The organism is Type-E symbiont of Plautia stali (genome assembly GCF_059731115.1).
Genome location: NZ_AP035908.1, coordinates 57,672 through 115,342, shown reverse-complemented (window position 1 = coordinate 115,342; position 57,671 = coordinate 57,672). Strand labels below are relative to the sequence as shown.

The 57,671-nt window shown below is 51.2% G+C and carries 50 protein-coding genes and 6 pseudogenes (2 of these 56 cut by a window edge); 30 read left to right on the top strand and 26 right to left on the bottom strand.

Annotation, left to right across the window (positions count from 1 at the left end; genetic code table 11):
- The 5 genes in view from AC6I8L_RS25000 to AC6I8L_RS24980 are tightly spaced (at most 37 nt apart) and all read right to left on the bottom strand, a layout consistent with a single transcriptional unit that may run on beyond the window.
- Positions 1-233 carry the 5' portion of an ABC transporter ATP-binding protein gene (locus AC6I8L_RS25000; protein WP_034831093.1) on the bottom strand. Its footprint begins 562 nt before the window's first position, so only the first 233 of its 795 coding nucleotides appear in the window; the start codon lies at positions 231-233; the stop codon falls past the left edge of the window.
- A gap of 15 nt (positions 234-248) precedes the next feature.
- On the bottom strand, positions 249-1,280 hold the full coding sequence (locus AC6I8L_RS24995) for a FecCD family ABC transporter permease (protein ID WP_498014774.1): 1,032 nt from the start codon (positions 1,278-1,280) through the stop codon (positions 249-251).
- Positions 1,273-2,256: a FecCD family ABC transporter permease gene (locus AC6I8L_RS24990; RefSeq protein ID WP_034831090.1), complete on the bottom strand. Its 984-nt coding sequence runs from the start codon at positions 2,254-2,256 to the stop codon at positions 1,273-1,275. Before AC6I8L_RS24990 ends, AC6I8L_RS24995 begins: the two co-directional genes overlap by 8 nt.
- Positions 2,253-3,161: an ABC transporter substrate-binding protein gene (locus AC6I8L_RS24985; protein WP_058962508.1), complete on the bottom strand. Its 909-nt coding sequence runs from the start codon at positions 3,159-3,161 to the stop codon at positions 2,253-2,255. Before AC6I8L_RS24985 ends, AC6I8L_RS24990 begins: the two co-directional genes overlap by 4 nt.
- A 37-nt stretch (positions 3,162-3,198) precedes the next feature.
- A complete protein-coding gene (locus AC6I8L_RS24980; protein ID WP_058962509.1) occupies positions 3,199-5,289 on the bottom strand; it encodes a TonB-dependent receptor in 2,091 nt (696 codons plus the stop codon).
- 1,132 nt (positions 5,290-6,421) lie between these two features.
- On the opposite strand from AC6I8L_RS24980, the gene AC6I8L_RS24975 reads away from it, so the two are divergent.
- Positions 6,422-6,757 carry a hypothetical protein gene (locus AC6I8L_RS24975; RefSeq protein ID WP_034831085.1) on the top strand — a complete coding sequence of 112 codons (336 nt, stop codon included), beginning with the start codon at positions 6,422-6,424 and terminating at the stop codon, positions 6,755-6,757.
- 109 nt (positions 6,758-6,866) lie between these two features.
- On the opposite strand, the gene AC6I8L_RS24970 is transcribed toward AC6I8L_RS24975, so the two are convergent.
- Together AC6I8L_RS24970 and AC6I8L_RS24965 are read right to left on the bottom strand one after the other, a co-directional pair.
- Positions 6,867-7,157, bottom strand: coding sequence for an Rrf2 family transcriptional regulator (locus AC6I8L_RS24970; protein ID WP_498014873.1), 291 nt, complete (start codon positions 7,155-7,157; stop codon positions 6,867-6,869).
- A gap of 611 nt (positions 7,158-7,768) precedes the next feature.
- Positions 7,769-7,855: pseudogene (locus tag AC6I8L_RS24965) on the bottom strand (peptidase); the annotation flags it as partial.
- 413 nt (positions 7,856-8,268) lie between these two features.
- Here AC6I8L_RS24965 and istA (AC6I8L_RS24960) point away from each other — a divergent pair.
- Positions 8,269-9,213: pseudogene (gene istA, locus AC6I8L_RS24960) on the top strand (IS21 family transposase); the annotation flags it as partial.
- Here istA (AC6I8L_RS24960) and AC6I8L_RS24955 read toward each other — a convergent pair.
- From AC6I8L_RS24955 to AC6I8L_RS24935, 5 genes and pseudogenes are all read right to left on the bottom strand, one after another.
- Positions 9,171-9,587: pseudogene (locus AC6I8L_RS24955) on the bottom strand (recombinase RecT); the annotation flags it as partial. The pseudogenes istA (AC6I8L_RS24960) and AC6I8L_RS24955 sit on opposite strands and share 43 nt — an antisense overlap.
- Entirely contained in the window at positions 9,580-10,398 is an 819-nt protein-coding gene (locus AC6I8L_RS24950; protein ID WP_498014871.1) for a PD-(D/E)XK nuclease-like domain-containing protein, read from the bottom strand. The gene AC6I8L_RS24950 and the pseudogene AC6I8L_RS24955, both read right to left, overlap by 8 nt.
- On the bottom strand, positions 10,398-10,715 hold the full coding sequence (locus AC6I8L_RS24945; RefSeq protein ID WP_058962491.1) for a hypothetical protein: 318 nt from the start codon (positions 10,713-10,715) through the stop codon (positions 10,398-10,400). Before AC6I8L_RS24945 ends, AC6I8L_RS24950 begins: the two co-directional genes overlap by 1 nt.
- Entirely contained in the window at positions 10,712-10,855 is a 144-nt protein-coding gene (locus AC6I8L_RS24940) for a hypothetical protein (protein ID WP_167347148.1), read from the bottom strand. Before AC6I8L_RS24940 ends, AC6I8L_RS24945 begins: the two co-directional genes overlap by 4 nt.
- 208 nt (positions 10,856-11,063) lie before the next feature.
- Complete coding sequence (locus tag AC6I8L_RS24935; protein WP_058962489.1) at positions 11,064-12,176, bottom strand: hypothetical protein; 1,113 nt, start codon at positions 12,174-12,176, stop codon at positions 11,064-11,066.
- Positions 12,177-12,295: 119 nt separating this feature from the next.
- Between AC6I8L_RS24935 and AC6I8L_RS24930 the strand changes: the two genes are divergently transcribed.
- From AC6I8L_RS24930 to AC6I8L_RS24910, 5 genes are all read left to right on the top strand, one after another.
- On the top strand, positions 12,296-12,553 hold the full coding sequence (locus AC6I8L_RS24930) for a hypothetical protein (RefSeq protein WP_072226639.1): 258 nt from the start codon (positions 12,296-12,298) through the stop codon (positions 12,551-12,553).
- A 126-nt stretch (positions 12,554-12,679) separates the two neighbouring features.
- Entirely contained in the window at positions 12,680-13,036 is a 357-nt protein-coding gene (gene iraP / locus AC6I8L_RS24925) for an anti-adapter protein IraP (protein ID WP_058962492.1), read from the top strand.
- A 1,278-nt stretch (positions 13,037-14,314) separates the two neighbouring features.
- Positions 14,315-14,560, top strand: a complete 246-nt coding sequence (locus tag AC6I8L_RS24920) for a class II holin family protein (protein ID WP_058962523.1) — start codon at positions 14,315-14,317, stop codon at positions 14,558-14,560.
- A 3-nt stretch (positions 14,561-14,563) separates the two neighbouring features.
- Entirely contained in the window at positions 14,564-15,067 is a 504-nt protein-coding gene (locus AC6I8L_RS24915) for a lysozyme (protein WP_058962522.1), read from the top strand.
- Positions 15,057-15,440 (top strand): hypothetical protein, encoded by a 384-nt coding sequence (locus AC6I8L_RS24910; protein ID WP_064511377.1) that lies wholly within the window; start codon positions 15,057-15,059, stop codon positions 15,438-15,440. Before AC6I8L_RS24915 ends, AC6I8L_RS24910 begins: the two co-directional genes overlap by 11 nt.
- A 197-nt stretch (positions 15,441-15,637) precedes the next feature.
- Here the strand turns inward: AC6I8L_RS24910 and AC6I8L_RS24905 are convergent, their stop codons facing one another.
- A complete protein-coding gene (locus AC6I8L_RS24905) occupies positions 15,638-16,195 on the bottom strand; it encodes a hypothetical protein (RefSeq protein WP_058962521.1) in 558 nt (185 codons plus the stop codon).
- A gap of 101 nt (positions 16,196-16,296) precedes the next feature.
- Entirely contained in the window at positions 16,297-16,524 is a 228-nt protein-coding gene (locus tag AC6I8L_RS24900) for a hypothetical protein (protein WP_058962520.1), read from the bottom strand.
- A 23-nt stretch (positions 16,525-16,547) separates the two neighbouring features.
- Here AC6I8L_RS24900 and AC6I8L_RS24895 point away from each other — a divergent pair, with 23 nt between their 5' ends.
- A complete protein-coding gene (locus AC6I8L_RS24895) occupies positions 16,548-17,117 on the top strand; it encodes a terminase small subunit (RefSeq protein WP_058962519.1) in 570 nt (189 codons plus the stop codon).
- A pseudogene (locus AC6I8L_RS24890) lies at positions 17,104-17,763 on the top strand (phage terminase large subunit family protein); the annotation flags it as partial. The gene AC6I8L_RS24895 and the pseudogene AC6I8L_RS24890, both read left to right, overlap by 14 nt.
- A gap of 84 nt (positions 17,764-17,847) precedes the next feature.
- On the opposite strand, the gene AC6I8L_RS24885 reads toward AC6I8L_RS24890, so the two are convergent.
- From AC6I8L_RS24885 to AC6I8L_RS24870, 4 genes and pseudogenes are all read right to left on the bottom strand, one after another.
- On the bottom strand, positions 17,848-19,380 hold the full coding sequence (locus tag AC6I8L_RS24885; RefSeq protein WP_498014742.1) for an IS3 family transposase: 1,533 nt from the start codon (positions 19,378-19,380) through the stop codon (positions 17,848-17,850).
- 74 nt (positions 19,381-19,454) lie between these two features.
- Complete coding sequence (gene istB, locus AC6I8L_RS24880; protein WP_498014867.1) at positions 19,455-20,249, bottom strand: IS21-like element helper ATPase IstB; 795 nt, start codon at positions 20,247-20,249, stop codon at positions 19,455-19,457.
- On the bottom strand, positions 20,249-21,421 hold the full coding sequence (gene istA, locus AC6I8L_RS24875; protein WP_498014865.1) for an IS21 family transposase: 1,173 nt from the start codon (positions 21,419-21,421) through the stop codon (positions 20,249-20,251). Before istA (AC6I8L_RS24875) ends, istB begins: the two co-directional genes overlap by 1 nt.
- Positions 21,422-21,806: 385 nt before the next feature.
- Positions 21,807-22,974: pseudogene (locus AC6I8L_RS24870) on the bottom strand (IS3 family transposase).
- 1,623 nt (positions 22,975-24,597) lie between these two features.
- On the opposite strand from AC6I8L_RS24870, the gene AC6I8L_RS24865 reads away from it, so the two are divergent.
- The 10 genes from AC6I8L_RS24865 (at position 24,598) to AC6I8L_RS24820 (ending at position 30,701) form a co-directional block, all read left to right on the top strand.
- On the top strand, positions 24,598-25,494 hold the full coding sequence (locus AC6I8L_RS24865) for an integrase domain-containing protein (protein ID WP_058962398.1): 897 nt from the start codon (positions 24,598-24,600) through the stop codon (positions 25,492-25,494).
- A 305-nt stretch (positions 25,495-25,799) separates the two neighbouring features.
- Complete coding sequence (locus AC6I8L_RS24860) at positions 25,800-26,045, top strand: hypothetical protein (protein ID WP_201785700.1); 246 nt, start codon at positions 25,800-25,802, stop codon at positions 26,043-26,045.
- Positions 26,032-26,316 (top strand): hypothetical protein, encoded by a 285-nt coding sequence (locus AC6I8L_RS24855; protein ID WP_236699801.1) that lies wholly within the window; start codon positions 26,032-26,034, stop codon positions 26,314-26,316. The genes AC6I8L_RS24860 and AC6I8L_RS24855 overlap by 14 nt, the downstream gene beginning before the upstream one ends.
- Before the next feature lie 109 nt (positions 26,317-26,425).
- Complete coding sequence (locus AC6I8L_RS24850; RefSeq protein WP_236699802.1) at positions 26,426-26,869, top strand: hypothetical protein; 444 nt, start codon at positions 26,426-26,428, stop codon at positions 26,867-26,869.
- Between the two features lie 501 nt (positions 26,870-27,370).
- Positions 27,371-27,541 (top strand): single-stranded DNA-binding protein, encoded by a 171-nt coding sequence (locus AC6I8L_RS24845; protein WP_498014862.1) that lies wholly within the window; start codon positions 27,371-27,373, stop codon positions 27,539-27,541.
- 325 nt (positions 27,542-27,866) lie between these two features.
- Positions 27,867-28,100, top strand: a complete 234-nt coding sequence (locus tag AC6I8L_RS24840; RefSeq protein WP_498014860.1) for a DUF4160 domain-containing protein — start codon at positions 27,867-27,869, stop codon at positions 28,098-28,100.
- Positions 28,097-28,345 carry a DUF2442 domain-containing protein gene (locus tag AC6I8L_RS24835; RefSeq protein ID WP_058962399.1) on the top strand — a complete coding sequence of 83 codons (249 nt, stop codon included), beginning with the start codon at positions 28,097-28,099 and terminating at the stop codon, positions 28,343-28,345. Before AC6I8L_RS24840 ends, AC6I8L_RS24835 begins: the two co-directional genes overlap by 4 nt.
- A gap of 1,373 nt (positions 28,346-29,718) precedes the next feature.
- Positions 29,719-29,955 carry a regulatory protein YcgZ gene (ycgZ, locus tag AC6I8L_RS24830; RefSeq protein ID WP_058962400.1) on the top strand — a complete coding sequence of 79 codons (237 nt, stop codon included), beginning with the start codon at positions 29,719-29,721 and terminating at the stop codon, positions 29,953-29,955.
- 106 nt (positions 29,956-30,061) lie between these two features.
- Positions 30,062-30,325 carry a hypothetical protein gene (locus AC6I8L_RS24825; RefSeq protein ID WP_058962401.1) on the top strand — a complete coding sequence of 88 codons (264 nt, stop codon included), beginning with the start codon at positions 30,062-30,064 and terminating at the stop codon, positions 30,323-30,325.
- Between the two features lie 109 nt (positions 30,326-30,434).
- On the top strand, positions 30,435-30,701 hold the full coding sequence (locus AC6I8L_RS24820) for a biofilm development regulator YmgB/AriR family protein (RefSeq protein WP_058962402.1): 267 nt from the start codon (positions 30,435-30,437) through the stop codon (positions 30,699-30,701).
- Between the two features lie 420 nt (positions 30,702-31,121).
- On the opposite strand, the gene AC6I8L_RS24815 is transcribed toward AC6I8L_RS24820, so the two are convergent.
- Both AC6I8L_RS24815 and AC6I8L_RS24810 read right to left on the bottom strand, forming a co-directional pair.
- Positions 31,122-31,388, bottom strand: coding sequence for a hypothetical protein (locus tag AC6I8L_RS24815; protein ID WP_058962404.1), 267 nt, complete (start codon positions 31,386-31,388; stop codon positions 31,122-31,124).
- A gap of 180 nt (positions 31,389-31,568) precedes the next feature.
- Entirely contained in the window at positions 31,569-31,856 is a 288-nt protein-coding gene (locus tag AC6I8L_RS24810; protein WP_058962405.1) for a hypothetical protein, read from the bottom strand.
- Positions 31,857-32,042: 186 nt separating this feature from the next.
- Between AC6I8L_RS24810 and AC6I8L_RS24805 the strand changes: the two genes are divergently transcribed.
- Positions 32,043-32,372 (top strand): hypothetical protein, encoded by a 330-nt coding sequence (locus AC6I8L_RS24805; RefSeq protein ID WP_153012358.1) that lies wholly within the window; start codon positions 32,043-32,045, stop codon positions 32,370-32,372.
- Between the two features lie 101 nt (positions 32,373-32,473).
- On the opposite strand, the gene AC6I8L_RS24800 is transcribed toward AC6I8L_RS24805, so the two are convergent.
- Positions 32,474-33,637, bottom strand: a complete 1,164-nt coding sequence (locus tag AC6I8L_RS24800) for a diguanylate phosphodiesterase (RefSeq protein WP_498014856.1) — start codon at positions 33,635-33,637, stop codon at positions 32,474-32,476.
- 834 nt (positions 33,638-34,471) lie between these two features.
- Between AC6I8L_RS24800 and AC6I8L_RS24795 the strand changes: the two genes are divergently transcribed.
- Positions 34,472-34,732 carry a hypothetical protein gene (locus tag AC6I8L_RS24795; protein WP_058962485.1) on the top strand — a complete coding sequence of 87 codons (261 nt, stop codon included), beginning with the start codon at positions 34,472-34,474 and terminating at the stop codon, positions 34,730-34,732.
- Positions 34,733-34,917: 185 nt separating this feature from the next.
- On the opposite strand, the gene AC6I8L_RS24790 is transcribed toward AC6I8L_RS24795, so the two are convergent.
- The gene (locus AC6I8L_RS24790) at positions 34,918-35,157 is read right to left on the bottom strand and encodes a biofilm development regulator YmgB/AriR family protein (protein ID WP_058962486.1); all 240 of its coding nucleotides are present in this window, start codon (positions 35,155-35,157) and stop codon (positions 34,918-34,920) included.
- A 496-nt stretch (positions 35,158-35,653) separates the two neighbouring features.
- On the opposite strand from AC6I8L_RS24790, the gene AC6I8L_RS24785 reads away from it, so the two are divergent.
- A complete protein-coding gene (locus AC6I8L_RS24785) occupies positions 35,654-35,863 on the top strand; it encodes a CsbD family protein (RefSeq protein WP_017345754.1) in 210 nt (69 codons plus the stop codon).
- Between the two features lie 306 nt (positions 35,864-36,169).
- On the opposite strand, the gene AC6I8L_RS24780 is transcribed toward AC6I8L_RS24785, so the two are convergent.
- Positions 36,170-37,408, bottom strand: coding sequence for a sensor domain-containing diguanylate cyclase (locus AC6I8L_RS24780; RefSeq protein ID WP_058962487.1), 1,239 nt, complete (start codon positions 37,406-37,408; stop codon positions 36,170-36,172).
- A 447-nt stretch (positions 37,409-37,855) separates the two neighbouring features.
- Here AC6I8L_RS24780 and AC6I8L_RS24775 point away from each other — a divergent pair, with 447 nt between their 5' ends.
- From AC6I8L_RS24775 to AC6I8L_RS24765, 3 genes and pseudogenes are all read left to right on the top strand, one after another.
- The gene (locus AC6I8L_RS24775) at positions 37,856-38,086 is read left to right on the top strand and encodes a hypothetical protein (RefSeq protein WP_498014854.1); all 231 of its coding nucleotides are present in this window, start codon (positions 37,856-37,858) and stop codon (positions 38,084-38,086) included.
- Between the two features lie 96 nt (positions 38,087-38,182).
- Positions 38,183-38,392: pseudogene (locus AC6I8L_RS24770) on the top strand (LacI family transcriptional regulator); the annotation flags it as partial.
- A gap of 659 nt (positions 38,393-39,051) precedes the next feature.
- A complete protein-coding gene (locus AC6I8L_RS24765) occupies positions 39,052-39,582 on the top strand; it encodes a DUF2913 family protein (RefSeq protein WP_498014852.1) in 531 nt (176 codons plus the stop codon).
- A 178-nt stretch (positions 39,583-39,760) separates the two neighbouring features.
- Here AC6I8L_RS24765 and AC6I8L_RS24760 read toward each other — a convergent pair whose 3' ends face one another.
- From AC6I8L_RS24760 to AC6I8L_RS24750, 3 genes are all read right to left on the bottom strand, one after another.
- Positions 39,761-40,675, bottom strand: a complete 915-nt coding sequence (locus tag AC6I8L_RS24760) for an Rpn family recombination-promoting nuclease/putative transposase (RefSeq protein ID WP_498014850.1) — start codon at positions 40,673-40,675, stop codon at positions 39,761-39,763.
- A gap of 79 nt (positions 40,676-40,754) precedes the next feature.
- Positions 40,755-41,528: a nucleotidyltransferase domain-containing protein gene (locus tag AC6I8L_RS24755; protein ID WP_498014848.1), complete on the bottom strand. Its 774-nt coding sequence runs from the start codon at positions 41,526-41,528 to the stop codon at positions 40,755-40,757.
- A gap of 123 nt (positions 41,529-41,651) precedes the next feature.
- Positions 41,652-42,683, bottom strand: coding sequence for a tyrosine-type recombinase/integrase (locus tag AC6I8L_RS24750; RefSeq protein WP_058962416.1), 1,032 nt, complete (start codon positions 42,681-42,683; stop codon positions 41,652-41,654).
- 673 nt (positions 42,684-43,356) lie between these two features.
- Between AC6I8L_RS24750 and AC6I8L_RS24745 the strand changes: the two genes are divergently transcribed.
- From AC6I8L_RS24745 to AC6I8L_RS24725, 5 genes are all read left to right on the top strand, one after another.
- Entirely contained in the window at positions 43,357-44,283 is a 927-nt protein-coding gene (locus AC6I8L_RS24745; RefSeq protein WP_058962415.1) for a HamA C-terminal domain-containing protein, read from the top strand.
- Positions 44,283-46,820 (top strand): DEAD/DEAH box helicase, encoded by a 2,538-nt coding sequence (locus AC6I8L_RS24740; RefSeq protein ID WP_058962414.1) that lies wholly within the window; start codon positions 44,283-44,285, stop codon positions 46,818-46,820. Before AC6I8L_RS24745 ends, AC6I8L_RS24740 begins: the two co-directional genes overlap by 1 nt.
- 56 nt (positions 46,821-46,876) lie before the next feature.
- A complete protein-coding gene (locus AC6I8L_RS24735; protein WP_058962413.1) occupies positions 46,877-47,554 on the top strand; it encodes a hypothetical protein in 678 nt (225 codons plus the stop codon).
- A gap of 661 nt (positions 47,555-48,215) precedes the next feature.
- Positions 48,216-49,883: a ShlB/FhaC/HecB family hemolysin secretion/activation protein gene (locus AC6I8L_RS24730; RefSeq protein ID WP_374754051.1), complete on the top strand. Its 1,668-nt coding sequence runs from the start codon at positions 48,216-48,218 to the stop codon at positions 49,881-49,883.
- Positions 49,884-49,895: 12 nt separating this feature from the next.
- A protein-coding gene (locus tag AC6I8L_RS24725; RefSeq protein ID WP_498014844.1) for a hemagglutinin repeat-containing protein crosses the window boundary here: on the top strand, positions 49,896-57,671 show its 5' portion. The gene runs 3,474 nt beyond the window's last position; only the first 7,776 of its 11,250 coding nucleotides appear in the window; it begins with the start codon at positions 49,896-49,898; its stop codon lies off the right edge, out of view.

Below are 57,671 nucleotides of genomic sequence, written 5' to 3'. Positions count from 1 at the left end.
AGCCGGCGGGCGACCTGCGCCGTACTGCTGGCATGAATATCCATCCCGTCCAGTATAACGGTTCCCGACTGCGGCCTGAGAAGCCGGGCCATTGCCCGGAGCAGGGTGCTTTTACCACAGCCATTACTCCCGATCAGTACAGAGACTTTCGCGGCGGGCAGTTTGAGATCCAGCGAGTGTATGACCTGCTGCTGTGTATAGCTCACGTTCAGCTTATGAGTGGAAAGAGACACGTTTTCTCCATCAGTTTACGTACGCTGCCGGATAAGCAACGCCAGAAAAAACGGCGCGCCGACCAGCGCAACAAAGATGCCCGCCGGAAGATCTGCAGGCCGGAACAGCGTTCTGGCCAGCAGGTCAGCAGTAACCACCATGACGCCGCCGCAGCAGGCGGTGACAAACGCCTGGCCAAAAATGCCGTGACGTACAATCTGTCTGCCGAGGTGGGGCGCTATCAGGCCAACAAACGCCATGGCGCCCACCATTGCTATCGCGCCGCCGGAAAGTATCACGCAGCCCAACAATAGCAGGGCCCGCATTACATGCACCCGCACACCCAGCCCCGTGGCAAGGTCGTCGTCCAGCAGAAGCGTGCTCAGATAACGCAGCGAAAACAGCCAGAGCAGCAATGCCGCCAGATCGATGGCGAGGAGGTGACGCACCTTTTCCCAGGTCGCCGCATAAATGCTGCCGCTAAGCCATACCCACGCAGAAAAGGTGGTAGTCAGTGGGCTGAAAACCAGTATGAAGGTCACCACCGCGCCCGCCATTGCCGAGACGCCGACACCCGTCAGGATCAGTCGGGCTGGCGTCAGCCCCCTGGGCCCTGAAAGTATGAATACCAGGCCAACCGCGCAGGTGGCGCCAGCCATCGCAGCCACCGGCATCAGCGCGCTACCCCATGAAAAACTGAAAAAAGAAAGCCACAGCAGCGCCCCGACGCTTGCGCCGGTAGTGACGCCGAGCGTGTCCGGAGAAGCCAGCGGATTACGTACCAGCAGCTGCATAACCAGTCCGGCGAGTCCAAGCCCCGCGCCTGAAAGAAGCGCAAGCGCCACGCGGGGTAAACGCAGCTCGTGCAGGATGAAGCTTTGTGAGCTGGCGTCAGGATGTATCAGGAGCCACAGCGCCTGATACAGCGGAAGGGGTACGTCGCCGGCGCTTAATGCAGCAAGCGTCATCAGCAGCGAAGCCAACAGGCAGAGCAGCATGACCAACGGTAATCGCCCGGCGTAAAGGCGTGAAAACGGGCCGCAGCGTATAACGCGGTTATCAGACATGGTGTCTCCTGCGCTGCGCCAGCACTATAAAAAATGGCGCGCCCATCAGCGCCGTCATGACGCCGACGGGGACTTCCTGCGGTAAAATTATCACGCGCGCCACGATATCCGCCGTCAGCAACAGTAACGCGCCGATCAATGCGCAGGCCGGTAGCATCAGACGCAGGTCGCTGCCAAACAGCTGGCGGGCGATATGCGGCACTATCAGTCCGACGAAGCCGATGCTACCGGCGAGTGCCACGGCGTTTCCCGCCAGCCCCACGACCAGCAGGCTGGCAAGGAGGCGGACACGGACGATATTTTGCCCAAGGCCGGTGGCAATTTCCTCGCCGGCACGTAGTACATCCATCTGGCCGGCAGACAGGCACGCGACAACAGTCAGCAGCGTTCCGGGAAGCAGCATCGCATAGACATGAGGCAGGTCATGACCCGACAGGCTCCCGGCCAGCCAGAACAGCATCGTATCAAGCGTCTCCTGGTCGATAACGAGGATTGCCTGGGTAATGGCATTACACAGCGCGGTTATCGCCACCCCAGCCAGCACCAGCCGAAGTGGATTATCCCGTCCGTTACCTGCCCGGCTGGCGAACCACACCAGCATACTGGCCGCGCACGCCCCGAAAAATGCCAGTAAAAGTGTCTGCCAGGGGATGCTCAGGGAAAGAACGCTACCGGCCAGCACAACTGCCAGCGCCGCGCCCGCATTGACGCCGAACAGCCCGGGCGATGCCACAGGATTGCGAGTCAGCGCCTGCATAAGTCCGCCCGCCACAGCCAGAAAAGCCCCCACACACATGGCCAGCCATGTGCGTGGCAACCGGGATGTGCGAATGATGGCGTCAGCCGCACGGAGGGGATCGGAGTGAAACAAAGCGTCAGCCACCTGCGAAAGCGTGTAAAAGCGCACTCCGATCATGACGCTGAGCACCATCATCAGCGCCAGAAGGGCACAGCAGAACAGAAAGCGTGCTTTCACGATGCCCCCCGGCTCAGCGCCAGCTCTGTGTCAGTGAGGATCTGATTTGCGCCAATAATGCCACCCGACAGACTCCATGGAACGCTGTCAACCGTCCTTAACTGCCGTATTCTCACGGCGCTCAGTTGCTGCCAGAGCGGATGCGCAGTCATCACCCGGTACTGACGCAGAATGGCAGGGCTTTCCGCCCGCAGCAGAATGAAAAAGATATCGGCATCCAGCAGCGGCAGGTTCTCCATACTGGAAAAGCGCAACGACGTGCCGCGCGTCTGCGTAGCCTGCCCGTTCCAGTCAAAACCGAGTTCGGACATCACAGATCCAGGAAAGCTTTGCGGAGTGTAGCTGCGGATGTGATCGGGGCGGACTTCAATGACAGATACCCGGGGTCTGGCCTGTGAACCGAACCGTTCTCTCATTAGGGTCTGAAGGGCGACAATGCGTGAATCCCAGCGCTGAAGCAGGTTTCCTGCCTCATTGACCTTTGAGAGTTTTTCTGCAACGACTTTCAGCGTTTTTTTAAATTCATAAACGTCATTGAGCAGCACCACGGGCGCAATCTTTTCCATCAGCGGCGCAACATCCTGATGGCGGAAACGGGAAGCAAATATGATATCGGGCCTGAGCAGCGCTATTTTTTCAAGCGCCGGCTGGGTTTCCAGGCCTAACTGCGGCACGCCTGAAAACTGGTTTCGCAGGTAACGGTAAACCGGCTTTTCCGCCCAGGATTCAACGATCCCGCAGGGCGTAATGCCCAGCGCCGCCAGGCTGTCGGTGGCACCCTGAAACAGTGAAACGGCACGCTGGGCGGGCCGTTGCACGGCCAGAAGGCCGGGTGACACGCTGCATAACAGCAGCGCCTGCAGCCAGCGCCGGCGAAGAGGCGAAAAGTAAAATTGTTTCTCCATCGTCAGGTTTACCACCCCGGAAGCGGGGCGGCCATAATCAGAAGTCAAGACTGTAGCCGAGCGTGGCCGTGCGCCCCCTCCCGGCAAAATAGCGGTCAGGGTCAACGGAGGCGCTCTGCGAATAGTAAGTGATGTATTTTTTATTCAGCAGGTTGGAAATGCCCAGGCTCAGCTGTCCACGGGGAAGTTTATAACCCACGGCTGCATCTACCAGTGTGTAACCGGAGAAATCCTTTTCCTCATCGTCGAATTTTTTGCTCATAGCCCAGTTGGCCTGCAGGAAGGTACTCAGCTCCGTATTCCAGTTTGCTGACCAGCTGGCGATGAGGCGATCCGGCGCGATATTCAGGCCGTCAAGTTTTGCATCCAGGCTGCCGTTTTCATCGCTGTCGTAACGGCCGCGCATATGAGACCAGGCGAGCGTGAGCTTATGATCCGCATTAGGGCTGTAGCCCGCGCTGACCTCCAGGCCATCGATTTGCGTTTTTTCCCGGCGGGCGACAAATGCGTCATCAACCAGTTCCACGCGGCTTCCGAGCTTTGAAGACGAGCGGTAATAGCTTGCTTCAAAATCAAAGGGCGCCTGCTGAATGCGGAAGCCCGCCTCGCTATTTTTGGTGACGATCGGTTTCAGGCCGCTGTATTCATCCAGCCTGACGCCCGGGGTGTCAATGCTCCGTAGCACGCGGCCCACGTCAGGCACGGTGAAACCTTCGCTGTAGCTGGCAAACAAGCTGATCGGCGCCAGTGGCGTCCAGACGATACCCGCGTTGTACAGCGTCTGATCAAAGGTGGGCGTGCCTCCCTCAACGCTGACGCGATCGTTCGCCCAGGTCGTCTGATAACTGTCAATATTCAGTCGCGCGTATTCATAGCGTACGCCACCGCTGAGCTTTACTGACTCTACCGGGGAATACTCAAGCTGCAGGAACGGGGACAGGTCGGTATAGTTAATTTCAGGTACGTAAGTCCGCCCGGTTGACCATAAATCCTGCTTGGAATTGTCAAAAAGCGTATCAAATCCTACCGTTGCCTTAAAGCGATCGTCCCAGAAATCATCTTTGGTCAGCGCGATTTTGGTGCCGTATTTGTCGGTAAAGGCGCGGCTCTGATCGTATAAGGCCCCGATGGGCGCAATGGCCGGATCCTGGAAAGAAGAAGAGTTTGTCGCGCCAAACAGCGCTTCGTAGCGCTGATAATAGGCCAGCGCGGTGAGCTTCATGCCCGCCAGATTATAGTTATCGTAGGTGGTACCCACCGTCCAGACATCGTTGTGCGGCGCGCGGCCTTCCGGCCTGCCTTTGGCAGAGGTGGTCAGTATGCCGGCATCGCGATCGCCGGTCACGCTGACATAGTTGTCTTTATTTTTCAGTCGGTAGCGATTAAGACTCAGCTGAATGCGCTGGTCATTATCCAGCCAGTAACCGACCTTCGCCAGCATGTCCCACGCGCGTGAATCCATCAGGTCGCCCTGGGTATTATCCACACCAATCGCACGGTTATCTGCGTCTTTGAACAAGCCCTGATCTTCAAAGCTCAGCGCGAACAGATAATCTACGTATTCCTCGCTGCCGTTAACACTGTAGTTCGTTTTATAGGCCAGCGTATCGTGGTCAAATTCAGCCGTAGGCGTCGTGGCTTCGACGCCGAGGTGCTGATTGACGGTGCCGGGCTTTGCGCGCTTTGTGATGATATTCATCACTCCACCTGTCGCCCCGATCCCGTTGCTCGCATTAGCACCCTTGATGACTTCAATACGCTCAATCATGGACGCGTCAATGGTGTGCATTTCCCGCCCGGTAGGGCGCAGAGGGTTGGATTGTGGAATACCATCAATCATCACCAGCGGCATACGGCCGCGCAACGTTTCACCGCTGCCGGACATTTTCTGTCGCGCAGGGGAAAAAGACGGGAGCAGGTTGCTCAGAATCTGGGATGTGTCAGACGTCAGCTGTCGCTGCTGGCTAATCTCTTTTTCGCCAATCACCCTGATGACCTGAGGAGAATCATTGCGTGAACCTTCGGTACGGGTTGCATCAACGACCAGCTCCTCCTCTGCACTATCACGGGCATAAAGCGGGGATGACGCGAGCAGCGTCAACGCAGCACACAGTGTGGAAACTTTCATACAAATGATCCTCTGCTCTGAACACTTACATTCAGGGTTGATTGGCTTCATTGGTTTATGCGAACAGCAATGAGAATGAATATGATAACGGTTATTAATAACAAATTGTAAGGATAAAGTCAGGAAATGATGCATTTCAATTCTGAATGTGAATGGCACACTCGCTGCGTTAGCTTAAGTGCGCAGGTTGGCTAGCGGGGTGCAGGGATAGGCAGCAGGTGATTATACCGGTCAGGTCAAAGCGGAAATGGCTTTCAGGAGTGCGGAGGTGATTCTGACCGGATAACCCTCAGGGATTTATGATGACGCAAATGGTGCGCAGCCTGAAAGGCGTGGAACCATGTAAGATGAGTCTTAAGTAGTCCGCACAGCATCTTGTGAAGTCATCTGAGCCTGCTGTCGTGCACCTCACTGGGAAAAATACCGCGGATAATAGAAGAGATGATGGCGATGGCTCCAGGGTTGGAGCAGCCGAAAAGAAGAGTTCGGCATCACCCTGGTCGGTAAAAAAGTGGCCGCAACGTAAGCTAGGCGGGAGAGGACAGTGATACTGATCTGTCATCGGATGTGGAAAACGCTGATTGTGTAAGAACCCTCCGTCTAAACACTTACAGATGGCAGGCGTGGTACAAAGCCTCGCAATAGCTGAACGTTTGAAAGTCTGTAAGGTGATGGATTGTTACATGGGGAAGCTGGTACAGGTTGGTCTGCAAGCAAAGCGGAAGGCACGGTTTATACAGTTCGTAAGATCGGGCTATGCCTGACTTGAAAAAAATCCGCCGTATCGGACTACGGCGGCAGATGTCACACACAGGGTTGTCAGCTATTATTGCTGCTTGTTAGTCATGGAATATGCCCAGAGGCACATTACCAGTGCGGGGTGAATTGTATACCTTTCTAAATATGCTGCCGGGATTTGACGGAACATTTTGGGAACATAAACAAATACCAGAAATTTCTTAAGTAAATAGCGCACAATTAATACATAACCCATTATCAACAATGAATTATCCGATCTTTCGGTTGATTAAATATCTGCACTACTTGAAGTATAATTGGTCGAAAATTTGTGCAGCAGCTACTAGAATTTTATTCGTTAAGTCAAATTTAAAAGACGAAAACGGAGCGTACGATGCAAGATGACATTGCAGCTGAGTGTGAAATTCAGATAAAACGTTTGGCGGGTATGTATCAGATGGGGGACGGCTACCAGCAAACAAAAGAAGCGATCAACTCAATCCTAACGGACTTCAATCATGGACTGGGGAGAGAGGTGTCTGTACGCATCATGGTATGGAGTGATTTACATGCTTCGCTAAAAAATTCCCTGATAATTTCAGCCGACCCTCGCTGGATAGAAGCGATTCGCTATGCGATTTCGCGAGTTAAGTCGTTCAAGCAGAATGCAATGGCATCCCATGCAGCCCGTGTGGCTTCCCATGCCTTAGCCGCAAATGAACAGAATTAATTCACTTTATTTGAGCGAATGTTCATGGCAGGAAAGCAAATAGCCGGATTGCAGCAGTACATCAACAAACAGCGCAAGTGATTACGTATGACGAGTCACTCCATTATGTTCAGGTCTTAGAAATTTGAGCTGAGTTCTGCAAATCTTTAAGCGATACCGAAATGAGAGCCCTTACCACAGGGTAAGGAGTGTCTGAGGCACTGAAGGCAGACAATATGTCAGTTACGGTAATGCTGGCGGGATTACGGGATAATGCGTAACCGCCGTACATGCCGGGCATACTCTTAACCAGGCCTTCATCCCTGAGCACCGCTATCAGACTTTCAAGGTAACTAACAGAAAGTGAAACTTCTGAAATTAAATCTCTGACAGGTATAACTTTCTCCTCACTCAGAGCCATCATGATGTTTAGAGCGTTGTTCTGTTTACTGGTAAGCATCCTTTAGAAGCCCGTTAATTTTCTCTTTCAAAAGCATACCACTGTTGTCGGGGACGTTGATCCAAATGGATCGGCATAGCTGAATCCACCGACAAGGACTGACGGTTAACCCAACATCTGGCTTGTCTCTCGATGGGTGCGAAGCGGCTGCCGGTTGCGATTCGATAAATGGCCAAGATTGTAGAGATAGCGCCAGCTGTCTAAATCTTTTCGATTGTGACTTGAAGTGATGCGCCGTCCGGAGTCATTGGAAGATGTTGGACATAGGGTAAGGGCGGGTATTAACAAAAAACGCATTTACAAAGAGGCTTGGCATTGCTTGAACAAAGACGTTGGCTAAGCTAGAAACCACGTAGCCAAGAAATGGTCAAAAACAGGCGGTGTGCTGGGTCGGTTAAACATTGACTGCCTATAGAAGCTTAAGGCTCATCTGACGGTTGATGGTGTCTGGGGCGTGAGTAAGAAGCTTGATGCCATGGGCGTGATCACTGCTAAAGACCTTACCAAGCAAAGCACATGTAACAACGCATCGGATCTTATAAGGTCCATGTCGCGCAAAGGTTGCTCGTCGGATAGGTGGAATAAGGGGAGAGGCTGACGAGGTCTCCCAGGTTCAGCCGCGTCTCTCTGTAATTCTGGGCCGGGCTCTGAAAGGCCATAGACAGTCTCCGTTCTGACAGCAGGTAAGCCCGGTAAAATGAGCATGCATAGTTTAACCGGCTTCAGTGTGGCGGGGTCATGGCACATGCGCGCGCCCTGCAGTATTTTACGCGCCCGATTATCCACTGTCGCCAGGGATAGGCGGCCTGCCGCCGGAGTAGCGTCTGCCACTGGGAGGCTGCAAGCGGCCAGTCATGCGCCATTTCCGCTCTGACGGCGGGCTGACTCAGCTTCTGATAGTAATTCATCTGCAACTCCTGTCTGCACCTGCGCAGCATATTAAAGCGCCTGATATCAGTATATGTCGCTATTGTCAGCGCCAGTGATATAAGACTTTAATTCACCATTCGGGTTGTCCGCTCTACCCGTCATGCGGTTTCCTTAAGGTTCCCACACCGAAAAGGATTCCAGCATGCTGAGCAGAGAGGACTTTTTCATGATAAAGCAAATGCGCCAACAGGGTGCTTACATTGTCGATATCGCAACACAGGTCGGATGTTCCGAAAGAACCGTCAGGCGATATCTCAAATACCCTGAGCCCCCGGCCCGTAAAACACGCCATAAAATGGCAAAACTCAAGCCGTTCATGGATTACATCGACATGCGGCTGGCGGAAAACGTCTGGAACAGCGAGGTCATTCTCGCCGAAATTAGGACGATGGGGTACACCGGCGGGCGCTCTATGCTGCGCTATTACATCCAGCCCAAACGTAAAATGCGGCCCTTAAAGAAAACCGTGCGCTTCGAAACTCAGCCCGGTTACCAGCTGCAGCACGACTGGGGAGAAGTGGAAGTCGACGTGGCCGGGCAGCGATGCAAGGTGAACTTCGCCGTCAATACGCTGGGGTTCTCCCGCCGCTTCCACGTCTTTGCCGCGCCAAAACAGGACGCTGAGCACACGTACGAGTCGCTGGTGCGCGCCTTCCGTTATTTTGGCGGCAGCGTGAAAACCGTGCTTGTCGATAACCAGAAAGCTGCCGTGCTGAAAAACAGTAACGGCAACGTGGTGTTCAACGCAGGCTTCCTGCTGCTTGCCGACCACTATGGCTTCCTGCCGCGGGCGTGCCGCCCTCGCCGGGCCCGTACCAAAGGTAAGGTTGAGCGGATGGTGAAATACCTCAAGGAAAACTTCTTTGTCCGCTACCGGAGGTTCGACAGCTTTACCCACGTCAATCAGCTCCTGGAACAGTGGATGGCAGATGTCGCTGACAGGCGCGATCTTCGCCAGTTCCGGGAGACGCCTGCGCATCGCTTCGTTGTCGAACAAACGCATCTGCAGCCGCTGCCGGCAACCGACTTCGATACCAGCTACTTCGATAGCTTCCATCCCGGAGTGCGGTACTCCTGGCCTTTATCGTTTTTACGGATATCAAACTTGCCGATAACCTTTTCCCAGGGGCCAAACCAGTCGTAATTGATGCGATCCTGCATCGGGCCACGCGTAGTGATAACGGCGTTTACGAGCTGCGCCTCGTAGCCCAGCACTCCATTTACCGTATGCGTTTTCTGAGCAACAGCGAATGGATTCATGCGCCACTGCGCTGCCTGCATCGTAATGGCCATGCAGTCTGCGACATTGCCCTGCAGGTGGCGTGGGATAGTGGATAAACCGCTTGCCATAACCTGCGCGAACTGCTGAATCGCTGCCAGATTTTCAGGGTTGAAGATCGCCACATTGGAGTTTGTGACTGGTTGTTCTTCTTCGAGGTGAAGCTCGGTAACGTCATTCATCCGTTTTCTTCCTTGCCCATGCCGGGCGTCTGATTTCTTCAATGCCGCCCCAGTTCTCGCTGACGCGGCATTCGTGATAAGTATCAAGGTCGCGGCGGAATAGTTGATAACCAACATCCACGTCATCCTCGCCCAGCTGGGACACCCGCACCGGGTACCGGCCGCAATCAATCGACTCGCTGACGGCGATGAAAACGAAAAGTGGGTATTCACCGAAGTGCTTGCTGTAGCCTTCACGGTAGTAGGCGTCCTGAACGTGATAGCGAAATTCTTCGACGTGGCGCGCGAAGCGGCTCATATCCGCCACTTTTTTCACGTCCACGATTACCGGCTGGCCGGTCAGGAATTTGTCAGGCCGGATCCGGCATAGCTCGCCGGTTTGGTCATCGTTCCAGTAAATCGACGCTTCCTGATGCCCTTCGGCTTCGAGAAGCCAGCGGGCGGCGGGATGGGCGAGGGCGCTGGAGCGCATCAGTTTCAGTTTTCGCCCCTGCTCGGCATCCATCACCGTCATACCCAGCCCTGAGCAGTCCTTCAGAAAGGCTTGCTCGTTCGCCTTACCTTCGTTGGTACGGCGGTTGAACTCCGGCGCCACGATGAATCGCTTGTCGAACTCTTCCGGTTCCAGCAGCAGGCAGTGAAGCGCGGTGCCCATATCGAGCGCCGCTTTCTTCTCTTCGTCTTCAGGAGCCTCTTTGCGCCACTGAAAAATGGCTGGGTTGATCGAGATGTCATCCAGCTGTGATTTACTGATGCCGGCGCCGTGGTGATACGCCTCGTTGCTGATGTCGAAATAAATGCCAGGCTCCATCACGCCACCTCGTCGTAACTGTGTTTGTGCTTCCAGATTTCAATCGCCCGTTCGCGCTTCGCGGCGGTGATCATCATGTCGCGCATGAATGCGTCGGCAGCCATTTCCAGTTCATCATCCATGTCGAACATGCCCATAGCTTCGTGATCGAAATGGCGAAGCAGGTAAGTACAGGCTGGCGCCACAATTGGGCTCATGTGTCGCTGAACCAGAATGCTGTCAACGCGAGCCGCTATGATCTGCAGCTCGTCATCAGGCAGGCTGTCGGCAATGGCCTGAACCTCTTTGCCGTCTTTGTCGTGCAGGCGGAATTTCATTTGTGTTCTCCCATGATCAGGCGCTGCAAAAACTCGTTGATGAACGTGAAGCCATTGGAACGCTTAAGCAGCTCAAAGCGCTGCCGATCCCACGTTTCCTGTTGTTTCCGGTATTGCTCCGCTTTCTGCTGCTCTGTCACGGGGTGCCATCCTGAGTAATGACCTCTACCAAACGCTCCCAGAGTTGCTGTAAGCGGCTTTTGGGCTGCCAGTGCATAACGTCCGCACCGGATAATTTGAAAGTGAACTGGTTAGTTACAGGCGTGTTTATTGGGGAGCTACCCATGTGGGCAGCCCCAGCAGTTGCAAATTGCATGGGTAACTCCTGTTGTTAGTTAAGCGGGGTGATCAGTAATTGATGGTGGTGTGGGGAATCAGGCCGTCTTTAAGCGCCACCAGAGTGGTGATCGCGTCTTCACGGGACAGGCCAGCGTTGGCAATAAGCGCATTCACAACGGCGGTACCAATTGCTTTGCGGTGTAGTTCATTTGCGGCGCGCTTGGCAGCTTCGTCGGCTACACGCTTTTCTTCAGCCAGGCGTTCATCTTCCGCTGCTATGGCTTTGCGTTGTTCCTCAGCGATTGCTGCCTGCTTTTCACGCTCAGCTTGTTGGCGCGCTTCCTGCGCCAGTTTTGCAGTGCAGTCCTGCGCTTCTCTGGCTTCACGCTCAGCGCGCTCCTGTGCCGCGATACGGTCACGTTCTGCCTGTTCTGCTTTGGCCTTCAACTCTGCTTCGCGGCGCGCTGCTTCCTCGCGCTCAACCTGCGCTTTCTGTTCGGCTTCACGGCGGGCAGATTCGGCGGCTTCCTGCTTCAACTTCTCTTCGTGATCGCGTCGTGCTTTCTCTTCCGCTTCTTTGCGGAGGCGCTCAAGCTCGGCGGCTTGATCTTCACGCTGTTTGGCTACGATCGCCGCGGCTTCCAGTTTCTGCACCGTGGCATCCTTCGCCACACCCGCTTCTGTGGCGATTTCCTGCCAGGTGTCGTCCAACTCCACCGCTTTGGCTTCACTGATTCGCGCCTGAATGTCCGTTGACGGCAGATAGTCACCAGCATCATCAATAACGTCTGCCAACGCCCGCAATCCTGCCAGTCGCTGCTGTAACGCATCTTTCTTTGCCTGTTCGGCTTGCTGCCACTCTTCGCGTGGCGCCAGAATCTTGTCGCGAATCGAATCGCATTCTTTAGTGAATCTGCGCAGCTCTTCTTCCGCTGGCTTAACTGCTTCCTTCAGGATTTTAAGGTAATTGCGACCAGGCACCTCAATCGCCTTCTTGCTGGAACCAACCATGCGCGCCAGTGAGCCAATCCGTTCACGGCCTGCTTTAGTGGTTACATCAGGAACCTCAGTAGCTAACTCACGAATCTGGTCGAGATAGGCATCAAGGCCATTTGGTACATACAGCGCCGGTGCCTGTTCTGGCTTAATTTCCAGAACGGTTAATTCCGTTATTTCACTCATATCCTTCTCCTGCGGGCAAAAAAATACCCGCACAGAGGCGGGTGTATTTAGGAAATCCCTATCACAGCGAGATTAATTACCGGGTTGTAACGAATCAGAGGGTTAGGGATTATCAAATCATGACTACATATCGCGTAAGAGTGGGTTTTCATAACCCGACTGGCCTGACTTTCAGGCAACTTGATGAAGTACTGGAACCCCTCCGTTTCTGGCGAACAGATACGAGTGGTGGCAACTTCCGTTATTACATGGAGTACGAATATCAGTCTGAAGTAAGAAGCATTTGCGATGTTTGTGAGCTGGCCTATTCCCAGGCCTGTAAAGTGAGGAAATGTCCGCTGATTCTTGTTGAAGCTAAAGCTCTTGAAGAGTTCTAAAAAAAGCGCCCACTCCGGGTCGACTGATCACCTTCCTTGGGTAGCGGGTTAACAAATTAGGAATTATGAAGTTTCCAACGCTCCGCTCTGAAGTTACTATGCGAGTTTTATGGGGGGCCAAAATTCATGAAAAATGTTGTTTTAAGCATGCTTGCGAAAATTTCCAACATTGATGCGGAGATGAAACAGCTAACAGCCCGTGTGGAGGCTCAATCCCTACTTATAAGTGCACTTGTTCTAGCAGTTGGTAAGCAGGGCGGGGTTACCGAGATGATTGAGGGAGCAAATAAAGCTATCAACACCGTTATTGATTCAGTTGAGTCTGATGAGGTGCTGAAGTCAGATGCTGCAATATTGTTAAGCGAGCTTCAAAATCTGTTGAGCATTTCCAGAGCGGTTGATGGAGCTGACGAAGAAATTAATCATGACGGTCTTAATGATATTACCGGAGTAAGTGAAGCTTCTGATAAAACTCTTCTTTAGAACTGGACATTTTAAATGCCAGCGCAATGTGTTGGCAGTTCAGGCCATTCAACTATATTCACCTCATATCAGCGGGATCGGCTTGCCTCGCATCTTCTGCACCGCGTGAATCTGACTGATCTTTCCTGTGCGTTGTAAATAAGAACTAAGATTGTTGATATGCTGATGAATGCAGCTAGTATTGATTGTGTATCATCTCAATGCGCCACATCTAACGATGGATTGTTACCTAATCATTGACGATAAACGGGCGCACCAAATTCAGGGCACTACTCAGGTGGTGCCTTTTTCAATTAAGATTCTTGACTTCAAAAAAGAGATTTTGTAAAAAATAAATCGCCTGATGTGTTTCATTCGCTAGTCCAATCATTCATCTCGCATATCAGGCCGGAAGCCCCTTCTTAACCGAAGGGGCTTTTTGTTTGTGTAAATCCTCCCAGGGTTCCAATGAGGAATACGCGTTCGCCAAATGCGTCAGGGTTTATTATTTTTGTCTTATGTTCTAGATTGTTATCAATGCGGTGAATCCCTCTAAGCGATGGGGCGACAGCTATCACTCTCCTGAGTGGCAACAAGCCTAATAGCGGGTAAGGCTGGCTGGACTCACTCACCGGGAGGCACCCGGCACCGCAGACATTTTCAAAGTCGGAACGAATCCCCCTATGCGGCGGGGCATCAGCTAAGAGCCAACGCAAGTTTGCGGATGAAGGTAGCTGTACTTCATTCACCGGGAGGCACCCGGCGTTCCGGCGACCTGCTAATATGAGAATATTGCTATGAATCCCCCTAAGCGGAGGGGCTAAGCCACAGGGCACGTGAAAGACTGAAGCGATTCAGATTGTGGCTTTTCTGAATCACCGGGAGGCACCCGGCATAGCAATTTCAAATGCATAGCTACCCTCCCTGTGCTGAAGGACATTTTTCAAAACTTCACTCTGGGAAGGGAAGCCTAATTCCGGGTTGGGCTTAATGGATTTATTCAGTTGAAGCCCCAGTCGTCAAGTCAACCTGCTATTATGAAATCATTGCTATGAATCCCCCTATGCGGAGGGGCGACAGCTGCACTCCAAGAATCGGTCTCAAGCGGTAAGTATTAGCTGGTACTTATCACCGGGAGGCACCCGGCATAGCAATCCCCAATCTGATTATCTAAAGGCTCGCTCCGGCGGGCCTTTTTTTTGCCTCTTCCAGTCAGTGAAAACTCACCGAGTTTACCTGAGTTTTAGCGGGCGTCCCTTCTCCTGACTATAGACGGCACCGACCCAATGGGAGATGTGTATGAGTATCGATATGAACAAAATTGCCACGGGCGCTGCTTACGGCGCTTCCTCGGGCACAATTGCTGTTGGATTGCTAACCCGGTTAAGTCCTGATGAGTGGAGCGCGGTTGGTGTTCTTGCTGGCATCGTGGTCGCGGTCATCACTCTTGGAATCAACTGGTATTACAAACGCAAGGCCACTCTGGCGCAGATTAAAGCCTATCAGCGCTGGCCTGCAGGCTCTGACGCCCCAAACGAGGAGTAACTCATGTCTATGTCTAACAGTCTCCGCAATAAGCTGATTGCAGCGGCGGGCGGTGGCTCATTGTTTATTGCCACGGTATTTCTCGGCGGCAAGGACGGCGTAGAAGGGCGAGTATACGAACCCTACAAAGATGTAGCCGGGGTCTGGACTGTCTGCGACGGCCATACCGGCGGCGATATCGTTAAGGGCCGCAAATACACTGACCGTGAATGCGATCGCCTGATGTGGAGTGACCTTCAGCCCGTTAAACGTGCTGTAGATAGTCTGGTGAAAGTTCCGCTTGGTGAATATCAGCGAGCATCGCTCTACAGCTTCACTTACAACGTTGGCACCTCTGCCTTTTCAAAATCTACATTGCTGAAGAAGCTGAACGCCGGTGATGAAGCCGGGGCTTGCGAGGAAATGCGCCGTTGGGTATACGCTGGCGGCATGAAGTGGAAAGGGTTGCAGAATCGTCGCGATATGGAGCGTTCACTTTGCCTGTCGGAAGGTGCAAATGACATTTAGCCTGCGTACTTTCCTGATCACCCTAATGTTGATAATTGCCGGTGCCATTGGTTACGGAGAGATTCGCTACCTCAATGGCTGGTATGCCCATAGCGCCACAGTTAACGCTGACTACGCACTGAAGAAGCAGAAGGCTGAAGCCAAACTGGTTCCGATTGAGCAGAAGGCGGCAACAGCTAATGCTGATGGCAAAGTCATCTACCGAACCATTACCCGCGACGTGGTGAAATATGTTCAAGACCCGAATCGCACTGTGTGCCGTTTTGATGATGTTGCTGTCAGCATGCGGCAGCGAGCAATCGACGCGGCCAACACTATCCCAGGATTTGATGAGCCCTCCATGCAAACTCAGTCCGGCGGGAAAGGACAGTGACGCAGATCTGCAATCGGATGTTGAGAATTCGGAGTATGTGAGAACGCTTCGCCTCAACACTTACCGATGGCAAGCCTGGTATAGGGCATGGCAATGAGCATCACAAGGCGCATTAGCAAGTCCGCCTGGTGACTACTCGTAATTGGATCTATCCATCAGGCCCAACCCGTCTTCGAGCTGAACTTTTATCATCATGGTCACGTGCGTGAAACACTGCAAGGGCTCAAGAAAATGCACTTCTTCACGGTCAAAGTCATTTGGGCCGATGATGAGCTCGTAGTTTTCCCCGCCTTTATGGCGAATAGCTTCTTTAATATGCTCATTTGAGAAGTGGATATAACCGCTGGTCTTATTGTAAACGTCGATAACCAAGGATTGATTTCGCTGACTCTTCGCGCAAGATAGTTATCCGTCATAGGTTTATTGTCATCAGCCATCAATTTTCTTATATGCTTTCCACTCAAAACATCTTCGGAGAACTGCACCCTGTCTTTTGAGAAGAAACCAGCATATAGGCGGAGGGTGTTATCAAGTTGCATGCGCAGAATGCCTAGTGCGCACAACGAGTTTTTATCCTTTAGCATGGCTTTGAACCCGGAAGTAAGGGCGCAACTCCTTCTTGCGATTCCTGCAGCCAAAAGGAAATCAGACTTAAAATTTTTGTTGGTCATCTGAAGAAAAAGAGTTTTTATTTTCTCATCCGCTCTGTCTAAGAAAGAGATTTGCTGTTTGTAAACGTCTTCTTTGTTATCCATAACGATACCTCTTGAATAAAAAATCATCACAACCTGTAAAGTATTAAAAAGACTATGGCAGCACCTGACTGGGAGGCCATCGAGTCGGCTTACCGTGATGGCTATATGCGCGTCCCATCAACAGTAACGCTGGCATCAGCTGAGCTATTAGGGATGTAAATCTTCACCTTTGAACCAGATTCAGTAATCACTTCAATAGTTACAGATCTTGGCGGAGCACCAGTATCGTCGCCAGTGAAGGCAGCAACGATATCTTCTGAGCTTTTTTCTTCAATGATTGGCATAAGGTCACCATTAACCAATCCAGCGTAAATCTTCACGTTGCCCATTAGCACCTCCCACAGGAATTCACATGGCACTCACCGACAAGCAAGAAATGTTCTGTCGCGAGGACCTCATCGATTTGAACGCCACGCAAGCGGCCATTCGGGCGGGGTACAGCGAAAAGACCGCCCGCGCATCAGGTTGCGAGAACCTAACAAAACCTGACATCCAAAACAGAATCGTCGAACTCAAAGCTCAGCGCAATGAGCAAGTTAACGTGGACGCTGCATATGTGCTTCGTCGCTTGGTCGAAATTGATGAGATGGATGTGCTCGACATCCTCAAAGATGACGGCGGCCTGAAGATGGTCCACGAATGGCCAAAGGTTTGGCGCACTACGTTGAGTGGGCTGGACATCCTCACAACTGTTACCAACTTTGATGAAACGACTATGGAGAACATCCTCAAGAAGATTAAGTGGCCCGATAAGGTGAAGAACCTTGAGCTGCTTGGCAAGCATATCAGCGTGATGGCATTTAAAGAGCAGGCTTCACACGAACACACTGGCAAGAACGGCGGGCCGATTGAAGTGGCTACGCTGACCAAAGACGACTACAAAGCTGCGCGGCGGGAGATGTTGGAGGATGACGACTGCTGAGCAGAAGAATTACGCGCGCCGCTTAGAGTGCGAAGAGGATGGACTGTCTTACGCCAGATACTTCTTCAAGCAGCGCACCGGCGGAAAGATGATTGTCGCACCGCATCACCAGGTGATTCAGCAAACGCTCGATCGCGTTATTAACGGTGAGATAACCCGGCTGATCATCAACGTCCCCCCTGGCTACACCAAAACCGAACTGGCAACCATCAACATGATGGGTCGCGGCCTGACGCTAAATAATCGCGCTCGCTTCATGCATCTGTCGTACTCACACAATCTGGCGCTTCTCAACTCATCGACCGCGCGCGGCATGATTAAGTCGAAAGCCTACCAGAGTATGTGGCCGATGGAGTTGCGCGACGATGCTGACAGCAAGGCGATGTGGTGGAACGAGTTTGGCGGTGGCGTTTATGCATCATCCGCAGCCGGTCAGATCACTGGGTTTCGTGCCGGACACATGGAGCCAGGCTGGCAGGGCGCATTGATTATCGATGACCCTGTTAAGCCTGATGACGCCTACAGCGAAACAGTTCGTGACGGCGTGAATAACCGCTTCAACGAGACAATTAAGTCACGTCTGGCGATTGAAACAACGCCGATGATCGTGATTATGCAGCGCATCCATTACCACGACCTGAGCGGGTAACGGCACGGCCAGCGTTAATGACCAACAGCGGACAATGAAAATGGCGAAAAGGGGGTGCGGACGATTTCCTGGACTGATTTATTATAATAACCCCAGTTTTTGCCGGTACATATCTGGACTCACTCCACCCAGCGACAGCTTGATCCGATGACTATTGTACCAGCGGATGTAACCATCCACCTTCTTCATGAAGTCTTCAAGCGTTACACCAGACCAGTTGCGACCATAATACATCTCGTTTTTCAGCCGCCCGAAGAACCCTTCACATGCCGCATTATCTGGCGAGCACCCTTTACGAGACATTGAACGAGTGAGCCCCGAGGAGGATATTTGCTGTAACCACCCCGGCCACCGGTAATGCCCGCCACGATCGCTATGTATGATCGGGCGTTCGTTGGGTTGTAGCGTCTCGATCGCACTTTCCAGCATGCTGTTTGCAAGCATTGCGTCTGGCCTTGTGCCTACCGACCAGCTAACCACTTTACCGTCAAAGCAGTCCACCACCGGTGACAGCCACACTTTACCCGCAGGCAGCTGGAACTCCGTGATATCCGTCAGCCACTTCTGATTGGGCAGCACTGCATTAAAGTCTCTCGCAAGAAGATTATCAGGGGCTGGGCCGATTTCTCCACAGTACGAGCTGTAGCGTCGGCGGCGTGCTTTGCTCACAACAAGTGTTTCTTCTGACATCAGCCTGCGTACGACTTTTTCAGAGAGCCGGACGCCTTCATGACGGAGCATGGCGTGCAGGCGGCGGTAGCCGTAACACCGGTAGTTGGTGTGGAAGAGACCGGCCAGGGTCACACGAACAACAGCGTGCTTATCACCGGCCTGCAGCGCAGCGCGGTGATAAAAATAGCTGCTACGGGCGAGCCTCAGTGTGCTTAGCAGCGCCGACAGCGGATATGTTTCTCTCAGGGCATCAGCGACCTTAGTCTTTTCCCTGTTTGTCAGGAGACCTGCGCTGATGCCCGGGTCTTTTTTTATTATTTCATCCGCTTTCTTCAGGATATCGTGTTCCATCTGTAACCGCTGGATTTCCTGCCTGAGCCTGTCCCGCTCATTTCGCAGCTTATCGATATCTTCTGTTTCGGATGCTGTTTTGAGTTTGCGCATTGAACGATAGGCCTCGTCACCAACAAGTTCATCCTTCCACATATACAACAGTTGGCGGCTGACACCCACATGCTGAGCGATTTCCCGGGCGGGTTTGTTACGCGTGCACAGCTCACCAACGGCTTTACGCTTAACCTCTGATGTAAAGGGCGCTGCAGGATTTGAGGTGCTGGTCATGATACGACGCTTTCCCGGCAGAAGTTCATCCAGCCAGCAGTTGAGTATTGCGGTGCAGGGGTAGCCCAGCTCACGGCACGTGAAGGCCAGGCAACGCCCGTGTGTTAGATAATGATCAATAGCAGCCTGTTTTTGCGCAGTGGAGTAGCGTGGTTTGCGCTTAACACTCTTTATAGTACCGTCACCTGCCTTCCATGCTTCTATCCAGCGTCTGAGATGACGTTCTGTGGGATAACCCAGCTCACGAACAACGGCTACGATCTTTTTGCCATATTTAAAGTACAGCTCGATTGCACGAAGGCGATCCGCTTCGGAATACATAACTTATCTCCTGAGAGTCCAGGAAATCGTCCGCACCCCCTTTTTTCGCCATTTTCATTGTCCGCTGTTGGTCATTAACGCCGTCCGCTTTCCACCATTTCATCATCACTGATTGGCGTTGCGCTTTTTGCCAGCACCCCGGCCTTGCGTTTCTCTTTCAACCGGTAGCTTTCTCCTATTATGTTCAGCGTTGTTGAGTGGTGCAGCAGACGGTCCAGGATCGCCGTCGCCAGCACGTTATCTCCGAACATCTCGCCCCAGTCAGCGAACCCTTTGTTTGACGTCAGAACGATGCTCGCTTTTTCATACCTACGGTTCAGCAACCTGAAGAACAGACTGGCCTCCTCACGGTTCATTGGCAGATAACCTATCTCATCCAGGATAAGCACCCGCGCATAATTCAGCTGCTGCAGCTGTCGTTCCAGTCGGTTTTCCTGCTTCGCCTTTATCAGCGTGGCAACCAGCCTGTCCAGCGGCATGAACAGCACCCGGTGGCCCGCATCTGCGGCTTTTACTCCCAGCGCGACCGCCAGATGCGTTTTCCCCACGCCCGGCGGGCCCAGCAGGATCACGTTTTCACTGCGCTCCACGAACGCCAGACCTGCAAGCTCACGGACGACCTTTCGGTCTATGCCCGGCTGGAAGCTGAAGTCGAACTGCTCCAGCGTTTTCACCCACGGCAAGCGCCCCTGCTTCAGCCGGGATTCCATTCCCCGCTGGTGCCGTCCGCTCCATTCCTGCTGCAGCGCCATGCACAGGAACTCCCGGTAGTTCAGTTCCTGCTTCGCTGCCTGCTCAAGCAGATTTTCAACGTGATAGCTCAGGTGTTCCATTTTCAGCCGGTTCAGCAGTGTTTCCAGTTCGTACATCACAGCAGCTCCTCATACGCGCTCAGGGGCCGGTGCTCTACCTGACTGACCTGTTGCCACAGCGGAGCATGGTGCTCCGGCACTGTCTGCCAGCCCGATGAAGCCCCGCTGAGCCGGTGGGTCGCGGCCAGATTTTCGTTGCTGTAGATCCGCAGCTCGTCATCCAGTGAGATCCGGATCGAGACCGGATGGCCACACAGCGACTCGGGCACACTGTAGCGGTTGCCGCCAACCTCGATGTAGCCATCCCATGACACATGCCGGATATCGAAGTAGCTGGTATCGAAGTCGGTTGCCGGCAGCGGCTGCAGGTGCGTTTGTTCGACAACGAAGCGCTGCGCAGGCGTCTCCCGGAACTGGCGAAGATCGCGCCTGTCAGCGACATCTGCCATCCACTGTTCCAGGAGCTGATTGACGTGGGTAAAGCTGTCGAACCTCCGGTAGCGGACAAAGAAGTTTTCCTTGAGGTATTTCACCATCCGCTCAACCTTACCTTTGGTACGGGCCCGGCGAGGGCGGCACGCCCGCGGCAGGAAGCCATAGTGGTCGGCAAGCAGCAGGAAGCCTGCGTTGAACACCACGTTGCCGTTACTGTTTTTCAGCACGGCAGCTTTCTGGTTATCGACAAGCACGGTTTTCACGCTGCCGCCAAAATAACGGAAGGCGCGCACCAGCGACTCGTACGTGTGCTCAGCGTCCTGTTTTGGCGCGGCAAAGACGTGGAAGCGGCGGGAGAACCCCAGCGTATTGACGGCGAAGTTCACCTTGCATCGCTGCCCGGCCACGTCGACTTCCACTTCTCCCCAGTCGTGCTGCAGCTGGTAACCGGGCTGAGTTTCGAAGCGCACGGTTTTCTTTGAGGGCCGCATTTTACGTTTGGGCTGGATGTAATAGCGCAGCATAGAGCGCCCGCCGGTGTACCCCATCGTCCTAATTTCGGCGTGAATGACCTCGCTGTTCCAGACGTTTTCCGCCAGCCGCATGTCGATGTAATCCATGAACGGCTTGAGTTTTACCATTTTATGGCGTGTTTTACGGGCCGGGGGCTCAGGGTATTTGAGATATCGCCTGACGGTTCTTTCGGAACATCCGACCTGTGTTGCGATATCGACAATGTAAGCACCCTGTTGGCGCATTTGCTTTATCATGAAAAAGTCCTCTCTGCTCAGCATGCTGGAATCCTTTTCGGTGTGGGAACCTCAAGGAAACCGCATGACGGGTAGAGCGGACAACCCGAATGGTGAATTAAAGTCTTATATCACTGGCGCTGACACTGGCTCTCAAAGCGCGACACTCGACCTTACTGAAGCCATAAAAGCTTGTCGCATGTACCAGGGATTGAAGCTGACCTACCCAAGTAAGGAATCACAAAGTAAGGTCTCACGCTAATTCAACTTCACTTTTTTGTTGAAAACAATCTGGCGCGAACATTCTTCAAAAACTCTGTATAACGCATTCCACTGGCTGAGATGACGATACGTTGAGCAATCATCAGCCCAACCGCCATATACAAAAATGCCAGCAACCAGGTGGAGAATTGAGTCTCCATATTTGCGGCTATTGAATCGCCACGGGTAATCTAGACACTTCCGAGCCGTTATAATACTGGTTTTCATATTCTGTCGGTGACATCTGAGCGCTAGAACCATGCCGACGCTTACTGTTATAAAACATTACGATGTAATCAAAAATATCGCTGCGGACTTCTTCCCGCGTTCCGTAGATCTTTTTCTTTTTCCGCTCGCGTTTCAATAACTGGAAAAAGCTTTCTGCAACCGCATTATCGTGGCAGTTACCGCGACGGCTCATGCTGCCCTCCAGGCCGTGCGATTTCAGGAACGATTGCCACTCATGGCTTGTGTACTGACTGCCCTGATCAGAGTGAACCAGTACCTGTTTTTGGGGATTACGCCGCCATACAGCCATCAGCAATGCGTTCAGACCAATGTCCTTTGTCCTCCGGGATTGCATTGACCAGCCGATAACTTTGCGTGAGAACAGATCAATAACCACGGCAAGATATAGCCAGCCTTCGTGAGTCCTGATTTAGGTGATGCCCGTTACCCAACGCTCATCCGGTGCTTCCGGATTAAACTGTCGCTGGAGCCTGTTGGGCGACACGGTACTGGTCTCGCCTTTACGTGCCCGCGGGCTCCGATATCCAACCTGAGCCTTTATCCCGGCACGTTTCATCAGTTGCCAGACTCTGTTGACTTCGCACTGTTGCCCGCTGTCCCGCAGATCCAAATGGATCTTGCGATAGCCATAAACGCAACCGCACTCAGCCAGAACTTTTTAATCTGTCCTATCAGTTTCATGTCTGCCTGATAGCGTTGTGAATGCAACTGCTGAAGCCAGGCGTAAAAGCCACTGGGATGAACGTTCAGCACCCGACAAAGCAGGCGAACAGGCCAGCAACGGGCGTTGTCACAGATAAAGACGTACCTCAGTCGGACAGCTTTGCGAAGTACGCCGCGGCTTTTTTTATTATGTCCCGTTCGTCGGTAACCCGCTTCAGCTCTTTCTGGAGACGGCGGATCTGAGCCTGAGCATCTGACTGTTCTTTAATAGAGGACGAGTCCGAACCGTATTTCTTTATCCAGGCGTAAAGGCTGTGGGTGGTGATATCAAGGCGTGTTGCAACGCTGGAAACCGAATAACCACGATCAACAACCTGTTTGACCGCTTCAGTTTTAAACTCTTCGGGATAAAGCTTACCGCTCATGGGCACCTCTCTTTAAGTCATCTTAAATGACTCTGAGGTGTCTGTTAAACCTATGGCGATTCAGAAATCAATTTTTAAAGTAATTGAAATTTCCTTGGGTATGGTAAGATATTAGATTTAAAGTGTATCTTGTTGTGGTGAATATCGAAATGCATCCTGTAGCTTAAATTAATAATGTGTGTTGTTTGTTATCATATAATGAAAAAGAAGGTTGAAAAAAGAGTGCAAGGATTATACGCGCAATCACCTAAATCATCCCTTTATTCTATTTCTTACGGAATTCACATGGTTTAATGATAGTCTTATTTTAGTTACTGATGATCTCAGGTGAATGACATATTTACCAAGACAGTTAATCACTTTTCTAGAATAAATTTTCTTTGTTAGGGCCTAGATTAGGGTTGTTTTTCATAATTTTTAGTATTATTGTGGCAAGCGATATGCTTTTATTATGGTTAAGTCATAAAAGCTCGTTACTTAATTTTTTGTTTTGTTACCTTTAAAGTTTTAGATAACTCTTAATTACTGTATTCAATAGATGGTATCTCTTTATAAATGGATTTTCTTTCATTGATAAATGTCTCCAACTTTCCTTAAATATCAAAGAAAAAATTAACGGCTGCTAAAGATATGGTCACTGTTAAGGTCAGAATACTGGCTTTAATGATACTTTTAAATCGCTGTCTCCTTAATGTAGGGTGATTAAGTCCAATTTCGACAAGATATAATATTTAGGTTTTGACAATTATGTTCATGCCTTGATAAGGTTTATGGACAATACGTTGCCTTATGGCAACCACCAATGGTCCTGTAGCTTGAGAGGATCGCCTTCGGGTAGCTACGAAAACACTCCTGTAGCCTGAAAGGGAGAACATATCAGTGTGGTACATCTGCTCGCTCCTGGAAGCAGATATCGTCAAAAAAAGCGCACCTACGACGCGACGATGGGGGTACATTAATCACATCAAAGTCAGGCTTTTACATACGCCTCACGCTCTCCGATAAGGCATCCTAAATGATGCTTTTCTTCACCAACGTTATGATTATTTTCAGGGATACGCCCTGAGCTACATACGACTTTTGCTATGACGCATAAGCCCATTTGGAACATTTGGGCGCTGGCGGAAGACGCATTAGGAGCATGAAGCTGCGCGGCGTCACTGTGATTCGAGTGAAACGAGAACAAAGTGACGCGCGCAGCGCATAACGGTCAAACCCACGTACAGTGCGGTTTTCAGCATGCCGATACATTCTGACGTGCACGTATTACGTGTTTTCAGATGCTCAACTGGCTATTTATTAACCATGACGCGACGTTAACGAACAACCCGTTAAGGGCGTTTTATTAGAAGGAGAATGATCGACTCGGTATCGATGGCGACATCAGGAAACTGGTGTACGGAGGCAGACTGACTAACGTCAGCACGGCGCAAGCCGCAAACAGGTCAGAGACCTGGGGAGCCTCGCAAGAACTCAACATTTCGCCGCCCCGATGCACAGATACCAGTCGAGACGCAGGAAGCGCAAAAGCAACCGTGTCATCGGGGAAGAGATGTACAGATTCAGAGTCATACAGCTGTGGGTTTATGGGCTTACAGCTGTAGGTTCTGAAGGAGATAAAGATTGTCTGGTAAATTAGGTAAGCAGCTCGTCACGCTCGCACGTCAGGGCGGAGGAAGTTTTAAAACGGTTTCTGATCGTTCAAAGATTGCCAGTCGCTTTTCGGAGCGACTGGCAACCCTTAATATTCAGATTCGGGACGTAAGCCATATTAAAACCAAACATATCGAAAACTATATTCGTAGTCGTCAGGATGAAAATATCTCGTCCCGGACGCTGCAAAATGAAATGGCCGCATTACGTTCAATCCTTTCTCAGGGTGGGCGTAACGTTCTGGCTAATCCCGCGCATGATAAATTGAGTAATCAGGCGCTGAATATTTCCGGAGCCAGCCGAGAAGGCACTAAAGTTGCCATTTCTGACGAACGTATTAAAGAAATTGTCCTGACGGTTTCAGAGAAAGACAGGGGGGTTGCTTTAGGTGTGCAGCTTGCCAGATATATCGGGTTGCGCGCGGAGGAAACGGTTCAGTCGGCAAAGTCATTAAATACCTGGCGAAAAAGTCTGGAAGCCGGAAATAATAATGTACGCGTTGTGTTTGGCTCTAAAGGAGGGCGTCCACGTGATGCCACCATTTTTGATAAAGATAAGGTTGTTAACCTTTTAAATGAAGCTCTTCGCTACATAGAACAAAATAACGGTAAGTTAATTGATAAACCAACGCTTCATCAGGCGCTTGATCGTTATCATAACGTATTACGTGAAAGTGGAATGACCGGAATCCATGCGCCACATAGTCTCAGGTATGCCTATTCTAAGGATGCCGTAAATCATCATTTAGAAAATGGCATGAGTCGCAAAGAGGCTGAGGCTTTAGTTTCAATGGATCTTGGACATGGTGACGGGCGAGGAGCTTATGTTGCACGGGTTTATAACCGGCTTGATGAGTCTGATGAATAACGGGCTATTGTAATTTGCCTTAAGCAGACGCTATTATCAAAACGCTTCTTACGTTGTCTTCGGACAACCACCAATGGTCTGTAGCTTGAGATGACCGCCTTCGGGTAGCTGCAAACAACACTCCTGTAGCCTGAAAGGGAGAACACATCAGTGTGGTACATCTGCCCGCCTTTGGAAGCAGATATCGTCAATCACGGCTCCTACTGCCTGGCGATGAAGGTACATTTAACCATCCGGCTCCGGCCTTCGTCCTTCGGGAAAATATTACCGACAGGGCAAATGTTCCTCTGCTTTCTGGAGAAACTATGTCCATAACCCGCTCGTTTCTGAATGAGTTGCGTGCGCCATTCGATCTGATCCTCTCCGTTGCAACCCGCGTTGCATCTGAATGTCCTGACCTTAAGACTGCGCTCAGGGGAACATCGTGGCTTGCTTCACCTTCCGGTCATTATGAATTTCGTTCACTCGTCTGGTTTGAAGTTCAACGTCACCTCGCCATTTTTATGGCAAGAATGTTACTAAACGGCCAGCCGGACGATGAATTCATTTGAAGCCTGCACGGTAAGTACTTTTCGCACACAGCTGCAGCGAAAGCCGCTCAGCATGCCGCGCCGGTTGCTTCTTGATCAGAGCCGATCTCCGCTTGATAAAATAGGCTGGTTAATTATTCGCCTGCACGCTTTGAGCAGTGACGGTGCCATTTCCCATCCTATGAAAAATGCAGCTGCAGCTGGCAACGCTGGGAAAAGGCAGAGCATCAAAAGAGATTATCAGCAGGATACTCCGGATGTAATGCATCACGGGCTGACTCAACTTCTGTAAACGCGTCAGGTATGAAAAAAAGTTGGGTTAGAGGAAATATATGCGCGTAGCATCATGAGCCATTGTCATTTAGTGATGCAGAAACGTTCGATCCGCACTGGCTTAAATAGTGGCTGCAGCCTGCCTGAGCAGTAACCGCACTATCAGCGCCACGGCAAAAACAATCATCAGTGAAATCCGGCTTGATCCCACAATGCCTCATCATCGCAGCCATCCCCAGGTGATTGAGGCCCGTCTGGGCTCAGCTCAAAGTCCTGAAGAATTGAACCGTCGTGCCGCACTCGGCCAGACAGGATGCTCACCGGGTTCGGATTCCGAACTCAGCTTAAAAATGCATGATCATAAGCCCGGTTCGGATTCCGAACACAGTGAGAGTGCCCGGAATAACAGCCGGGTTCGGAATCCGAACAGTTACGTACGTAGTTTTACTAATAATACAGATAAAACATACGTAACCGGTTCGGTTTGCCTATCAGATGATTTCGGCTCACTGCTGAAACCAGAAGACCGGGACATAGTTAACCGCCAGCTGCAGGCGCTGTCACCTGAGTGATCTGCCCTGGTGCTGTCGAATGTAATTCGTGCATAGCGTGATGGCAGCCTGCAAAACCCGCTTGGCTGGTTGCTGACGGTGCTTCAAAAAGGCCCGGCAGGGAGAGCTATATCCTGCTAAAAACGTTCGAAAAATACCTGATCACATGAGCCCGTCATCACGCCCTGAACTGCGGCCCTTTAAGCCTTCCCGTCCTAAAGCCGGCAGACGTGCAGTGAAGAGCGTGTAAAAGAAATAGTTCAAAGCCTGCGCGCGTCTGTTGGAACTCAAAAAAATGATTAGCCGGTCAATGTGTGTTCAAAAAATGAGCGCTGTTGCACCGCGCAACAGAGGTTAAAAAGTGAGCAGTGTTGCACCGTGCAACACTGCTCATAAATTAAGCGCCATAGGTAGATAACAAATTTTACGTTTCAAATATCTGATTTCGAATTGTTTACGGTCCTCTAAGGAATGAGGATCGTCACTCAATTTACGAAAGCCTTTGCCAACCAGGAGACAGCTATGGCCGAACAGATAACCCTCTCAAACAGCGCCCCGGCGGTCAGGCGGATTAGTATCCACGCTGGGGAATTTATTCGCAAAGGCTCTCAAGCCTACATTGAGGGGCAACTGCGCACCCGCAAGTGGAAGGATCAGAACGGACAGGATAAATACTGGACAAAATTTTCGTGAACGTTGGCGGCACTGAGCAGATTTTAGGTGACCGTGCACAAAACAGCGTTCAGCAGCAGTACAGTGGAAACCGTGGGCAGCCTAAACATACGCCATTACAGCCTAAAATCGCTCCGCAACAAAAATGCAGTGGAAATAACGGGAAGGGCAATTGTAGCTCGCAACGAGACAAGAACGCTCAGCCCGTGTCTCAGCAACCAGTGGCACAGTCGCAGCCTGCAGGAGAATGCAATGACCTCGATTGCGAAACATGCATCGTCCTCTCTCTGACCCCTCGCTGCGTTTAGACCGCTTCAGTAATTTTTACCATAATCCTTTATAGGTTATGACGATGTCTGCAACACTACGGCTAAACAGTTTTCGTTTCTTATTCTACTTTAACGAAGGTAATACACGCGAACCTGCTCATATTTATGTGAGAAAGGCCGGTACAGAAGTAAAATTCTGGCTGTCGACGGTTGAAAACTTGCAAATTTATTGGGTTTTATTACAGAACTGTAAAAGAGCTGACGTAAGTGATAAGGCAACACCAACTCATGCTTTTGGAGGCTTGGAATGATTATTTCAACTAAGAACGTTCGGTTCGATAATCACATGATGTGGGTCGAACTCTCAGACGAGCGGATAATCGGCGTACCACTTTCATGGTTTCCCCGGCTTCGCAACGCCTCTGCCGAACAGCTTAAAGATTACGAAATGTCTCCCCATGGTATTCACTGGGACGCACTAGACGAAAATATCTCAATCGATGGCCTGCTACAGGGGCGCGGTGATATAAAGCACCCGCCTCATAAGGTCGCCTGAAGGTGCAGATAACAAAACGCTGACTTTGGTCGGCGTTTTGTTAAAACGCAAAAAGAGTTGTTGATACAAGCATGCTGCAGAGTTGAGCACAGTGAAGCCTGTTTTCTTTATACCGGAACTTTTCAGATCAAATTTAACGCCATCTTTGCCGCTTGCGCTGGTGATGGGGTGCGTTCAGCAGCCCAAGAAGCTGCAGGAGTGGGCTCCTGCTGAACCGGTTCTCCCGGTAAGACATCCTCTCAAAATTCAGGCATCAGCTGATAATGTTTATGAGCGAACCTCCTAAGTGGTTCGCTACGACCGCTACCTGCTGGCCAGCACAGTTCAGCAGGCCGTGCAGCGCCTTCATAAACCATCTGAGGCCGGCACGCTCACCGTCTCAACAGTCGGGGTTAAAGAAAATAAACGCGCTGATGGCCACTATCCCGAAGGCACCATGCTGTGCTTGACGGTTGTTCCAGGTCACAGGACACTCTGGAAGAGAAGTTTACCCAACCAGCACCGAGTGGTGGAACAAAGCTGATACAGGCTGCAGTCTCGCGTCGTCGATTAGGCTACCCCGGGATTATGGATCCGTCTGTAGGCCGCTATGACCATGATCGGTGGGAATGCGGCTGACTATAATAAGGCCATTATCCGCCGGCTGCGGAGGAAACGCCGATTTTACACTTGATAATTCTGTTGCGCGGGTAGCATCTATCGGCGGTAACACATAAGTTGTAGTTACAACACACGGGTCACTGCTTTTAAAAACCCCACCGAGCCGAACCTGAAACCCCGCGCCCCTCTCCGACAAAACCCGCGCCGTACCTGCACCCCGGTTGCTCCACTGACCAGCCGCCGCCGCCCGGCCCGGAGGGCCGGTAAGTCGTTTAAGGCTTTGGATTGAATGCTGTAACTACTGGGTTCTTCGTTGTTGTAGGTGGTGCCGCGGGGTCTTCCTTTCGTCTGCGACCGTCTGACTTCAGTGCGCCTGAAAGGCCGCTGCTTAAACGGCGGTCAGGCAGGGCGGTATCTATATCGCTAATGAGCGCGCTTATCCAGAGGGGAAGAAGCTGTTTTTATCATTAGGTCGGCGGACAGGTTAAGGCCGTCAGGAGGGCAGACAACACGGCCAAAAGTGGTAACTCTTAGGAATCTTTGTGGACTACATTTTTTCTACAGGCACCTAATTCTGTACAACTACGCTCGTGAAATAAACTCAGAACTAAAACATAAGTGATAGTACGCAACTTAATGAAAATTAAGAAGTAGCACTTTATGCAACAAAAATACACCTGTACCAAAACACAATCCGTGTACAAGTTTGAAGTAACTGTATAACTTTACGCTCAGACAGAGCCGATAAATTTTAACCATCTGAGAGGTTGCCCATGCGTCAGAACGTTAATACACACCCGGATACTGCCAGCGACATTGCACATTTTCATAACATTTCAGCACACGCCAACCAGCAGGAGACAATGGGGCAGGTCGTGGTTGAAATTCTTCAGGCCGGTAAAACCCTAAATCGCAAAGCGATCTGCTCGGTTTTACTGAAGCGTCTTGAAAATGCGGCGAGCGCGCATGAAGAACGACACTATCAGTCACTGATTGCCATGCTGTTCTGAGGCCGTGCGCGCCTGTTATACAAATTTGATAACTGTGCATCAGACAAGACACCCGGCGTGGTGTCTTTATTTTTTACCTTGAGTGGTCAAAACCGTAGAGGCGGAAATGAGCAACTACGACATCAGCAAACTCAAAGATATTGTTCTTGGTGAAGCAAGCGTACAACTGCTTTGCGCGGGTGGCAGAATCAACGCACAGTCGCTCAGAGAGCACCTGGAAAAAATGATGGCAGATGAGGCGGTGCCGGAACGGACATCAGCCCTGAAGCTGGCTCTCGAAGAAATAGCCCCCAGGCTTTCGCAGAATGAACATGCAGCTGACTCCCTGTTAGCCGGTTTTACCCCCAGCGGTGCCGGTGACAAGGATTAACCCTTAACTGCAAAGCAGTATTTTGCAAACCACAGGGACTTCAGAGAAAGCGGCTCGTAAACCGTTATCTCAAAAACTCATTAACTTCCGAAAGGAATATGGAATTAAAATGCAGCAATCTACCCACATCCAGACCACCGAAGCAGCGATCATTCATCACTTCCGCGATGCGGGAGACGATTTGTCTGCCGAAACGAAGGTGCTAGATGCGGCTATCAGGACCATCGTCATTGAAGGCAGAAAAGTAACGACTAAAACCCTTATCCTGTTCCTCGTTGCCGAAATCGAGAATGAAACTGACGTTGTTCATCTCGATGTGCTGCGCAATACGCTGGAAATTGTGCTGGGCCGTACGCCCGAAAGTGAAAGGGCATAGCATTAACGGGGGAAATTAAGTAAATATACTGATTAGCGATTTATTGCTGCAGGTGTAAAGATTCTGTTTATTAAACACGAGAGTATCGCGCTCGCCAGCCTTAGCGTGGTGGTCTGGCGACACGCTAAAATTAACGTCAGTGCATCTGGCGGGCCAGCATTCTGATGGCAGCCCGGCACGCATTACGCACATCCTGACCAGCATCTGTTTCGCCCATCGCGTGAAGAGCCGTTGTTATTTCGTGAAGTGTAAGGTGTTCACCCGGCTTTAGAAGGCGTGCTACTACCGTCCCGATGACGGCGTAGATATCTTCGGCGGCGTCGTCATTATTCACATGACCTCCGTCCGTATGTGGATAGATATACAGTCTATCAAATTACCCCGCCCACAGAAACCGAAGCGGCCAAGCATGAAGGTTCATCAGTGCAGCTTGGAACGTGTTGTCTCATTCTGCACGGAGCCCGGCCTGGTTTCGTTTCCTCCGGATTTTAACTGCATCTCCTGCCTGACTTCATTAATGGCACGCTGAATGGCCTGACTCCGGACTTCACAGGTTTCTTTATTCATCGCCGACTGCAATTTTTGCAGCAGGGCGTTCCATGAAATGGCCGCCCGGGTTTCAAGAAGCTCGGTCACGGCTTCGCCAATGAGAATTTCCGTCATATCATCTTCAGGTGTATTTTTCATAAATCTTCCGGCAGGTAACACATCCGGATATTTTATCACAGGTCTAACCTCACGGAACACAACCGGAATCAGGGGTGCCGGTAACGCAACGCCCGCGAAGGTACTTCATTTTTAATAGAGGTTATCCTGCACGTATCTGAAGACACCATCTGGCTAAGCTGAATCAGAATCTGGTTAACTTTAAGTTTCATCAGACCTTTCGGCGGGTTTAGCGCTTTTTACGTCAGCCGGAAGCGCATCAGCATCCAGCCGGTAAAGAGGGATGTCATGATGGCCGCTGTAACGGGCGGCCCACACCATGGCGCCTTTGCCGTCTTCAACATACTTTGACCCTAGTGGCTCAATGATGGCCCAGGGTTTGGACAGCGCGCGTCGGTAATCCAGAATTTCCCGGGCCATTTCCCTGACTTCGGGGACGATATCATTGTCATTTTCAGCGATGCGCTGCAGACGTTTATTACTGATCATTCAGTTGCTCCTGCAAATTTTCAGTGGACCCGAGCGGCTTTTCAAAACCTGACCGGCATCAGTCCCCACATCTTTACAATTTTAAACGGCCCTGAAACTTGCAAAGCCTCAGTCTGCGACTAATCTGGGCGGACCAGTGAAAAAAGTAATAGCCTGCTAATAAATAGAATAGGAATAATTATGATAATGAGCGAGTTTCTGGAGCGGGTTAACCGCTGGCCAGCTATGCATTTCACAGCAATTGAATGCGAAAATCGGGATGGGGGATATGAAATTTATGTTCTCGACAAGAGCCATCAGACGGTCAGCCGGTTACTGATTTACCGAACTCCCGATCAGCAACATGCCAGCGCGATGACGGGGCATTTTCGTATCTGGCTTGATAAGGTCAACAGAAAAAGGACACAGGTTCAGCCGAAGAAAGCGGGCAGCAGCATTCTGGATAAATCCTCTGCAGCGCTTGCAAGGATCAGAGGGAGAACGCCTCAGCAGAGTGCTGCTGCAAGATCCGTTTAACTCTGTGTCGTGTGATATAAACACACCGCCAATCGAGAGCAGTCAGTAACCGGACGTCTTCCGGGAAATTAACCGGAAGAGTCCCTGATATCTGATGACGATTACATCGCTTCTCTGGACTCGGGCCAGGCAACGGCAGCACCGCCAGGGGAAAACAGACTCCCCTGAAAATCGATGATCCCTGCGGCTTCCAGCCACATCCATTCTTCCGGATGCTCAATGCCGGCGGCTATGATATTGATTTCAAGCGCTGAACAGCATCTGATAACGGCATGGACAACCGCCTGCTTAGGACCGCTTCGGTGAATATGGCGGATGATACCGGCGTCAATGCGAACCCTGTCAGGCTGAACGGTTGCCAGCAGAGAAAGTCCTGCAGAACCGTCGCCAAAGTTATCGATTGAAATGCTTATGCCCGCCTGTCTGAGAGAGCGGATGGCGCGCGTGAATTCGTCCAGTTGCGATATGACTTCTCTTTCACTGACCCCAAGGATTACCTGCTCAGGCACAAGCCCTGCGGACTCAATTGCACTGACAATCTGGCCAACAGCGCCCGGAATCGCTACCAGCGTCATGGGCAGAATGGTGACATAAAGTGGGATCCCGTCGGGGCAGGCTTTGCCGGCTTTTTTCAGCGCAAAGCATACTGCACCCAGGTCATATTCATAGCGCTCATCATCGTTAAGGCCGTCCTGTAATCTGTCAGGAATAGCTTCAATAGCTGTCACTTCACGACCCAGCGGATCCACTACCGGTCTGAAGCTGATGCCCTTATCCCCGTAGGTAACGGGATCGTTGTCCGCCGGAACAAACTCCCAGTAGTCAGGAGGAAGCACTTCGAAATAGTTTTCTTTCTCGCGCGATTCGACGAAGGTTCTCAGGAACTGGAGTCCGCGATCGTCATAAGTCAGCCGGTAGCGGGAGGTACCCCTGTCCAGTACCGCCTGCAACACGGTCTCCTGAGCATGTGTTCTCAAATCAAAGAGCTCCATACCTGCATTACCGAACCGGCGTGAGGGAGAATAATCCCGCATCAGTTCCACGACGTTATGATGGCGCCTGTCCGAGCAGATCCGCGCATAAACTTCCTGTACACCTGCTTCAGGCCCTTCAAGGATCTGAAAGAAGTGCGTGCCATTGAACAGCAGAATACCCGTTACGTTCCTGCTCGCGTTGAAACCGCTCGCCTGGCTGACCATATCCGGCAAAATTTTGACGGGTACATCGTCTGAAATATGGCTTCTGTATATTATAGTTGTCAGCATGCTCTGCTCCGCTTAATTATGATTGTCCACGCACACCATAGCAGTCTGTATGCTTTACGGACACCTTATTATTAGCGGAGCGCAAGCTATAAGATTATTTATTTATGCAGCGATGCTGTTATGTTCCCTGAAAATTTTCACATGTAAAACATTGCGGAACGCGTAACAAAAACAGCTGAGAAGTAATTCTCATTTACCTTAAAATCGGGAGCAGAGTAAAAATCACACCTGTATAAAAATGACGGGCATACCTTTCGATTGAGAATTCATCAAACTTCTTTTCGGGCATATATTTCTGACGGCCAGCCAGAAAAACATAACAGCCGTCCTTTATTAAGGAAAATGTTAATAAAATTTTTACTGCGTTCATCTGTATGATTTTAAGTACTATTTTTTGGAGTGCGATAGCGTGTGGTAGTGTGTCGCAACCATTAATTCGCTCGTTTGCAGGATAATCAGGGTTTCAATCTTTTTATTTAGTCAATACGTTATGAACATTGATACTCAAAACTGCTGATGGCTGACCAATCAACGCCATCATTAACATGTGGCGATGGCGACATGCGGAAAATGGAAAGTGTGAAAAATCAGGCCAGATGCTCCGAAGAAAAGAGCCCCGGGCTTTCGCCTCGGGGTCAATAACTCAATTTATACAAAAAAAGATTTCACAACTAGCGCAGGGAGTGTAGCAGCGGATCCACAACCCGCTCGACTAAACTCAAATTTTATGAAAAATAATTAATTATTCTGTTTCGGAATTTTATCCCGGCAAAATCTTCTGTATTGCCTACAGTTGGTGGTGAGGTTGTTATTAACGTTAATGGAGGGATTAATTTGTCTATTCAACACGACGGGAAAGGGCACGTCATCATTGGCGAAGCGGCACTTAGCCTTGCACTCAGCGAGCGGGAGATTAGCATTGAGTCTCTCATTGCCGAGCTGGGTTTCATGGCCAGAGCGGGCGGCAGCAATGCGAGGCTTACTGAAATTTCGGAGGCCACCAGCTGGCTGAGAGGTTTTCATGAGCCGGAGCAGGCCTTCCGCCATGTGCCATACCTGCAGACGCTTGCAGGCCTGAACGACGAGAAGAACTGACGCCAGGAGACGTAGTCCGGCTCTGGCCGGAAAACGACAACGTGAATGACCTCATCGGTTGCGCCATCGCGTGAACCGGCCGGAGAAACTGTCAGGGACGACACTTTCTTATTCATATCAGCATTTTAATCTTAGGCCTAGCATTTGCATGCTGAGACGCCATTTCAGCCATAAAGGATGCTACGCTAACTGTTAAACAGCATGGCCAGAAGCGCGCGTAAATGCCTTTCTTTTTCCGGATCGTGAGTCGCGTCAATTCGGCCTACAAGCTTAAGGCAGATAGCGGTACGGGTCAGGCGCCTTTCCTGCCTGAGAATTTCGACGGTAATATTCCCCAGCAATTCCATCTGAACCGGATCGGTAATTTGGTTTAAATAGCCGGGCAGCCCCGTTTCTTTTCCGGGGGGTAAGCCGTCCTGTCGCATCATCATTCCTGCGTAATCGTCATTTCACAGTGCGAAACGTAATTGAACTCATAAATAATGTACAGATAAGATTCTCGTTTCAAAACATGCTTTCAGAATACCTTATATCTCGCCTGGCAGGTCTGGGTCTTTGAAGCTTAAATTATTAAGTCTGACTCAAGGGGAACTACTATCTTTGGTCCCTGATCAGTTTACCGCTTTCCCTTTAGCACTTAAGAAAACGATTATGTGAATCAATTCTGTGCGGTGCATGACAATGTCTCAGGGCAGCGCGGAATGATTGCAGGTATAGAGCGGGAGTCGCCTCAGGAGAGCAGCCATCAGGTGGAGTGCCTGAATACCTGACTGAATGCGGGCAGGGTGACTTCAGGTCAGGAAAGTTCCGAGAATGTGATGCAAGGCAGGAAAAGTGCCCTGCATGAGCCATACTGATTAGCATGAAGTTCTGCAGAGGGACTGCCAGGCGGCAGCCCGTGAATTAACGAAGGAGACCGACATGAACGAAGATCGCATCAGCGGTAACTGGAAGCAGTTCAAAGGCAAAGTGAAAGAACAGTGGGGCAAACTCACCGACGACGATATGGATGTCGCGGAAGGTAAACGCGACCAGCTGGTCGGTCGTATCCAGGAACGTTACGGTTACGGCAAGGAGCAGGCTGAAAAAGAGCTGAAAGACTGGGAAGATTCTAACCACTATAAGTGGTAAGCCCCTCGACTTAATACTGAAACCGGCTCCCATGCCGGTTTTTTTTATTGCAGGGCATAAGAACGTGAAACAGAGCTAGCCAGTAATCTGCCCGCGTGCCGTACGTCTTTTTCCCTCTAAAGACTGTCACTTCAAAGGGGGATTCTGAAAACTGCCCTGTGCGATGCCACTTTAAATTTAAGATAGCGATTTTTTTCTGAATTAATCTATAGTTAGTGCCGGGTGAAACCCAATCTCTTGGAAACTTGAATTTTTAACCGGCACTCAATGTGCCGGTTTTTTTTAACTCTCCTTTGTAGCCTTTGTTCAGCCGCCATAAAACTGATAGGAGCCCGTTCTTTTCGCTTTCGCCTGATACATCGCTTTGTCAGCGTGATCAAATAACTGATCGACGGATACTGATCCGAAGCCTGCAAGGCTGATACCTATGGATGCCCCGATACGCACTTCCATTTTATGAATAACGAATGGCTCCCGGAGGCTGTCAATAAGACGCTGTGCGATCGCTGAAGCCGCCTCGCGATTAAGGCATTTAGCGGCTATGACGAACTCATCTCCTCCCAGGCGCGCCACTGAGTCCCCAGGGCGCATGCAGTGCTTTAATCGCTCACTCACCTGCTGTAGCAAAACGTCACCCGCCGCATGCCCCAGGGTATCGTTAACGGGTTTGAATCCATTAAGATCGATAAAAAGAACTGTTGTGAAAGTGAGATCTTCTCCCTCAGACAGCATCCCTCTGACTTTATCGTAAACCCAGGCCCGGTTAGGCAATCCGGTCAACGTGTCCCGGGTAGCAAGCTTCTCAAGCCTTCTCATTTTTTCCTTGTCATGCGTGATATCACGTGAGACAAGCACGGCTCCAATATTATCGCCAGTAGAGGGATCACTTACCCCACACGCCTTAGTACCGAGCGTGATGTAGTGGCCATCCCGGTGCCTTTTGCGAACCTCTACGACGTCCGGCAGCACGCCACCCTCAAATAGATGCATTAACGCATCTCCGGCGGATACGCGGTCGTCAGGATGGAGGAAATCCACCACGTACTGGCCAACTATCTCGTCCACTGAATATCCAATCATTTCGCTGTAAGAAGGCGAAATCGATACGTACCTGCCGTCCCTGTCACAATGCGCGATTAGGTCGGTGCTGTTTTCAATCAACAACCGGTATTCGGTCGCCGTGCGCAGAGCATCCTCAAGTGCTTTACGCTGACCGGTTATATCAAGGATAAATCCATTGAAATGGCCAGGAGAGTTACTGGTCGTGCATCCCGGCAAACCAGACAGGATCACCCGGCGCCTGGTCCCGTCAAGGCAGTTAATCGGTACTTCGATATTAAAAGGGGTCAACATTTCCAGCGCTGCAGTGAGTTGCTGCGCAATCGTTGCGTCATTATCAGCCTGTGCGAACTCCAGCCATTCACTCAGCGTAACGCCTTTCAGTGCAGGGATCAGGCCTTCAGGGCTTTCCTGACTGGTAACACAGAAGCCACAAGCGTCGGTGGACCAGACGGCGGAAAGGGCAGGTTTGATCGCATTGCTCATTATTTTGAACTCCGTTTTAGACTGTCGATACTGGTTAACCTCAACAATGATCGTGATAGATACCTTTTATCAGTCACTGACGTTCCTGGAGTTCATCATTTAAGAGATAAAAGCGTTTCATTTCGGGTATGGCAACCATGCTTAGCGTTGTAGATAAACCTGCAGAAATCAAACTGCGGATTATTTCTGGAGTGAGGGGACAGTGAGACACTTTCGGTAATTGCGTTATCAATCTTATCGGCTGATCAGTCCGCTAACTTAAATATCTCATACCGCCGAAATGGGGTCAGGTATCGCGAAGATGTATGGTGTCTCAACAATGAGATCCATAACCAATCAAAAGTACACTGCGCCAGTAGCGAGTCATGATTTTTGTGATTACGCTTTCTGCCTGGGGAATAAGGAAATTTTGAGGTGGTTATGGCTCGTAGACTCGCAGAAAACGCAATGAGTGCTCAGAAAGCTCACATCGAAATGCTGAAGTGCTACCTGCGGGAGTCAGAAATTATTCTGCATTCGCTGGAAGAACAGAAAATCACGGCAGGAGAAACGTTGCTGTTCGAGAGACGCCTGAGCGCGGCCCGGAGGGAGCACCTTCAGCTGCAGAACGAAATCAGTCTGGCCACTGAAAAACTTAACAGACTCATCCGTCAGAAAACGGTAATGCAGCCTGCCTGACCGGGGGCACCGCCAGCATCTCTGAAAAAAAGTTGTAGCCCTGATGTGAGTTTTCCCTGTGTAATCAGTGCGGGAAATCAGCAGGGTGGATAACGGATAACTGAGAATCGTAAAAGCCGGGTAAAGGAAGAAGACGTGGCGCGGCTGGCGGGGGTTGCCCGTACGGCCGTGTACAGGACCTCCACGCCCGGCGCATCTGTAGCTTAAATAAACCGCGCGAAAGTGATGCGTGCCGCCGAACGGCTGGGCGACCAGGTCAATATTATTGCCTGCACCATGAACACCGCCAGTAGCAACTGTCAGGGCGGACATTCTCAGTAAAGGCGCGCAAAGGTCATCGCGTACCTGCTTTTAAGCTACCCTCTTTAGATTGAGGATGTTTAGGGAACAGAGGTGCATGATACTGAGGTTAAACGAGGCGGAGCTGGCTACACTGGCAGGCAGCTGATTGTCCATGAGCTGTACGGCAGGCAACACCAGACAGCTCTCACTGTATTTATGCTCAGATTCACTTATGCGCTGCCCTGAATACAGCTTGCCTTTATGCCCGAACACAGCTGCCGTCTGAGGCGTGATGGTCTGAATTATTCACATCCAGAAAATGCCAGCGGGAATACTGAAAAAAACCCGTCTTAGGACGGGTTAAATAAATCAGTACAGAAATTCTCGTTTGCAACAGCGTAGCTGTGTGTGCACCACGATATTACTCTGCTCAGTGTAGAATTTATATTTACCTTTTGTTACTGGTCACAGGAGCTTTCTATAACCTGCGCTTCCTTTTACGCCGTCAGTCCCCTCGCCTCCTGAAGGGCAAAGAGGCTCCCTGATAAACAGGGATGAAATTGAAGCCCGCGCAGGTTAGGATCGGCAATTAAATCCGCATATCAACGAAAATAAATCAAAGTATGGATACCTCAAACCTCTACGTCGATCACCTTGCCTGGTGCGGACTTATCGCACTGAACATGGCACGTCAGGCCGGAGCTGTCAGTTCCGCTGCGCAGGAAAATCTCTTTTTATGCAGATGGCTGGCAACGGCAGAGAAGAAGCGCCTGTTCCGGCGTGAACTTGCTAATGACATTCGCTGGCTGCTCAGAGAAGGTCGGGAGAAAGGGCTTCGGGCAGATCTGCCGGGCAAGCTGGAATATCTCTGGCGGGCAAGCAGCGGTGATTTGCTGGCGCAGAATGATTTATTCCGCCTCCAGCACGTGATGCACGCCATTACGCTGACGGGTATTAATTACGGCGTTCTCACGGAATCCGACTGGGAAGGGCGCCAGGCATTGAAGATGAATCCTAACATCCCGGCTGTTTTCCTCCGGAAAAGCGATCTGGAAACGGGTTTTGATGAACAGGGAAGCCTTATAAAACCGCTGGCCACCCGTATTACCGCCGAACTCTCTGCGGTGGATGCGCTACTGTCACGTGCCGGGTGGAAACGCAAAGCAGATGTGGGTGATCCCCTATTACATCTTCTGATTACTGATATTCAGTAAAGGCAGCCAAACCGTATGAAGTTTATGAGGCAGATAACCAGAGTGCTCCCCTGACATTAGCTCGGGATCACTTGAGCCAATGTCAGGCTACTATTATGGCCCATCTGAGAGTTAGTCACTGACCAAAGCCAGAAAATCCTGACAGGGAGCCAGGGTATCAGACAGGGAATAAAAGGCCTTAATGACGAATTTTAGAAAGCTCTTCTTCTGACAGGCCTGTCATTTCTTTCACTGATGTCAAAGCCATGCCACTTTTGAGGAGTTTTTCAGCAATATCGACTCTGCTTTTATGCTCTCCCAGTTGCATACCTTTTTCGATACCTTTTTCGATACCTTTCTGTTCCAGCTGCTGTGCGATGGTCATCAGAGCCTCCTCATGCTGCGGCACTCTCTGTGCCAGATTACGTACAAAGGCTTCAGCGTCTTCAGTTTCGCCTGCCTGTATAAGGTAGTTTATCAGTGATATGAGTTGCTGTCCCGTCAGATGTCCGGTCAGCAGCGTTGTCGTAAGTCGATCGAGAAGCTCCGCCAGATCCCGTCGATGGATGTGCTTCTGAAGCAACGTCAGCGCTGCCATGCTGCGGTGATTCATAATCTCATCATCGGGTATAGCCGTAACGTCTACAAGTGGAAATGACGTGCCGTATAACCTGGCAGCCATATCCGGATCGCTGAACTCCTGAAGCCAGTCTGTCGAATAGGGGTAAGGGCTTCGCCGACCGGTGTAAAACAGGACAGGGATCACCAGTGGAAGCTGCTTATGCCCCGCATCAAGGTGCCGCTGCATTGCCGCTATAGCGTATCGCATCAGCCTAAAAGCCATATGCCGATCGGGCGTAGACTGATGCTCTATCAGCACGTGGATATAGCCGTCACCACGGGTGGTTTTAACGCTGTAAAGCACGTCGCTGTAATAGGCGCGAAGGTTTTCTTCCACAAAACTGCCGGACTCAAGCCTTAGCGTGCTGAGGTCGCAAATGGCGCGAAACTCTGCCGGCACGTGCAGTTCGATAAAGTCGCGCGCCGTATCCGGGTGCGTCAGAAATGCTTTGAATGTCGCATCGTGTGGTGTCGGTGTTATTTTTTTACTCATGTTCCTGTAGTCCGTCAGCCAGACGTTCTTCCGCGTTGGAAGAAAAGTGTGCGCTTAAAAGGGAGCCAGCGAATGGTGATTACTGACATCGCGTGCTGTATTCAGCATTCAGCCAGTAAGCGAATGTCGAAATCCTGCTGGCAAAAGTCATGATATCGCCTCGCGGCCGCTGGCTGACACTCAGCAGGTAGTCCATTTCTTCCGCAAGAGCTGGATACCGATCATTAAATTTTGCGCAATGCTCTTCAAGCGTTGCCGGCCAGCCCGGATCATTGTCGTCTCTCAGAATGCTCGTCGAACGAATGGCCTTACGTGCTGCCGCCCGCTGTAGCGCATGTCGTTGCAAAGGCTCCAGTGAGGGCTTCATAAGAGAAATATAGCCATTCAGCACGATGAGAAAATCACCGTTAACGGCGACGGCAATGTCTCTGGAAGGTCTGAAAGGTTTAAAGCGTTCTCGCAGGTCTTCACCATACACGCAGACGCAGTGATGTTTCAGCCAGTAGCCCCAGCGATTCGCACTGGCAGGCAGCATCACCTCATCCAACACGCCCGGGTCGATATCAATTTTACTGATGACTGAATATTGCTGTTCAAGTTCTGCCTTAACAACCTGCATTTTGGCTGCAGTAAGGTCATCAAGTTCCCGCGTGAATATCACCGTAAGATCCAGGTCGGATAACGCCTCCCTGCCTGTGCCCTCAGCCAGGCTGCCATACACATATATGCTGTGGATCTGGTCAGGCATGTCTGAACTCAGCTTCTGCACCACGTCAGAAACCACTGGGGCGAAAGCACGCTGAAAGCCGCTGAAGGCAGGTTCGGTGATGAATCCGTTTTTATCAACCGCCATTCGTTCTCCTTCATGCTGTTAACGACAACGTCAGTGAAGACGAATATTACCAGCCGCATTGAAAGATTTCATTCAGGGCTTACGGCATACACGTTTAGTCGGGCCTGTGCAGAAGGTATCCTGCTAATCATCATCACTTTCCATGAGCGTGACCATTGCGCCCCGGTGAGCTTCGACCATGCGGATATACCGCATTACCGTTTGAGTCTGTGTCCAGGTGCCTTCCTGCATAATCTGCGCAATGGAGATTCCTTTTCTGGCCATATCCTGCGCGGCCCCGACGCGCGCGCTGTGGCCACTCCAGCTGGAATAGCGCCCCTTGTTTGTTTTCAGGGGAGTTTTTGCACCCGCCTGATGTCTTGCGCGGCGCCAGATATCCTCCAGACACGGGGCACTCATGGGCACGGTTGAGAAGGTGGTCACTTTGTTTGACCGGTGGACTGGGCAGAACAGTACCGCGTCGGCTTTGCCAGCAAGACCGGCTGCGTTAATCCATTCCATCAGCCGTTCAGAAGAGCGCGTGCTAAGCGCCTTAACAATCCCACCCGACTGCAGGATGGTTTTGGTCCAGCCTACATCGAGGATGATGCGACCGTCGGCCGCCCGCGAAATGTCACGTACCCGCAATCGGGACAACTCACTCATACGCAGCAATGTACCGTAAGCAACGTGCATGAAAGCGAGGTCCCGCAGATGTTGAAGACGGGGAGAATGCTTCCAGGCCGCATCGAGACGATTCAGGTCCGGCCGACAGAAGGGTACCGCCTGCCCGGTGCGCTCGCCGGAGACGATGGCCGTACGATTAATTTTCTTTTTGGCGCGCACCACGTCAGGCGATACCGTCGGAGGTACCAGACCGGCGTTACGGTGTAACATTGACATGAGAGCAGCATGCACCGAGATGGTCGAGGTTGACCGGCCAATGGCCTGGAGGTGAAACAGATAGTCCTGCATGTCCTCCGGCGACATCGGCAGGAACGACCGCCGGTTTTCCTGCGACCAGCGCCAGCAAATCCGCATCACGCTTAACAGCTGGCGCCACGTATTAGGTGAGAAGGCCTCGCGGTGCCGGACGAACGCGGCCAGCTTTGCGGTAAGATCGTCACCGGCGCTGCCGCTGAGGGCCACGCCGGTAAAACCGGAGATATCGTTCATGTCTGCTCAGTATTTACCCGTCTATCTGACGGCAGCGCTACATGAATTCTGAAGAAAGAGCAGGGCAGATGCCCGTCAGATTTTACGTAGCGCTGCCGGAGTTTTAAGCGCCCGCCCAGATCAGCATGACAGCGTTCAGGTGTCGCCTTTTCGTATAAATGGCCGTAAAGCTCAGGATCCGGCCCGGATCCGCATGATACAGGGGTTTCTGGTGTTTGTCTGGACTTATATAAGTATAATTATATAAGGTTAGGAATTTGTCAGCTAGTTGTAGCAGATACTGAGGTGAGAGGGCATGAGAACTAACAAATTAAAAATACTTTGATGCAGGACTCAGCAAACAATTTCACTTTAAGAACGGTATTCTTAGTTGGTAAGCATAACTTTTTGAGCTTCGCCTATGCTTTTAGGATATGGTAAATGGGATGGAGGCTATAAGAATGAAGGTTAGTATTGTTTAAAAGTGCCATTCTTTTTCTTTAAGTGACAGCTCGAATGAAAGTTAAAGGAGGTACCATTAAATTCATTGTGTTATAGCCGAATATTGTTTAATGTCATTACAACGCTGCTCAACCCTAGATGCTAATCGGCTTATCGCTGAGGGCGGTAGCCTTGTTAAAATATACCCCCCACCATAAAATACCTTATAGAATACTAATATACCGAGATTTAAATGAGCATAATAAAAAATCTTGATGAAATGATTGCTGTACGTAGATCAGATTTTGATTCATGTTTAAACATAATAGACCATGAGTTGAGTGTTGATTCTTTAACAGCTGAGATACGATTCCATCATTTAAAATTTGATGGTAACGGAAAGCCAATGGTAGCTGCTTTAGCGAACAAACTTTATGAATTTATAATTGATTATTGTCTGTCGATGCAAGACAGGCCAGATAAGCTGACCGCTCAACAGGCAATGTCTTTATCAAAAGAAGCCCGTTCACTTTTCAGGCACCCAGAAATAAGTGATGAGTCGCCGGACAAAACTGGAGAAGCAGGGGAAACATTATTATTCTTTTTGATGGAGGCAATAATTGGTGCTCCACAACTAGTATCTAAGATGGAACTTAAAACAAATTCAAATGATGAAGTTAAAGGTTCAGATGGAATCCATATAAAATGGAATGAACGTGATAATATTGTAGACTTCTACTTTGGCGAATCAAAACTATATAAAAAAATGTCTGATGCTATTGATGCAGCATTAATAAGTATCAATGATTTCCATGAAAATAAAATGTACAGCCATGAATTTACGATGGCAACAAAGCACTTCAAATACGCCCAAGAAGAGGTTAAGCAAGCAATAAAAGACCTTTTTGTTTCTGGAGAACCCGGTTCCGGCGTTAGAATAAATCATGCTTGCTTGATCGGATTCAATTGGAGCCAATTTTCTAAACTACAGTTACCTTCAGCTATAACAATAAACGATCAATTTATAGCATTAGTAGAGAAAGCGATGCCAAGATGGATATCCTTACTTGATAAAAAATTCAGTGCATTTGAAAAGAAACATTTAAGGTTCGATATTTTCTTTATCCCTTTCCCGTCAGTGGTTGATTTTAGAAATGAATTTAATAGGGCACTTGATTAATGGAAGAATCAATTAATTTACTTTATGAGAAACTCATTAAGCAAAGCATATCTAAATACATAAATATTTTACAAGCAGATAAATTGGATGAAAAAACAATATTAAAACTATTGTCTTATTCCTCATTATTAGCTTTATCCGAGAAAGATGATGATGTTAAAAAGGCCTATGATATTATTAGCAGAATTCTAGAAATAGAGGGGCATCATGATGAAAAAATCATTTCCGCATGTGATTTAATTCTATCAAGAATAGGCAACTTCCCTGGGAGAGATCTCTTAAGAAATAAATATAACAATGGTAACATGCCCAGACTAAACATTCCGCTTTCATTAGAAAGAATAGGTAGAGAGTCGGAAAATACACACAATGATATAAAGCTAACCAATTTCCAATATAAATTATTGAGTTCAGTAATTAAGAGCAATTATTTGAGTGTTTCAGCCCCTACATCTGCTGGGAAAAGCTTTGTTTTGGGCTTGGCTATAATTAACAAAATAAAATTTCATAATAAAGAATGTATAGTCTATGTTGTACCAACTAGAGCATTAATAACTGAAGTCTCGTTAAAACTAAGAAATGAGTGCATTTCAGCAGGCTTAAACAAGGTCATTGTTAGAACAATACCTGAGCCAGTTGAAGTTGAAAACATAGAACAAGGGTTGATATATGTTCTCACGCAAGAACGACTTATAAGTCTATTATCATCATCATATAATTCTAAAAATTTTTTCATCAACTCATTATTTATTGATGAGGCACATGAAATTCAAAAAGGAAAACGCGGAATTGTTCTTCAAAACTCAATAGATTTAGCATTAGAGCAACATCCTCACATGCAAGTCATGTTCTCGAGTCCGCTAATTAGTAATCCTGAATATTTCTTTTCTATATTTAGATGGCGAAGAAAAGGTGATTCTTTTGTAGAGACTGTTTCACCAGTTACTCAAAATATGATCCTAATAAATGAAAAGAGAAATCATCCAAAACAGGTCTCAGCTGAACTTATCAATCTTGAAAACAAAGTTGAGCTCGGGATAATTCCAATTGATTTTGATTTTAGAGGGAAAAAGACACTCCAAAAAGCCCTATTCGCTAAAATGGTTTCAAATTCGGGAGGTGCGGTAATTATCTTTGATAACAACCCCTCAACTGCTGAAGAAACCGCATCTCTAATACCTAAAATAAGCGAACCGATGGTTCTGAGTAACGATTACCTTGAGTTTATAACATTAGTTTCTGAGGAAATGCACGAAGAATATGCATTAATTGAATGTTTGCATAATAGATCAGCTTTTCATTATGGTAACATGCCTTCAGTTATAAGAAATGGAATTGAATATTTCTTTAAACGTGGGGATATTAACTATTTGGTATGCACAAGCACTTTGCTCCAAGGTGTTAACTTACCAGCTAAACATCTTATTATTGAAAATCCGCATAGCGGAGAAGAGCCTATGGCTCGCTCTGATTTCCTCAATCTTGCTGGACGCGCCGGTAGGCTTAAGTATGAATTTCAGGGTAATGTATGGTGTCTAAGAAGTGACAATTGGCAGGAGAAATCTTTTCAAGGGGAAGGATTAAATGAAATAAGTTCATCAATGTCTAAAGTTATGAAAGATGGTGGAAGTTTAATAACTAACGCTATCGATAGTGTTTATGGGGAAAAGGATAACATAGAATTAGCCGAGGTTGCATTCTCAAGGTTTTATCAAGAAGCAAAACGTGATGGCTATCAATTACCTTATTTCAACAGTGACCTTGAAGATGAGGAACATGAGATTCTTGAATACAATTATGAAAAAATCACCTCCATGAAAATAACAGTTCCTGAAGAATTAATTAAAATCAACAGCGGAACAAGACCGGATTACATTCAAAGATTATACGACTTTTTTAATAGCTACGGTCCCTTAGATGATTTAATTTTAACAGCACCATATCAAAAAGGAGGCAAATCAAGAATTGATAAAGCAATCGACATAATAATTGATATATTCAAATGGCCAATTTCACAAGGATACGCCAAATTGATCAGTACTTTAGCACATCAATGGATGACATCTAAGCCACTAAAATCAATGATAAACTACAAAATAAACAGATATAAGTTACTAAATGGCATTTTGGATGATGGGTTGAACAACCCCAAAGGGAAGAAAAAGATATCCAGTTTGATAAGAGATGTTCTTAACACACTTGAAAATCAAGTCAGATACAATCTAGTAAGATACCTTAAAGTTTATCGAGAGGTTCTTATTCATGTGTTGACAGAATCTGGGATGAAAGATAAGGCCGAAAAGGTTGAGAATATTAGTGCTTATTTAGAGTTTGGATCTTGCAATTCAATCGAGTTAAACCTCATGTCTTTGGGAATTTCACGAAGCACCGCTATAGCTTTACGCAGAAAATTCAAAATCCCTAAAGGCTTTTCGCCAGAACAAACTTTAGAATACTTGAAGGGTAAAAACCTTGATAACCACGATCTCCCTAACTATCGAATTAGGGAGTTGAATCTACTAGTTGGAAAATTATAAATTTAACCATGAGCCTGACTTTACAATAAAAATAGAGCGAGAATTTCTATAATATCATGAAACTATCAATTGCTGCAGATAAAATCAACCGGGCTTCAAGTGAGGCATGGATAAAGAGGCTAAATTGGATTTACATGGATGAGAGAATCCAAAATCAATTCAACTTTCAAATTCATGATAAGAATAGCGCAGATGTGTTAGGCTCTTTGTACATAAGTAGAGCTAAAGACGAAGAGGAAATAAAATCAAAAAAGTTATTCTGCACGCAGTTCATTAACTCCACTCACATTTTTACAGGATCACGATTTTTAGGCTTGCATCACTTTGATCGCGAGAAAGGCAAATTTACCGTTGCTGTAGAAAGGAATGCACAGCTTTGGTATTCTCAAAGTCCGTCTGGAGATGTATTGGTTTTTGTGGCACCTTATCAATCTGATCTTGGGGAAATTATAGAAAATGAAATTATAATAGATAGGTTTAACAACCCATATGATGTTAAAGATAAACACATAAAAAAACATCTATCAATTTTCTTTAAATATTGTAGTTGTACTTCTCAACATGCCACACTGAATATGAATAATTACCTTTTCAGACGTTATCTTTTATTGAAGGACTTCAGATATAGAAGTACTTATAGAAAAAGACTCCTTGATGTGTTTGAACGCCTCATCTTAATTTTATTAGGTTGTGCAGCAGTTTGGGCATCCCTATATGCAGGGGGGAAAATTTAGTTCGACTGATTTAAGATGAAATGTTAATAAAATGACTTTTTATCTATAAAACAATAATTTTTAGGCATAAAGATGTTGAATGCTAAAGGCCGGTCGCGCCTTCATCGGTTTGGCCTTAATTGTAATGGGTGCATTAAGCATCGAAGGATTTTTTTAACATAATTATGATGTTCGGTACTTGAAGCCATATCTGCCGTTTTGACTATCTGTAGTAACTCTCACGAGATAGAGGGGCTGCTCTTATCCGTCGTCGGCCCTCCCATCAGAGAAAACCTTGCCTGCTGATGACGTTAACAGCCTCCATCATTCAATACGTGATTAGATGGCAGTTCTAGGGGGCTGGATGTCGGTACTTCTCAGTATTAGATTACACATTTATTTGGCTTAAGGATTTATCATATGATCCTAGTAAGAAGAGAATAGCCAACATCATTTTCTTATCCATTCGGCACTATTAAAACCAAACCAGCCGAAACATAAATGTCATATTCTGCCGATTACACTGGATATTTGACTTAATGGGCCGATATCGATTCATCTAAAAGAAATATCATTTCGCATATCTTATTTTTCGAAACGACGGAATTATCTGATTGATTAGGTGATATTCTGCCCACCTCTGATTTACACAAAACTTACAATCAATTTAATTAAACCTTCGATGATGAAAGCGAATACATGGACGTGGGTGTCGCTCGCCGCTGCGCTTATTTCTCACAATGCTATTGCGGCACCGTTAAATCCGGGCGACCGCGATTACATCCAGACTCAGCAGCAACAGCGTCTGCAGCAGGACCAGAACCAGCGAGACGCGCTGTGGAAAGCAGTCAGCCCTCAGGCCAGTCCGGTCGCGGGTTCAGCCGCATCCGGCCCGTGCTTCCCCGTCCATCATATCGTTATCCGCAATGCGTCTTTGCTGTCGCAGAGTCAGCAGCAGAATATCGCCGCGGGCTATATTGACCGCTGCCTGAACTTAACGGAAATTAATTCGCTGGTCCACGCCATTTCAGACTGGTATATGCAGCGCGGCTATATTACCAGCCGTGCGTTTTTAACCGAACAGGATTTATCTTCCGGTGAGCTGATTATTCCGGTGCTGGAAGGGAAGCTCGACGAAATACGCCTCGACGGTCAGCACCCGCGCGCCCTGTTAATGGCATTTCCAGGCCTTGAAGGGAAGATACTTAACCTGCGCGACATTGAGCAGGGCATGGAGCAGATTAACCGCGTGCGTTCTTCGCCGGTGCAGATTGAAATTCAGCCGTCGCCTAAAGCCGGATATTCCGTCGTGAACCTTACGGCCAAACCGGAGTTTCCGCTCAACGCCTCAGTGGGCTTTGACAACAGCGGGCAGAGGAGCACCGGCGTAGGCCAGCTGAACGCCTCGCTCACCGGCAACAACCTGCTGGGCCTTGCCGACCGCTGGTTTATCAGCGGCGCGCGCAGCAGCGCCTTCAGCCAGTGGCGCGACGCGCAGAGCCTGCAGGCAGGCGTCAGCGTGCCGTACGGCTACGGCCTGCTCGACTACAGCTACAGCTGGAGCAGCTACCACAGCAGCTTCATCAACAATGATTTCACCTGGCTCAGCAACGGCGACAATGTCGCGCACCGCCTGAACGGCTCCTGGGTGCTGTTCCGCAACGGGGACATCAAAACCGGCGTCCAGCTCGGCCTGAACCACTACACCAGCCACAACTTCCTCAACAACACGCTGCTCACCAGCAGCAGCCGCAAAATCACCAGCCTGCAGCTCGGGCTGAACCACACGCAGAAAATCTTTGGAGGCGTGGCCACGCTCAACCCGGCCTTCAGCCGCGGCATGCCGTGGTTTGATGCCGAAAGCGATAAGGGCAAAACCGGCGACCTCCCGAAAGCACAGTTCCGCAAGTGGAGCCTCAGCGGCAGCTTCCAGCGCCCGCTGACGAACAGCCTGTGGTGGCTGAGCAGCGTGTACACCCAGTGGTCGCCGGACCGGCTGTACGGGAGCGAGCGCCTGACGCTCGGCGGCGAAAGCTCGGTGCGCGGCTTTAAGGAGCAGTACCTCTCCGGTGACGCCGGGGGCTACCTGCGCAACGAGCTGGACTACAGCCTGTTCACGCTGCCGGTCATTGGCGAGGTCAGCGCGTTGGCCGCCGTCGACGGCGGCTGGCTGAAGAGCGACGCGCAGAACCGCGAGTCTACCGGCACGCTGTGGGGCAGCGCGGTGGGTATCAGCACCCGCAGCCGCTATTTCTACACCCAGTACACCATCGGCATTCCGCTCAGCTATCCCGGCCATCTGCAGCCGGATCACGTCAGCATTTACGCCCGCGTCGGGCTGGTTTTCTAAGAGGCAAAGATTATGGACGATCGTCAACCCGTTTCCCTCGCCCGTCGCGCGCTGAGCTATCTCATCTGTTATCTGGTGGCGGTGCAGCCCATGCTGCCGGTCGTCGCCGCACAGATCACTCCGGTGACGCCCGGCACGCAGATGGATGCGGCCGGCAACGGCGTGCCGGTGGTCAACATCGCCACGCCCAATGCGGCGGGCGTGTCGCACAACCAGTACCAGCAGTACAATGTCGGCCAGGAAGGGCTGATCCTCAACAATGCCACCGGCCAGCTTAATCAGACACAGCTCGGCGGCCTGATCCAGAACAACCCCCATCTGAAGGCCGGGCACGAAGCGCAGGCGATCATTAACGAAGTGACGGGCGCGAACCGCTCGCAGTTGCAGGGCTATACCGAGGTGGCCGGCAAAGCGGCTAACGTTATCGTCGCGAACCCCTACGGCATCACCTGTAACGGCTGCGGCTTTATCAACACACCGAACGTCACGCTCACCACCGGTAAACCGCAGCTGGATGCAAACGGCAACCTCTCTTCGCTGGAAGTCACGAAGGGCTCAGTCACCGTTGAAGGTAAGGGGCTGGACGGCAGCAGCGCCGACGCGGTGTCGATCGTCGCACGCGCGACCGAGATCAACGCCGGGATCCACGCGAAAGATCTGTCCGTCACCGTGGGGGCCAACCGCGTGAGCGCGGACGGTTCAGTCACACCGATAGCCGGCGAGGGCGCGGCGCCGTCGGTGGCGCTGGATACCGGCGCGCTCGGCGGCATGTACGCCAACCGCATACATCTGGTGTCGAGCGAAAAAGGCGTCGGGGTCAACCTCGGCAACCTCGCCGCGAAGCAGGGTGACATTCAGCTGGATGCGAACGGTAAGCTGACGCTCAGTAACAGCCTGAGCAGCGGCGCGCTGACGGCGAACGGCGCGTCGGTTGCGCTGAGCGGTGATAATAAAGCCACCGGCCAAATCACCGTCAGCGCACAGCAGGATGCCACGCTGAGTAAGGGAACCCTGGTCAGCGATGCCGGGATCGCCGTGACGGCGAAGGGCAACCTGACCACCGGCGGCACCAGCCTGACGGCAGGTCATGACATCCGGCTGAGCGGGGCGACTCTGACTGCGGATCAATCCACCCGCGCCAACGCCGGCAGCAGCATTCAGCTTCAGGCTCAGAACCAGATCAGCAACGGCGGTCAGTTCACTGCGGCTGACAGCCTTTCCGCCGATACCCGGCAGCTGAACAACAGCGGCGCGCTGGCCGCGAGTACCATCAGCGTCAGAGCGGGTACGTTACAGAACAATAAGGGCGCGAGCGTCGCCGCAACCCGCAGCCTGACGACGGTGAGCGACAGCCTTCTCAATCAGGGCGTGTTCTCTGCGCCGGTGCTTGATATCAGCAGCGCGCAGACCGATAACAGCGGCATGCTGCAGGGCACCAGCGCGTTGAGCTTCAGCGGCAGCAGCCTGAACAATCTCAGCGGCGGCACCCTCAATTCCAATAACGCGTTCTCACTGAACCTCCCGACGCTGAATAACAGCGGCCTTATCAGCAGCGGCACCACGCTGACGCTGCGCGGCGACAGGCTGAGCAACGCGGGCGAAATTAACGCGGCAGACCTCAGCGTATTTAACGCGGCGGTGCTGAACCAGTCGGGCGGTTCGCTGCTCGCCGGGCAGACATTGCAGCTGAACAACCAGCAGCTCACCAACGAGGGGAAAATGGCCGCCGTCGGGCTGACCCTCAACAGCGACACCATCAGTAACAGCGGCACACTACAGGCAAAACAGACGCTGCAGACGCAGAGCCGGCAGCTGACTAACACCGGGACAGTGCTCAGTGAAGACCAGCTGACGCTGGATACCGCCGGACTTAATAACGCGGGTTCACTTCAGGGCCGGCTGATGAATGTCAGCGCAGACAACTGGCTGAACAGCGGAAAGGTGCTGAGCCTGGCGGAAGGGACGTTAACAACAGGCAGCCTGAACAACACCGGCAGCATCTTCAGCCAGCAGGCGCTGCAGCTCAGTAGCGGTGAAACCGACAACAGCGGCCTGATTCAGGGGACGACGGCGCTCCGCTTCAGCGGTCAGCGCCTCACGAACCTGGCAGACGGCACCGTCAGCTCTGATAACAGTTTCGGGCTCGATCTGCCGGAGCTGAACAACGCCGGGCTGATTTCCAGCGGTGCGGCCCTGAACCTGAGCGGCGGCACGCTGACCAACGCCGGAGAAATCAGCGCCACTGATATCACCGCAGACAACGACACTCTCAGCAATCAGCAGGGTGGCCTGCTGCTGGCGGATAACGCCATTCAGCTGAAAAACGGCAGTCTTTCCAATGCCGGGCAGATAGCCGCCGGCCAGCTTGCTATCAGCAGTACCACCGTGGAGAACAGCGGCACGCTGCAGGGTAAACAGTCGCTGCAGACGACCGGGCAGCAGCTGACGAACAGCGGCACTGTGCTGAGCGGCGGTCAGCTGACGCTGAAGCAGGACCGGGTGGATAACCGCGGTCAGATGCAGGGTCAGCAGCTTGACCTGACGGCAGGCGACTGGCAGAACAGCGGCAATGCGCTGAGTGAAGGGGATGCAACGATTGCTGCCGGCACGTTAACTAACAGCGGCAAGATACTGGGCCAGCAGCACGTCGGGATAACGGGGAGCACCGACAACAGCGGCTGGCTGCTCGCGCAGGCGCTGACGCTGCAGGGGGATCTGGTCAACAGCGGGCTGATGCAGGGCACTGATGCACTGACGCTGCAGGGTGATACGCTCGTCAATAAAGGCAGCGGGCAATTACTGACGGCCGGCAAGGCAGATGTGCAGGGCTCATCGCTGAACAACCAGGGCAGTATTCAGGCGGACCAGCTCGACCTGAAACTGGAAAGCTGGCAGAACGCCGGCAGCGCGCGTGCGGGTTCCGGGCTCAGTGCGAATGTCAGTGGCGCGCTGGATAACAGCGGTAAGCTGATAAGCGAACAGGGGATGAACCTGCTCAGCAACCGGCTCAGTAACAGCGGTACGCTGGCAGCAGACCGCCTGACCCTCACGTCACCCCGACTGACTAACTCAGGCCTGCTTCAGGGCAACAGCGCGCTCACGCTCAGCAGCGCTGACATTACGAATACGGCCACCGGCGAGCTGATCACCGGTGATTCACTCTTCCTTACGCCTGTCACGCTCACCAACGCCGGCCTGCTGCAGGTGGCGGGCGACCTGAGTCTGACCGGGCACAACGTCAGCAACAGCGGTCGTATCACGGCAACCAATCTGAACGTTGGTCTCGATGGCTCACTGGACAACAGTGCGGACGGGTTGCTGCTGGCACAGCAGCAGGCCGATCTGCAGGTGAATACCCTGAATAACGCGGGTACCGTCGCCGCACAGCAGGTCAAAACCTCTGGCGCGAAGCTGCAGAACCAGGGCCTGCTGCAGGGTGACGCGCTGCTGAACGCAGTGTTCAGCCAGTTCGATAACCTTCTTAACGGACAGCTTATCAGCGGTGGCGAACTCTCCCTGAAGGGAGACACGGCCAGCAACGCAGGCGTGTGGCAGGGCAAAAACCTTGGCTATCACTTCACCTCACTGTCCACCAGCGGCACCATCAACGGCACCGGCTCCCTCAGCGGCACCTCGGACACACTGCTGGACAACAGCGGCAGCCTGCTGTCCGCTGGAGATGCCAGCATATCAGCCGGCACCCTGAGGAACAGCGGAAAGATAATGGCGGACAGCCTCACGCTTCGCGGCGATTCGCTGAGTAATCAGGGGCTGTGGCAGGGCACGACGGCGCTTGATGCGCAGGCGTCTGACCGTCTGACACAGTCAGCGGGTGGTCAGACTCTGGCCGGGGGAGCGCTGCGGCTGAATGCCGGCACGCTGGAGACTTCCGGTACGCTGCAGGGTGAGGGCGTAAATGTCAGTGCGGGAAGCTGGCAGCATCAGGGATCGCTGCTGAGCGGCGCTGACCTCACGGCATCGGTCAGCGGGGAGCTGAACAATGAGGGGGAGCTGCTGTCTCAGGGTGCAGCGCAGATTGGCGCGCAGAATCTGAATAACAGCGGCAAACTGCTGGCAGAAAAAGACGTCACGCTCAGCGGCAGTTCGCTTAACAACAGCGGTACGGTACAGGGTGATACGCTCGCCATCCGCCCCGCCAGCGTCACCAACCAGGGCAGCCTGATTGGCCTTAAGTCACTGACCCTCGGCCCGGCACCTATCCAGGGGTTACGCCTGCTTGCCGTTCAGGCTCAGGCCGCGCGCGTGCTGATGAACAATGCCGGCGGTCAGCTGCTGACGCAGGGCACGCTGCACATCAGCGATGACGCCGTGACGAATAACGGCACCTGGCAGGGACAGCAGATCCTGCTGGATGCCACAAGCCTCACCAACGGCGGCGCCATTCAGAGCGCCGGCGACCTGCAGCTGAACCTGAGCGACACGCTCACCTCTGGCGCGGGCAGCAAAATCTCCGCCAATGGCACCGCCGCGCTCAATGCCCTGAGTTTCACCAGTCAGGGGCAGTGGATTGCCCGCAACCTCACGTTACAGGGCACGACGCTGAACAACAGCGGTGAGATTTCGGGCGTGGAAAGCCTGACCACCACCCTGACGGGCGCGCTGACGCAGCAGCAAAACGCGGCGCTGCTGAGCGGCGGCACGCTCGACGTGCATGCGGCCACCGTCGATAACGCGGGCCGCATGCAGGGTAAGGATCTGTTACTCAGCAGCGGTGGCGTCACCAACAGCGGGCGCATGCAGGGCGACAGCAGCCTGCAGCTCAACGCCAGCGGACGCTTCACCAATAACGCCAGCGGCACACTGCTCAGTCAGAACGGCCTGACGCTGACCGCGCCCGAACTATATAACTACGGCGTGATCCAGGGAGCCACCAGCCGTGTTACCACCAGTGGCCTGGCCAGTAACAGCGGCAAAATACTCTCTTCGGCGGATCTCACGCTGAACGCGCCACAGCTGGTCAACAGCGGCTGGCTGCAGGCTTCGCAGCTGGTCCTCAACGCGGCCAGCGCCAGCAACAGCGGCACGCTGATGGCAGACCAGCAGGCGACACTCACCGGCAACAGCCTGCAGAACCAGGGCACCGCGCAGGGCGGGAACCTGGCGGTGAACTACGCGCAACTCACCAACAGCGGCACGCTGCTCGGCGCCAGTCAGCTGAATGTCAAAGCGACAAATGTGACCCAGCAGGCCGCAGGGAAGCTGTTCAGCGGCGGCAATCTGCTGCTGGAAAGCACGGGTTTCGATCAGCTCGGACAGGTGGTGGCGCTGGGCGACGCGACGCTGAAGCTGATTAACGGCTTTACCGCGCGCAACATCCTGGCCGCTGGCAACCGTCTCAGCATCCGCAGCAATGGCGCAATCGACAACCAGGGTACGCTACAGGGGCAGGCACTGACGCTGAGTGCAGGCGGTGACCTGACGAACAACGGCCAGATCACCACCGGCACCGGTGACAGCAGCCTGAGCGGCAATCGCATCATAATGAACAGCGCAGGCACGCTGCAGGGGGGAGGCAACGTCGCGCTGACCAGCCGCAGCGACGTGGCGCTCAACGGCTTTACCGGAACGAGCGGCAGCCTCACCATCACCTCACCGGGTAGCATTGTGAACACCGCGCTGCTGTATGCCGGGCAGAATCTATACCTGTACGCTAACAGCATCAAAAACCAGCGCGGCGATATGCTGGCGGGCAACAGCCTGTGGATGCAGCGCGACGCGGCGGGGAATGCGAATGGTGAGGTCATCAATACGTCGGGGACTATTGAGTCGCAGAATGGTGACATCACGATTAAAACCGGGCACCTGCTAAATACCCGTGATGGATTAAGCACCCGTTCATCTACAACCGCAGGGCCAGGGCTGCCGGCTGGAGCCGAGCAAGGGTGGTTTAATCTAAAAATATCTGACCTATCTCTGGAAAATGGCGAGATAGGGACTTACTACGTAAATTATGGTTCAGGTGGTGCTGAAAGCTCAGGCATTGAATCCAGATATTTCGTAACGGTCTCAGACAAGGGGAGGGTAAAGCGATACCTGGTCAGTCAGACATCAGTAGAGGCTACCGCCAATGGGGGCGCAGCACGAATTGCTGCAGGCCGCGACCTCAATATTGCGGCATCAAACCTTGATAACCAGGCCAGCAATTTATTGTCGGGAAGAGATGCGAATCTTTCAGGTACACAGCTCAATAACGCCTCATGGCAGAATGGCACCTCTAACGAATATCTGACTTATGAGCTCGCACCTGGAATTATCAGAAGTAATGATTTAATAACAGGAAACGATCCCAATCAGGAATACTTCAGCCCTGATAATTACTATTATTATTCCCCCAAACTTGAATATGCAGAAGGTAGAGGGAATACCACCGATTCGACAATCAAATATATCCTTTCTGGCACCCCGGAGTACCAAACCACCTATACCGGGGACGGCCTTCGTGCCGTCATTCAGGCAGGCGGCAATGTTAACGCCAGTTTCAGTGGTGACATCAGCAATACCTCCACCACGCCCAACGCAGGTTGGGCGGGCACCACTGTCAGTGCGCCTGCATTAAATCATCTTGCAGCAGTCAGCCAGGTGGCCGCTCAGCAGCGCCAGCAACTCGCCACCACAGATAAGGTAGCGATCAATTCGCCGGAATGGCGCGACCAGCTGCAAAATGCCCTGCAACAGGTCAACGGCGGCACGTCGCTGCAAAATGCGCAGCCTGAAACCGTCGGGCTCTCTGAGCACAATAGTAAACAACAGGGCAGCGCGAACCTTGGGAAGGCCGCTGAACTGGCGTCAGGCAGTGCGGTGAAACCCTCCGCTCTGGGCAGCTACGGCGCTTCTGCGGTGGATACCAGCGCCTATCCGCTCCCCACCAGTGACAATGGCTACTTCGTCCCGGGCGACAGCAGCAGTCCCTATCTCATTACCGTCAACCCCAAACTAAATGGTCTGGGGCAGCTGGACAGCAGCCTGTTTGGTGACCTCAATCAGTTGCTGGGCAAACAGCCTGGCAGCGCACCACAGGAAACGCGTCAGCAGTATACCGACGTGAACACCTTCCTCGGCTCGTCCTATCTGCTGGACCGGCTTAATCTCAAGCCTGACAACGATTACCGCTTCCTCGGCGATGCGGCTTTCGATACCCGCTATGTCAGCAACGCCGTGCTGAATCAGACCGGCAGCCGCTATCTGAATGGCGTGGGCTCCGATCTGGACCAGATGCGTTACCTGATGGATAACGCCGCAGCGTCACAGCAGTCTTTAGGCCTGCAGTTTGGCGTGTCCCTTACTGCGGATCAGGTTGCCTCACTGGACAAGAGCATCATCTGGTGGGAAGCCACTTCGGTAAATGGCCAGACGGTGATGGTGCCGAAAGTCTACCTCTCCGAAAAAGATGCGGCGATGAACAACGGCAGCGTGATTGCCGGAAACAACGTTACGCTCTCCGGCGGTAAAATCACCAACAGCGCCAGCACTGTCGTGGCGCAGAACACCGTCAGCGCCGACAGTCAGAACAATATCGACAACCTCAGTGACGGGCTAATCAAAGCCGGTGGCGACCTGCAGCTTGGTGCGCTGAACAATATCAATAACGTCGGCTCGACGATCAGCGGCAAAAAAGTGGCGCTGGAAAGCGTCAATGGCGACATCAATAACACCACCGTCAGTTCTCAGTGGACTATTGGCGGCAGCGGCGCGGTGCAGGCAGGCAAAACGCTGCTTGGCCAGACGGCCGCGATTACGTCACTTGATGCGCTCAGCCTGAAGTCCGGC

What these genes read in the sequence shown, in the direction of transcription:
- AC6I8L_RS24815 (WP_058962404.1), bottom strand. Translation starts at nt 31,388, where the DNA reads ATGAAAAATACACCTGAAGATGATATGACGGAAATTCTCATTGGCGAA.
- AC6I8L_RS24975 (WP_034831085.1), top strand. Translation starts at nt 6,422, where the DNA reads ATGCAAGATGACATTGCAGCTGAGTGTGAAATTCAGATAAAACGTTTG.
- AC6I8L_RS24780 (WP_058962487.1), bottom strand. Translation starts at nt 37,408, where the DNA reads ATGAGCAATGCGATCAAACCTGCCCTTTCCGCCGTCTGGTCCACCGAC.
- AC6I8L_RS24920 (WP_058962523.1), top strand. Translation starts at nt 14,315, where the DNA reads ATGAGTATCGATATGAACAAAATTGCCACGGGCGCTGCTTACGGCGCT.
- AC6I8L_RS24950 (WP_498014871.1), bottom strand. Translation starts at nt 10,398, where the DNA reads ATGGAGCCTGGCATTTATTTCGACATCAGCAACGAGGCGTATCACCAC.
- AC6I8L_RS24840 (WP_498014860.1), top strand. Translation starts at nt 27,867, where the DNA reads ATGACGATGTCTGCAACACTACGGCTAAACAGTTTTCGTTTCTTATTC.
- AC6I8L_RS24755 (WP_498014848.1), bottom strand. Translation starts at nt 41,528, where the DNA reads ATGGCGGTTGATAAAAACGGATTCATCACCGAACCTGCCTTCAGCGGC.
- AC6I8L_RS24855 (WP_236699801.1), top strand. Translation starts at nt 26,032, where the DNA reads ATGAATTCATTTGAAGCCTGCACGGTAAGTACTTTTCGCACACAGCTG.
- istB (WP_498014867.1), bottom strand. Translation starts at nt 20,249, where the DNA reads ATGTACGAACTGGAAACACTGCTGAACCGGCTGAAAATGGAACACCTG.
- AC6I8L_RS24835 (WP_058962399.1), top strand. Translation starts at nt 28,097, where the DNA reads ATGATTATTTCAACTAAGAACGTTCGGTTCGATAATCACATGATGTGG.
- iraP (WP_058962492.1), top strand. Translation starts at nt 12,680, where the DNA reads ATGAAAAATGTTGTTTTAAGCATGCTTGCGAAAATTTCCAACATTGAT.
- AC6I8L_RS24800 (WP_498014856.1), bottom strand. Translation starts at nt 33,637, where the DNA reads ATGCTGACAACTATAATATACAGAAGCCATATTTCAGACGATGTACCC.
- AC6I8L_RS24790 (WP_058962486.1), bottom strand. Translation starts at nt 35,157, where the DNA reads ATGCGACAGGACGGCTTACCCCCCGGAAAAGAAACGGGGCTGCCCGGC.
- AC6I8L_RS24845 (WP_498014862.1), top strand. Translation starts at nt 27,371, where the DNA reads ATGGCCGAACAGATAACCCTCTCAAACAGCGCCCCGGCGGTCAGGCGG.
- AC6I8L_RS24915 (WP_058962522.1), top strand. Translation starts at nt 14,564, where the DNA reads ATGTCTATGTCTAACAGTCTCCGCAATAAGCTGATTGCAGCGGCGGGC.
- AC6I8L_RS24735 (WP_058962413.1), top strand. Translation starts at nt 46,877, where the DNA reads ATGAAACTATCAATTGCTGCAGATAAAATCAACCGGGCTTCAAGTGAG.
- AC6I8L_RS24985 (WP_058962508.1), bottom strand. Translation starts at nt 3,161, where the DNA reads ATGGAGAAACAATTTTACTTTTCGCCTCTTCGCCGGCGCTGGCTGCAG.
- AC6I8L_RS24900 (WP_058962520.1), bottom strand. Translation starts at nt 16,524, where the DNA reads ATGGGCAACGTGAAGATTTACGCTGGATTGGTTAATGGTGACCTTATG.
- AC6I8L_RS24820 (WP_058962402.1), top strand. Translation starts at nt 30,435, where the DNA reads ATGCAGCAATCTACCCACATCCAGACCACCGAAGCAGCGATCATTCAT.
- AC6I8L_RS24980 (WP_058962509.1), bottom strand. Translation starts at nt 5,289, where the DNA reads ATGAAAGTTTCCACACTGTGTGCTGCGTTGACGCTGCTCGCGTCATCC.
- AC6I8L_RS24740 (WP_058962414.1), top strand. Translation starts at nt 44,283, where the DNA reads ATGGAAGAATCAATTAATTTACTTTATGAGAAACTCATTAAGCAAAGC.
- AC6I8L_RS24745 (WP_058962415.1), top strand. Translation starts at nt 43,357, where the DNA reads ATGAGCATAATAAAAAATCTTGATGAAATGATTGCTGTACGTAGATCA.
- AC6I8L_RS24885 (WP_498014742.1), bottom strand. Translation starts at nt 19,380, where the DNA reads ATGTATTCCGAAGCGGATCGCCTTCGTGCAATCGAGCTGTACTTTAAA.
- AC6I8L_RS24805 (WP_153012358.1), top strand. Translation starts at nt 32,043, where the DNA reads ATGAGCGAGTTTCTGGAGCGGGTTAACCGCTGGCCAGCTATGCATTTC.
- AC6I8L_RS24750 (WP_058962416.1), bottom strand. Translation starts at nt 42,683, where the DNA reads ATGAACGATATCTCCGGTTTTACCGGCGTGGCCCTCAGCGGCAGCGCC.
- AC6I8L_RS24995 (WP_498014774.1), bottom strand. Translation starts at nt 1,280, where the DNA reads ATGTCTGATAACCGCGTTATACGCTGCGGCCCGTTTTCACGCCTTTAC.
- ycgZ (WP_058962400.1), top strand. Translation starts at nt 29,719, where the DNA reads ATGCGTCAGAACGTTAATACACACCCGGATACTGCCAGCGACATTGCA.
- AC6I8L_RS24945 (WP_058962491.1), bottom strand. Translation starts at nt 10,715, where the DNA reads ATGAAATTCCGCCTGCACGACAAAGACGGCAAAGAGGTTCAGGCCATT.
- AC6I8L_RS24765 (WP_498014852.1), top strand. Translation starts at nt 39,052, where the DNA reads ATGGCACGTCAGGCCGGAGCTGTCAGTTCCGCTGCGCAGGAAAATCTC.
- AC6I8L_RS24785 (WP_017345754.1), top strand. Translation starts at nt 35,654, where the DNA reads ATGAACGAAGATCGCATCAGCGGTAACTGGAAGCAGTTCAAAGGCAAA.
- AC6I8L_RS24825 (WP_058962401.1), top strand. Translation starts at nt 30,062, where the DNA reads ATGAGCAACTACGACATCAGCAAACTCAAAGATATTGTTCTTGGTGAA.
- AC6I8L_RS24930 (WP_072226639.1), top strand. Translation starts at nt 12,296, where the DNA reads ATGACTACATATCGCGTAAGAGTGGGTTTTCATAACCCGACTGGCCTG.
- AC6I8L_RS24860 (WP_201785700.1), top strand. Translation starts at nt 25,800, where the DNA reads ATGTCCATAACCCGCTCGTTTCTGAATGAGTTGCGTGCGCCATTCGAT.
- istA (WP_498014865.1), bottom strand. Translation starts at nt 21,421, where the DNA reads ATGCTGAGCAGAGAGGACTTTTTCATGATAAAGCAAATGCGCCAACAG.
- AC6I8L_RS24895 (WP_058962519.1), top strand. Translation starts at nt 16,548, where the DNA reads ATGGCACTCACCGACAAGCAAGAAATGTTCTGTCGCGAGGACCTCATC.
- AC6I8L_RS24910 (WP_064511377.1), top strand. Translation starts at nt 15,057, where the DNA reads ATGACATTTAGCCTGCGTACTTTCCTGATCACCCTAATGTTGATAATT.
- AC6I8L_RS24905 (WP_058962521.1), bottom strand. Translation starts at nt 16,195, where the DNA reads ATGGATAACAAAGAAGACGTTTACAAACAGCAAATCTCTTTCTTAGAC.
- AC6I8L_RS24775 (WP_498014854.1), top strand. Translation starts at nt 37,856, where the DNA reads ATGAGTGCTCAGAAAGCTCACATCGAAATGCTGAAGTGCTACCTGCGG.
- AC6I8L_RS24730 (WP_374754051.1), top strand. Translation starts at nt 48,216, where the DNA reads ATGATGAAAGCGAATACATGGACGTGGGTGTCGCTCGCCGCTGCGCTT.
- AC6I8L_RS24970 (WP_498014873.1), bottom strand. Translation starts at nt 7,157, where the DNA reads ATGGCTCTGAGTGAGGAGAAAGTTATACCTGTCAGAGATTTAATTTCA.
- AC6I8L_RS24760 (WP_498014850.1), bottom strand. Translation starts at nt 40,675, where the DNA reads ATGAGTAAAAAAATAACACCGACACCACACGATGCGACATTCAAAGCA.
- AC6I8L_RS24935 (WP_058962489.1), bottom strand. Translation starts at nt 12,176, where the DNA reads ATGAGTGAAATAACGGAATTAACCGTTCTGGAAATTAAGCCAGAACAG.
- AC6I8L_RS24810 (WP_058962405.1), bottom strand. Translation starts at nt 31,856, where the DNA reads ATGATCAGTAATAAACGTCTGCAGCGCATCGCTGAAAATGACAATGAT.